The organism is Kitasatospora griseola, from assembly GCF_014648555.1.
In the GTDB taxonomy this organism is placed as follows: Bacteria; Actinomycetota; Actinomycetes; order Streptomycetales; family Streptomycetaceae; genus Kitasatospora; species Kitasatospora griseola.
Genome location: NZ_BMRI01000003.1, coordinates 21432 through 79102, shown reverse-complemented (window position 1 = coordinate 79102; position 57671 = coordinate 21432). Strand labels below are relative to the sequence as shown.

General features: G+C 72.3%; 45 protein-coding genes and 1 riboswitch (1 of these 46 only partly in view). Of the genes, 32 read left to right on the top strand and 13 right to left on the bottom strand.

What is annotated here, in order from left to right; genetic code table 11:
• Positions 1–546: the start of an alpha-1,4-glucan--maltose-1-phosphate maltosyltransferase gene (locus tag IEZ12_RS04520; protein WP_189271113.1), read on the bottom strand. The gene continues 1410 nt to the left of window position 1, outside the view; the window shows 546 of its 1956 coding nt (coding positions 1–546); the start codon lies at positions 544–546; the stop codon falls past the left edge of the window.
• A 947-nt stretch (positions 547–1493) separates the two neighbouring features.
• Here IEZ12_RS04520 and glgP point away from each other — a divergent pair.
• Positions 1494–4169 (top strand): alpha-glucan family phosphorylase, encoded by a 2676-nt coding sequence (gene glgP / locus IEZ12_RS04515; protein ID WP_189270932.1) that lies wholly within the window; start codon positions 1494–1496, stop codon positions 4167–4169.
• A gap of 83 nt (positions 4170–4252) precedes the next feature.
• On the opposite strand, the gene IEZ12_RS04510 is transcribed toward glgP, so the two are convergent.
• The 4 genes from IEZ12_RS04510 to IEZ12_RS04495 all read right to left on the bottom strand — a co-directional run bounded on the left by IEZ12_RS04510 (position 4253) and on the right by IEZ12_RS04495 (position 10703).
• Complete coding sequence (locus IEZ12_RS04510; RefSeq protein WP_189270931.1) at positions 4253–5980, bottom strand: ABC transporter ATP-binding protein; 1728 nt, start codon at positions 5978–5980, stop codon at positions 4253–4255.
• Positions 5977–7695, bottom strand: coding sequence for an ABC transporter transmembrane domain-containing protein (locus IEZ12_RS04505; RefSeq protein WP_189270930.1), 1719 nt, complete (start codon positions 7693–7695; stop codon positions 5977–5979). The genes IEZ12_RS04510 and IEZ12_RS04505 overlap by 4 nt, the downstream gene beginning before the upstream one ends.
• Before the next feature lie 100 nt (positions 7696–7795).
• Positions 7796–9175 carry a hypothetical protein gene (locus IEZ12_RS04500; protein ID WP_189270929.1) on the bottom strand — a complete coding sequence of 460 codons (1380 nt, stop codon included), beginning with the start codon at positions 9173–9175 and terminating at the stop codon, positions 7796–7798.
• A 136-nt stretch (positions 9176–9311) separates the two neighbouring features.
• Positions 9312–10703 carry a hypothetical protein gene (locus IEZ12_RS04495; RefSeq protein WP_189270928.1) on the bottom strand — a complete coding sequence of 464 codons (1392 nt, stop codon included), beginning with the start codon at positions 10701–10703 and terminating at the stop codon, positions 9312–9314.
• Positions 10704–10876: 173 nt separating this feature from the next.
• Between IEZ12_RS04495 and pnuC the strand changes: the two genes are divergently transcribed.
• On the top strand, positions 10877–11452 hold the full coding sequence (gene pnuC, locus IEZ12_RS04490) for a nicotinamide riboside transporter PnuC (protein ID WP_189270927.1): 576 nt from the start codon (positions 10877–10879) through the stop codon (positions 11450–11452).
• Positions 11449–12513: an AAA family ATPase gene (locus IEZ12_RS04485; RefSeq protein WP_189270926.1), complete on the top strand. Its 1065-nt coding sequence runs from the start codon at positions 11449–11451 to the stop codon at positions 12511–12513. The genes pnuC and IEZ12_RS04485 overlap by 4 nt, the downstream gene beginning before the upstream one ends.
• A gap of 75 nt (positions 12514–12588) precedes the next feature.
• On the opposite strand, the gene IEZ12_RS04480 is transcribed toward IEZ12_RS04485, so the two are convergent.
• Positions 12589–14421, bottom strand: coding sequence for an ABC transporter ATP-binding protein (locus IEZ12_RS04480; RefSeq protein ID WP_189270925.1), 1833 nt, complete (start codon positions 14419–14421; stop codon positions 12589–12591).
• Positions 14418–16295 carry an ABC transporter ATP-binding protein gene (locus IEZ12_RS04475; RefSeq protein ID WP_373295431.1) on the bottom strand — a complete coding sequence of 626 codons (1878 nt, stop codon included), beginning with the start codon at positions 16293–16295 and terminating at the stop codon, positions 14418–14420. The genes IEZ12_RS04480 and IEZ12_RS04475 overlap by 4 nt, the downstream gene beginning before the upstream one ends.
• A 318-nt stretch (positions 16296–16613) precedes the next feature.
• On the opposite strand from IEZ12_RS04475, the gene IEZ12_RS04470 reads away from it, so the two are divergent.
• Genes IEZ12_RS04470 through IEZ12_RS04460 form a run of 3 tightly spaced genes read left to right on the top strand, consistent with a single transcriptional unit; the run spans position 16614 to position 20131 of the window.
• Entirely contained in the window at positions 16614–18023 is a 1410-nt protein-coding gene (locus IEZ12_RS04470; RefSeq protein ID WP_189270924.1) for a family 2B encapsulin nanocompartment shell protein, read from the top strand.
• Positions 18024–18050: 27 nt separating this feature from the next.
• On the top strand, positions 18051–19235 hold the full coding sequence (locus tag IEZ12_RS04465) for a family 2 encapsulin nanocompartment cargo protein terpene cyclase (RefSeq protein WP_189270923.1): 1185 nt from the start codon (positions 18051–18053) through the stop codon (positions 19233–19235).
• 35 nt (positions 19236–19270) lie between these two features.
• Entirely contained in the window at positions 19271–20131 is an 861-nt protein-coding gene (locus IEZ12_RS04460) for a geranyl diphosphate 2-C-methyltransferase (RefSeq protein WP_189270922.1), read from the top strand.
• 69 nt (positions 20132–20200) lie between these two features.
• Here IEZ12_RS04460 and glgX read toward each other — a convergent pair whose 3' ends face one another.
• Positions 20201–22399: a glycogen debranching protein GlgX gene (glgX, locus tag IEZ12_RS04455; protein WP_189270921.1), complete on the bottom strand. Its 2199-nt coding sequence runs from the start codon at positions 22397–22399 to the stop codon at positions 20201–20203.
• Positions 22400–22613: 214 nt separating this feature from the next.
• On the opposite strand from glgX, the gene IEZ12_RS04450 reads away from it, so the two are divergent.
• The 4 genes from IEZ12_RS04450 (at position 22614) to IEZ12_RS04435 (ending at position 27237) form a co-directional block, all read left to right on the top strand.
• Positions 22614–23801 (top strand): L,D-transpeptidase, encoded by a 1188-nt coding sequence (locus IEZ12_RS04450; protein ID WP_189270920.1) that lies wholly within the window; start codon positions 22614–22616, stop codon positions 23799–23801.
• A 164-nt stretch (positions 23802–23965) separates the two neighbouring features.
• On the top strand, positions 23966–25219 hold the full coding sequence (locus IEZ12_RS04445; RefSeq protein WP_229847242.1) for a L,D-transpeptidase: 1254 nt from the start codon (positions 23966–23968) through the stop codon (positions 25217–25219).
• Positions 25220–25385: 166 nt separating this feature from the next.
• Positions 25386–26582: a L,D-transpeptidase gene (locus tag IEZ12_RS04440; RefSeq protein ID WP_189270919.1), complete on the top strand. Its 1197-nt coding sequence runs from the start codon at positions 25386–25388 to the stop codon at positions 26580–26582.
• 103 nt (positions 26583–26685) lie between these two features.
• Entirely contained in the window at positions 26686–27237 is a 552-nt protein-coding gene (locus tag IEZ12_RS04435; protein WP_229847241.1) for an ATP-binding protein, read from the top strand.
• Between the two features lie 329 nt (positions 27238–27566).
• Here the strand turns inward: IEZ12_RS04435 and IEZ12_RS04430 are convergent, their stop codons facing one another.
• The 4 genes from IEZ12_RS04430 to gcvT form a co-directional block, all read right to left on the bottom strand.
• Positions 27567–28934, bottom strand: coding sequence for an L-serine ammonia-lyase (locus tag IEZ12_RS04430; RefSeq protein WP_043916095.1), 1368 nt, complete (start codon positions 28932–28934; stop codon positions 27567–27569).
• A gap of 154 nt (positions 28935–29088) precedes the next feature.
• Complete coding sequence (gene glyA / locus IEZ12_RS04425) at positions 29089–30357, bottom strand: serine hydroxymethyltransferase (protein ID WP_043916096.1); 1269 nt, start codon at positions 30355–30357, stop codon at positions 29089–29091.
• A 14-nt stretch (positions 30358–30371) separates the two neighbouring features.
• Entirely contained in the window at positions 30372–30746 is a 375-nt protein-coding gene (gene gcvH / locus IEZ12_RS04420; RefSeq protein ID WP_043916097.1) for a glycine cleavage system protein GcvH, read from the bottom strand.
• A 100-nt stretch (positions 30747–30846) separates the two neighbouring features.
• Entirely contained in the window at positions 30847–31965 is a 1119-nt protein-coding gene (gene gcvT, locus IEZ12_RS04415; RefSeq protein WP_189270918.1) for a glycine cleavage system aminomethyltransferase GcvT, read from the bottom strand.
• A gap of 150 nt (positions 31966–32115) precedes the next feature.
• Positions 32116–32221: riboswitch (glycine riboswitch) on the bottom strand.
• 138 nt (positions 32222–32359) lie between these two features.
• Here gcvT and IEZ12_RS04410 point away from each other — a divergent pair.
• From IEZ12_RS04410 to IEZ12_RS04365, 10 genes are all read left to right on the top strand, one after another.
• Positions 32360–33127 (top strand): enhanced serine sensitivity protein SseB, encoded by a 768-nt coding sequence (locus IEZ12_RS04410; protein ID WP_043916099.1) that lies wholly within the window; start codon positions 32360–32362, stop codon positions 33125–33127.
• A 123-nt stretch (positions 33128–33250) separates the two neighbouring features.
• Positions 33251–34075, top strand: coding sequence for an enhanced serine sensitivity protein SseB C-terminal domain-containing protein (locus tag IEZ12_RS04405; RefSeq protein ID WP_189270917.1), 825 nt, complete (start codon positions 33251–33253; stop codon positions 34073–34075).
• A 548-nt stretch (positions 34076–34623) separates the two neighbouring features.
• The gene (locus IEZ12_RS04400) at positions 34624–35622 is read left to right on the top strand and encodes an ABC transporter permease (protein ID WP_100587944.1); all 999 of its coding nucleotides are present in this window, start codon (positions 34624–34626) and stop codon (positions 35620–35622) included.
• A gap of 28 nt (positions 35623–35650) precedes the next feature.
• Positions 35651–37417 carry an ABC transporter substrate-binding protein gene (locus IEZ12_RS04395; RefSeq protein ID WP_189270916.1) on the top strand — a complete coding sequence of 589 codons (1767 nt, stop codon included), beginning with the start codon at positions 35651–35653 and terminating at the stop codon, positions 37415–37417.
• Between the two features lie 118 nt (positions 37418–37535).
• The gene (locus tag IEZ12_RS04390; protein ID WP_043916102.1) at positions 37536–38534 is read left to right on the top strand and encodes an ABC transporter permease; all 999 of its coding nucleotides are present in this window, start codon (positions 37536–37538) and stop codon (positions 38532–38534) included.
• The gene (locus tag IEZ12_RS04385; protein WP_043916103.1) at positions 38531–39577 is read left to right on the top strand and encodes an ABC transporter ATP-binding protein; all 1047 of its coding nucleotides are present in this window, start codon (positions 38531–38533) and stop codon (positions 39575–39577) included. The genes IEZ12_RS04390 and IEZ12_RS04385 overlap by 4 nt, the downstream gene beginning before the upstream one ends.
• Before the next feature lie 28 nt (positions 39578–39605).
• Positions 39606–40655: an ABC transporter ATP-binding protein gene (locus IEZ12_RS04380; RefSeq protein ID WP_043916104.1), complete on the top strand. Its 1050-nt coding sequence runs from the start codon at positions 39606–39608 to the stop codon at positions 40653–40655.
• A gap of 115 nt (positions 40656–40770) precedes the next feature.
• Complete coding sequence (locus IEZ12_RS04375) at positions 40771–41682, top strand: DUF6891 domain-containing protein (RefSeq protein WP_189270915.1); 912 nt, start codon at positions 40771–40773, stop codon at positions 41680–41682.
• Positions 41683–41805: 123 nt separating this feature from the next.
• Entirely contained in the window at positions 41806–42585 is a 780-nt protein-coding gene (locus tag IEZ12_RS04370) for a hypothetical protein (RefSeq protein WP_100587941.1), read from the top strand.
• 44 nt (positions 42586–42629) lie between these two features.
• Positions 42630–43289, top strand: coding sequence for a trimeric intracellular cation channel family protein (locus IEZ12_RS04365; RefSeq protein ID WP_189270914.1), 660 nt, complete (start codon positions 42630–42632; stop codon positions 43287–43289).
• Here IEZ12_RS04365 and IEZ12_RS04360 read toward each other — a convergent pair.
• Positions 43225–44046, bottom strand: coding sequence for an IclR family transcriptional regulator (locus IEZ12_RS04360; RefSeq protein ID WP_189270913.1), 822 nt, complete (start codon positions 44044–44046; stop codon positions 43225–43227). The genes IEZ12_RS04365 and IEZ12_RS04360 overlap by 65 nt on opposite strands.
• Before the next feature lie 102 nt (positions 44047–44148).
• Here IEZ12_RS04360 and IEZ12_RS04355 point away from each other — a divergent pair, with 102 nt between their 5' ends.
• From IEZ12_RS04355 to gatA, 12 genes are all read left to right on the top strand, one after another.
• Positions 44149–45330 carry a cysteine desulfurase family protein gene (locus IEZ12_RS04355; RefSeq protein ID WP_189270912.1) on the top strand — a complete coding sequence of 394 codons (1182 nt, stop codon included), beginning with the start codon at positions 44149–44151 and terminating at the stop codon, positions 45328–45330.
• A 51-nt stretch (positions 45331–45381) separates the two neighbouring features.
• Positions 45382–45873 carry a MarR family winged helix-turn-helix transcriptional regulator gene (locus IEZ12_RS04350; protein ID WP_189270911.1) on the top strand — a complete coding sequence of 164 codons (492 nt, stop codon included), beginning with the start codon at positions 45382–45384 and terminating at the stop codon, positions 45871–45873.
• Positions 45874–45981: 108 nt separating this feature from the next.
• A complete protein-coding gene (locus IEZ12_RS04345; RefSeq protein WP_189270910.1) occupies positions 45982–47391 on the top strand; it encodes an MFS transporter in 1410 nt (469 codons plus the stop codon).
• 41 nt (positions 47392–47432) lie between these two features.
• Positions 47433–48575 (top strand): tRNA 2-thiouridine(34) synthase MnmA, encoded by a 1143-nt coding sequence (mnmA, locus tag IEZ12_RS04340; protein WP_189270909.1) that lies wholly within the window; start codon positions 47433–47435, stop codon positions 48573–48575.
• A gap of 65 nt (positions 48576–48640) precedes the next feature.
• Positions 48641–49174: an LOG family protein gene (locus IEZ12_RS04335; protein WP_189270908.1), complete on the top strand. Its 534-nt coding sequence runs from the start codon at positions 48641–48643 to the stop codon at positions 49172–49174.
• An 8-nt stretch (positions 49175–49182) separates the two neighbouring features.
• Complete coding sequence (locus IEZ12_RS04330) at positions 49183–49872, top strand: SDR family oxidoreductase (RefSeq protein ID WP_043916113.1); 690 nt, start codon at positions 49183–49185, stop codon at positions 49870–49872.
• A gap of 74 nt (positions 49873–49946) precedes the next feature.
• A complete protein-coding gene (locus IEZ12_RS04325) occupies positions 49947–50759 on the top strand; it encodes an alpha/beta fold hydrolase (protein WP_189270907.1) in 813 nt (270 codons plus the stop codon).
• 96 nt (positions 50760–50855) lie between these two features.
• Positions 50856–51827 (top strand): methionine synthase, encoded by a 972-nt coding sequence (locus tag IEZ12_RS04320; protein ID WP_229847277.1) that lies wholly within the window; start codon positions 50856–50858, stop codon positions 51825–51827.
• Positions 51824–54145 (top strand): NAD-dependent DNA ligase LigA, encoded by a 2322-nt coding sequence (ligA, locus tag IEZ12_RS04315; protein ID WP_229847240.1) that lies wholly within the window; start codon positions 51824–51826, stop codon positions 54143–54145. Before IEZ12_RS04320 ends, ligA begins: the two co-directional genes overlap by 4 nt.
• 295 nt (positions 54146–54440) lie before the next feature.
• The gene (locus IEZ12_RS04310; RefSeq protein WP_308430984.1) at positions 54441–56030 is read left to right on the top strand and encodes a putative bifunctional diguanylate cyclase/phosphodiesterase; all 1590 of its coding nucleotides are present in this window, start codon (positions 54441–54443) and stop codon (positions 56028–56030) included.
• A gap of 198 nt (positions 56031–56228) precedes the next feature.
• Positions 56229–56525 (top strand): Asp-tRNA(Asn)/Glu-tRNA(Gln) amidotransferase subunit GatC, encoded by a 297-nt coding sequence (gene gatC / locus IEZ12_RS04305; protein WP_035866399.1) that lies wholly within the window; start codon positions 56229–56231, stop codon positions 56523–56525.
• Between the two features lie 5 nt (positions 56526–56530).
• Positions 56531–57671 (top strand): Asp-tRNA(Asn)/Glu-tRNA(Gln) amidotransferase subunit GatA (gene gatA / locus IEZ12_RS04300; RefSeq protein ID WP_229847239.1); only part of this gene is annotated, 1141 nt, incomplete at its 3' end.

The following is a 57671-nucleotide window of genomic DNA, read 5'->3' as shown; positions in this document are numbered from 1 at the left end:
GCGGGTCGCCGAGACCAGCTCGCGCAGCGGGAAGCGGTCCAGCAGCGACGTCACCTCCGGCACCAGCGCCGCCGCGTAGCGGCTCAGCGGCGGCAGGCCGGAGTCGCGCAGCGCGTCCACCGCGGCCAGCACCTGGGCCCGGCCCTCCTTCTTCGGCACCCCGGCCGCCGCCCGCTCCAGCAGCAGGGCGCCCTCCTCCAGCACCAGCGCGGTGTCGATCCCGGCCGGCAGCTTCACCGCCGCGTGCCTGCGCCAGGTCGCCACCGGGTCGCCCCACGCCTCCACCAGGTACGACCAGCGGCCCGGCGCGGTCGGCGTCACGTACGCGCCCCAGCGGTCGCTGCCCTCGGACAGCTCGCGCATCGGCGTCCACGGTCCGGAGCGGCCGCGCGGGTCGCGCAGCACCACATTGGCCCCCACCGCGTCGTGGCCCTCGCGGAACACCGTGGCGGAGACCAGGAAGCGTTCGCCCTCCACGGCCTTGGCCGGACGCCGGCCGGCGTCGACGAGCGGGGTCACGTCAAGCACGGGGATGCGGCCGATCACGGTGTCGCTCTCTGTCCTGGTGCGGGTGGGGCGGGTCGGGGATTTGTGCGGGGACGACGTGCCGCCGGTGGCGGGCGCGGCGGTGGCCGAGGGGGCGCCGGAGGGCGGGGCCGCGGCGGACCTGACGGTGGTGGTCCGTTTCGACGCGGCCTTGCGCGGGGTGCTCGCGCGTTTGTCGGCCGGTGCGGCCGCCCGCCTGCGGGCCGCCGCGGTGCGCGGGGCCGGCACCGGGGGCTCCCCGGTCGACGGTCCGTCAGGGGTGTGGTCCGTCGGTACCGTGGACTGGTCCCGCGTGTCGCCGTGCATGCCAAGCTCCTGCCCGAGATCGGCGGCAGCTCTGCCCGGCGGACGACGCCGGGAGAGTACCGGGAGGACTACTGGGTGAGGAAGGACGTGCGGCCCGGGCCGGCCCCGCGCCGACGGACCCGGACACCTCGCCCGCCGACCGCCGGAGCGGGACCCGCCGCGCCGAACGCACGTGTCCCGGCGCGCGTCGCCCGGTGCGCGCCCCCGCGTGACCCAGCCCACCGGAAAACGACCGGTCGGGGAACGAGGACACGCAAAGACACGCCTACTGGGGCCGAATGGGCTAAGGAGTGTGGTGGCACGTCAAAACCGGACCTGCACCGGCCGGAGGCAGCGGTGGGACGACCGTCCGATCGTGCACCAGCGGCACCCACGACCTTGTTGCATCCTCGCACCGCGGGCAAGAGGTACGGCCGGGTAGGCACGCGGTTTCAGCCGGTGTGCAGCGCCGAAACAGGCCCCCGCAACACCTCCGTTCCCAGGAGTTCACACCCGACGGCGCGTGTTTTACCTGCCTGCGCCTGTCGTGCGCCGGGATTTGCCACCACGCGCCCGGAACGATCTCAACGCTGCTCCGAACGGGTGCAGCGACCGCAAGTTGACGCCCCGTCAGGCGCATGGGCGGGGCTACGCTTCAAGCCGTGAAGGCAATCCGCAGGTTCACCGTCCGCACCGTCCTGCCCGAACAACTGCAGCCACTGCACGAGCTCGCGCTGAACCTCCGCTGGTCCTGGCACCCCGAGACCAGAGAGCTGTTCCGCTCCGTCGACCCGGACGTCTGGGCCGCCGCCGGGGAGGATCCGGTCCGACTGCTGGGCGAAGTCCCCGCGGCCCGGCTGGCCGCGCTGGCCGGCGACCGGCGGTTCCTGCGCCGGCTCGGCGACCTCGCCGACGACCTGCGCGACTACCTCACCGGCCCGCGCTGGTACCAGGGCGCCGCCGACCCCGAGAGCGGCCTGCCCGCCGGCATCGCCTACTTCTCGCCCGAGTACGGCATCGCCGCCGCCCTCCCGCAGTACTCCGGCGGCCTCGGCATCCTGGCCGGGGACCACCTCAAGGCCGCCTCCGACCTCGGCGTCCCGATCATCGGCGTCGGACTCTTCTACCGGCACGGCTACTTCCGCCAGTCGCTCAGCCGGGACGGCTGGCAGCAGGAGCGCTACCCCCTGCTCGACCCCGACGCGCTCGCCGTCACCCTGCTCCGCGAGAACGACGGCGCCCCCTGCCGGATCGACCTCGCCCTGCCCGGCGGCCGCACCCTCGCCGCCCAGGTCTGGCGCGCCCAGGTCGGCCGCGTCCCGCTGCTGCTGCTCGACTCCGACATCGAGGCCAACAGCCCCGCCGAGCGCGACGTCACCGACCGCCTCTACGGCGGCGGCAGCGAACACCGGCTGCTGCAGGAAATACTGCTCGGCATCGGCGGCGTCCGCGCCGTCCGCACCTACGCCCGACTCACCGGCCACCCCGAACCCGAGGTGTTCCACACCAACGAGGGCCACGCCGGCTTCCTCGGCCTGGAACGGATCGCCGAACTCACCACCGCCCACCCCGGCCTCGGCTTCGCCGACGCGCTGGAGGCCGTCCGGGCCGGCACCGTGTTCACCACTCACACGCCCGTCCCCGCCGGCATCGACCGCTTCGACCGCGACCTGGTCGCCCGCCACTTCGGCGGCGACGCCGCACTGCCGGGCGTCCCGGTCGACCAGGTGCTCGCGCTCGGCGCCGAGAGCTGGGCCGGCGGCGACCCCAAACTGTTCAACATGGCCGCCATGGGCCTGCGGCTCGCCCAGCGCGCCAACGGCGTCTCCACCCTGCATGGCGCCGTCAGCCGGGAGATGTTCCGCGGCCTGTGGCCCGGCTTCGACGCGCCCGAAGTCCCCATCACGTCGATCACCAACGGCGTGCACGCCCCCACCTGGATCGACCCCGCCGTGGTCCGCCTCGGCGCCACCGAGATCGGCCAGGAACGCGCCGAGGAAGCCATGGCCGTCGGCACCGCCGGCCAGTGGACCGGCCTGGAGCGGATCGGCAACGCCGAAGTCTGGGAACTGCGCCGCACCCTGCGCGCCCAACTCGTCGACGAGGCCCGCCGGCGACTGCGCGCCTCCTGGCAGCAGCGCGGCGCCGGCGCCGCCGAACTCGGCTGGACCGGCGCCGTCCTCGACCCGGACGTCCTCACCATCGGCTTCGCCCGACGCGTCCCGTCCTACAAGCGGCTCACCCTGATGCTCCGCGACCCCGCCCGGCTCCGGGCCCTGCTGCTGCACCCCGAACGGCCCGTGCAGATCGTCGTCGCCGGCAAGGCGCACCCCGCCGACGACGGCGGCAAACGACTCATCCAGCAACTCGTCGCCTTCGCCGACGACCCCGCCGTGCGGCACCGCATCGTCTTCCTGCCCGACTACGACATGGCGATGGCCAAGGCCCTCTACCCCGGCTGCGACGTCTGGCTGAACAACCCGCTCCGCCCCCTGGAGGCCTGCGGCACCTCCGGCATGAAGGCCGCACTGAACGGCTGCCTCAACCTGTCCATCCTCGACGGCTGGTGGGACGAGTGGTACGACGGCCAGAACGGCTGGGCCATTCCCACCGCCGACGGCGGCACCGGCGAGGGCGTCCTCGACCCGGAGAGCAAGGAGGCCGAACGGCGCGACGACATCGAAGCCGCCGCCCTCTACGACCTGATCGAACACCAGGTCGCCGCCCGCTTCTACGACCGCGCCGCGGACGGGCTGCCGCACCGCTGGATCTCGATGGTCCGGCACACCCTGGTCACCCTGGGGCCCAAGGTGCTCGCCGGACGGATGGTCCGCGAGTACGTCGAACGGCTCTACGTCCCCGCCGCGACGGCCCGCCGGCGGCTGACGGGCGGGGCCGGCGACTACGCCGGCGCGAAGGAACTCGCCGCCTGGAAGGCCACCGTCCGCGACGCCTGGCCCTCCGTGCGGGTGGAGCACGTCGAGGCGGACGGCGTCGGCGAGGCCCAGGAACTCGGCGCGACACTCGCCCTCCGGGTCCAGGTCGCCCTCGGACGCCTCGGCCCGGACGACGTCGAAGTACAGGTTGTCGCAGGCCGGGTCGACGAGAGCGACCGCATCTCCGAGGCGACGACCCTGGCGCTGAAGCCCGCCGTCGGCGGCCCCGACCTGGACGGACGCCTCCGCTACGAGGGCCACCTGGAACTGTCCCGGACGGGGCCGTTCGGGTACACGGTGCGCGTGCTTCCCGCCCATCCGCGACTCGCCTCGATCGCGGAACTGGGGCTGTTGGCGGTGCCGGTGGAACTGGGGGGTCTGGAGGCAGGCGTGCTCAGGTAAGGCAGGCGAAGGGGAACAAACCAGGGGCTCGTGGGGGACCTCCCACGAGCCCCTGGATTCGCGCGCTCCAGCGCCTGGACGTTCTAGCCCTGCCAGGAGTGCCAGAGCTTCGCGTACGGGCCGTCCGTGGTGACGAGGGTTTCGTGGGGGCCGAGGTCGGTCAAGTGGCCCTGGGTGAGGACGGCTACGCGGTCGGCGTCGTGGGCGGTGTGGAGGCGGTGGGCGATGGCGATGACGGTGCGACCGGTGAGGGTGGCGGCGAGGGCGCGTTCGGTGTTGCGGGCGGCGGTGGGGTCGAGGAGGGCGGTGGCCTCGTCGAGGATCAGGGTGTGGGGGTCGGCCAGGATGACGCGGGCGAGGGCGATTTGCTGGGCCTGGGCGCCGTTGAGGCGATGGCTGGGGCCGAGGTCGGTGTCGAGGCCGTGGGGCAGGACGTGGTGCCAGCCGACGGCGTCGAGTGCGGCGGTGAGGGCGGGGTCGTCGGCGTCGGGGGCGGCTATCCGCAGGTTGTCGCGGAGGGTGCCGAGGAAGACGTGGTGCTCCTGGGTGACCAGGACGACCTGACGGCGCAGCCGTTCGGGGGAGAGGTCGGCGAGCGGGACGCCGCCGACGGTGACGGCGCCGGTGCGGGGGCGGTCGATGCCGGCCAGCAGGCGGCCCAGGGTGGTCTTGCCGGAGCCGGACGGGCCGACCACGGCGAGGCGTTCGCCGGGGCGCAGGTCGAGGTCGAGGCCGTGCAGCACGTCGGGCCCGTCGGGGTAGGCGTAGCGGACGTCGGTGACCCGGATCCGGTCGTCGGCGGGTTCGCGGTCGGCGGTCGGGGCGGCCGCCGTCGCGGGGGTGGCGGCGAGGCCCTCGACCCGGGCGTACGCGGCGGTGCTGCTCTGGACGGATTCGAGCAGGACGACGATGGTGTCCAGCGGTTCCTCGATGCGCCGCAGGTACAGGACGGCGGCCACGGCCGCGCCGAGGGTGACGGTGTGGTGGGCGACCAGGACGGCGCCGAGCGGGAGGACCAGGACGACGGGCAGGGTGTAGGACAGGTTGATGACGGCGAAGAAGCGCAGCCGCAGGTGCAGGGTGCGCAGCCGGGCGCGGTTGGCGGTGTCGACGGCCCGGTGGCCGGCGTCGAGGCGCTGCTGCCGGAGGCCGAGGGCGTCGATGGTGCGGGCGCCGTTCGCGGTGGCGGAGAGGGTTTCGGCGAGGCCGGCGTTGGCGGCCCGGTCGGCGAGGTAGGCGGGGCGGGCGCGGCGCAGGTACCAGCGGGCGCCGAGGGCGACGCCGACGACCCCGAGCAGGCCGCAACTGCCCAGCAGGGGGCTGACGGTGAGGATCGCGCCGAGGATGAACAGGGACTGGGCGGCGGCCACGAAGAGCTCGGGCGCGGCGTCCCGGAGGGTCTCGCCGACGGCGGTGGCGTCGGTGGTGCCGCGGGAGGTGAGGTCGCCGGTGCCGGTGCGTTCGGCGGTGGCGGCGGGCAGGGCCAGGATCCGGTCGAGGAGTTGTTCGCGGACCCGGGCGGCGGCCCGTTCGCCGAACCGGTGGGCCAGGTAGCGGGCCTGGCGGTTGGTCAGGAGCTGGGCGGCGGCGCAGCCGAGCAGCAGCAGGCCGAGGCGGTCGATGTCGGCGGTGGTGGCGCCGTCGGTGACCCGGTCGATGATCCGGCCGAGCAGCCAGGGCCCGGCCAGGCCGAGCAGGGCGGCGAGGCCGTTGAGGAGGAGGACGGCGGCGAAGGCCCGGCCGTCCTCGCGGACCAGTCGGATCGCGGCCTGCCGGACCTGGCGGGCGGTGGCGATCGGCAGGTTGCTCATTCGGCCACCTCGGAGGGGGAGTCGGGGCCGCGGGTGACCAGGGCCCGGTAGCCGGGCTGGGTGCGGAGCAGCTCCCGGTGGGTGCCGCTGGCGGCGACCTTGCCGTCCACCAGGTAGTGCACCGTGTCGGCCTGGTCGAGCAGCAGGGGGGAGGTGCTGGTGAGGGCGGTGGTGCGTCCGGTGCGGGCGGCGCGCAGTCCGGCGGCCATCGCGGCCTCGGTGTGGGCGTCCACCGCGGAGGTCGGTTCGACGGCCAGCAGGACGTCCGGCTCGGCGGTCAACGCGCGGGCCAGGCGCAGGCGTTGGCGTTGCCCGCCGGACAGGTTGCGGCCGTCGGCGGCGATCGGGGCGTCGAGTCGGCCGCCGAGCGAGCCGAGCACGTCGAGGGCGGCGGCGGCCTCCAGCGCGGCGCGCACGGTGTCGTCGGGGGCGTCGGTGCGGCCGCGGACGGTGTCGCGCAGGGTGCCGGTGAACAGCGTCGCCTCGTTCTCGGCGAGGGTGATCCGGGAGCGGACCTCGGCGAGCGGCAGGTCGGCGAGCGGGGTGTCGCCCCAGTCGGCGGTGGTGGGGGTGAGCCGGGCGAGGCGTTCGGCGACGGCGGCGGTGTCGGCGGGGCGGGCCGCGGCGAGCACCGTCAGCTCGCCGGGGGCGAGTCGGACACCCGACTCGTGGTCGATCAACTCGGCCGAAGTGGAGGGGGATTGGGCGGTTCCCAGGTCCGGGTCGGGGGTCAGGGCGAGGAAGTCGGTGACTCGGCGGGCGCAGACCAGGGCGCGGCCGATGTCCTGGCTGTTCTCGATCAGGAAGTACACCGGGCCGACCAGGACGGCGGCGTAGCCGAACGCCGCCGCCAGCTGGCCGGGCGTCAACTGGCCCTCGGCGGCGAGCCGGGCGCCGAGCCAGGTGACGGCGGCCAGCAGCAGCACCGGCAGGCCGCCGCCGAGTGCCTGGATCCAGCTGACGGCCGCGCCGACCCGGTAGCCCTCGGCGCGCAGCGCCTGGGAGTCGGCCCGGTAGCGGGCCGCGTACACGTCCTTGCCGCCGAGGCCGTTCAGCACCCGGAGCCCGCCCGCGAGGTCCTCGAACCGGGCGGTCAGCCGCCCCTGGTGGTTGCGGAAGCGGCTCTCGGCGGTCTGCTGACGGGCGATCAGGGGGCGGAGGGTCAGGGCGAGGAAGGGCAGTCCGAGCAGGACGGCCAGGGCCAGCAGCGGGGAGAGGGTGAGCAGGATCGCGGCGACCGTCAGGTAGCAGACCACCGCGCCCACGCCGGGGCCGACGAAGGTGAGCGCGATGGCGATCCGGGACACGTCGGAGATGCCGATGGTGACCACCTCGCCGGCCGAGACCTGGCGGGGCAGCGCCGCGCCGAGCCGCACGCTGTGCCGCAGCACCACGCCGATGGTGCGGAAGGACGCGTCGTTGCGGATCAGCGTCATGGTGCGGTGCCGGCACCAGGCCAGCACCAGGTTCAGCAGCCCGAAGCCGAGCATCGCGGCCGACCAGCCGAGGACCGTCCCCAGGCGACCCGGCCGCAGTCCGTCGTCGACGGCGCGGGAGAGCAGGTAGGGCTGGACGGTCAGGCCGAGCATCCAGGCGGTGCCGAAGAAGGTGCCGGCCAGCGAGCGGCGGCGCTGGCTGAGCACCAGCCACCACAGGAAGCGGAGCGGGCTGCGGGCGTCTGGGGGGCCGGCTCGGCCGGCGGTCGGGTCGTCCACGGGCCGAGGCTAGTGGCGGCGGCCGGAGCGGGTCGATCGATTTCGGGCCCGCCCGGGACGGGCCGGGCCCCGGCGTGGTGCGCCGGGGCCCGACGGTGCGTCAGTTGACGCCGAACCAGTAGGAGGTGTCGGCGAGTTGGACGCCGTCCTTGGTGGTGGCGTGCACCTGCAGGTAGTACCAGCCGCTGTGCGGGGGCGTCCAGGCGACGTCGAGTTCGCCCTTCTTGCCGGCGGGGACGGTGACGGGCTGGTCGCTCCAGCTGAAGGAGTACGTGTAGCCGGCGATCTGCGAGGACTCGGTCTTCGGGGCGAAGTGGAAGGTGCCCGGGACCGCGTTGCCGGAGGCGCCGATCGGGTACTGCGCGGAGGTCACCGTGGTGCTGGTGTCCGTGTCGTCGCGCCACCAACCGCGCTGGCTGGTCCAGCCGTTGGCGCTGGTGGAGGCGACCATCAGGGTCTCGCCCGGCTGCAGGGCGAGGGTGGTGGTGGCGACGCCGCTCGGCTCGGCCGGGACGACGGTCGGCTCCGAGCTGCCGAACCGCCAGATGCTGTAGCCGGTCACCGGGCCTGCGGCCTGCACGCCCGGGTCGGGGGTGAACTTGAAGGTGATCGGCTTGCCGACGGGGGCGTGCGACAGTGCGGTGATCTTCGGGGCGTCCGGCTTGACCCGGACTCGGAAGCGGTAGGTCGCCGACGGGTTCAGCGCGCGGTCGACGCTGCGGACGTAGAGCTCCTGGATCCAGCCGATGCTGTCGCTCGGCGGGATCAGGTCGACCGAGGCGCCGCCGCCGAGGCCGCCCGCACGGACCGTCGAGGTGGGGTCGGCGAACGGGTCGTGGTAGACCGGAATGCCGTTCTCGCCGATCTCGGCGCCGTTGACCGAGAAGGTGCCGGTCCAGGAGAACTGGTAGCCGAGGACGTCGGGGACGCCGTTCGCGCCGAAGTCGAAGTGGATCGGTGCGCCGCCCTGACTGGCCTGGTCCTCCGGGTAGTTGGGGGAGACCACGGTCGGCGGTTGGTCCGGGAAGGTGTCGTCGGCGGTGACGTAGCAGGACGCCGTCCAGTCGGAGGCCGCGCCGTTCGTCGCGTCGACGGTGCGGGCCTGCCAGGCGTACGTCAGGCCGTCGGTGAGCTCGGGGAGCCGGCCCTCCTCCTCGCGCCCCTGGTGGGCCCAGGGATGTTCGACGATGCCGACCTGCGACGGGTCGGAGACCGGCCAGTAGCGGAACTGCTCGGTCAGCATGTAGGCCGACGGGTCGGTGTGGTGCACGATGCCCTCGACCGTGACACCGCCGCGGCCGGCCAGCACCAGTGGCGCGTTCGGGTCGGTGGCGCAGGGCTGGTACCCGTTGTACAGGTCGGTCGGCACGGTCGGCGTGCCCGTGGCGGCGCCGGCCGCGCCGGGGACGAGCAGCGCCAGGGTGAGGCCGGCGCCGGTGGCCAGGGCGATGCGGGCGCGGCGTCCCGGTGAAACCTTCATGGTGATCCCCCTCCATCAGGGCCCGCGTGCCGTACCGGCAGGGCGGGCGCGGGGGAATCGTACGGCATGCGATCGATCGCCCCGGAGGGGTTTCCCGCAGTCGGGCCCCGGCAGTGCGCCGGGGCCCGACGGTGCGTCAGCTGACGGTGAAGTCGTAGTAGCCGTCAGTCAGTTGGACGCCGTCCTTGGTGGTGGCCCAGGCGTCGATGTCGTACCAGCCGCTCTCGGTCGGGGTGTAGCTGACGTCGGCCTCGCCGTGCGCGTCGGCCGGGACGGTGACGGTGTGGGCGCCCCAGTCGAACGAGTACGTCCAGCTGGCGATCTCCGAGCCGCTGATCTTCGGGGCCAGGTGGAAGGTGCCGGGCGTGCCGACCGTTCCGGCGCCGTCCGCGGGGAAGTCGGTGGAGGTGATGGTCGGCGTGGTGTCCAGGTAGTGGCCCCACTGGCCGGCCGAGCTGATCCAGCCGTTGGCGCTGGTGGCGGTGACGTCCAGGAGGTCGCCCAGCGGGTGGTTGAGCAGCAGGGTGGTCTCGGCGGTGCTGTCGGCGCCGGCCGGGACGACCGTGGTCTTCCCGGTCCTGGTGTTGGTCACGGTGTAACTGACCGTCGGGCTGATCGCCTGCGTGCCCGGGTTCGGGGTGAACCGGAAGGTGACGGGCTTGCCGAACAGCGGGTTGTGGGACAGCTGGGTGACGGTCGGCGCGGTCGGGCTGACGTAGATCGTGTGACGCACGATCGGCCCCGGGTTCCCGGCCCGGTCCAGGCTGCGCACCGAGAGCGTCACCGGCCCGCTGGACATCCCGGCCGGCGGCAGCAGGTGCACGGTGGCCGGACCGCCGAGGAAGTCGGCGCGGACGCCGAACGGCGGGTCGGCGTCGTACGGGCCGTGCAGGACCGGGATGCCGCGATCGCCGTCGGTCGCGGTGAAGGGCACGGTGAGGTCCCGGAAGCTGTACTGGTACCCGGCGACGTCGGCCACGCCGTTCGGGTCGAGGCGGAACTCGATCGGCGCGCCGCCCGGCGCCCACTGGCCGTCCGGGAAGGCGGGAGTGGTGACGACCGCGGCGGCGGACGGCGCGGAGTCGTCGGTGGCGACGTAGCAGGAGGCCGTCCAGTCGGAGGCCGCGCCGTTCGCCGGGTCGACCGTGCGGACCTGCCAGGCGTAGGTGGCGCCGGCGGCCGGCCCGAGCTTGGCCGACGCCTCCCACCCGGGCCGGGCCCAGGTGTTCTCCACCGTGGTGACCTGCGCGGGGTCGGCGACCGGCCAGTACCGGAACTGCGCGGTCAGGCGGGTGACCGCGGGGTCGGTGGAGCTGGTGATGCCCCTGACCTGGCCGCCCCAGTCGCTGCCGGCGACCAGCGGTGCGCCCGGGTCGGTGGCGCACGGCTGGAAGGCGTTGTACAGGTCGGTCGGGGTGTTCGGCGTGCCGGTGGCGGCCCCGGCGGCGCCGGGGACGAGCAGCGTCAGCGAGAAGGCGGCGGTGGCGGTCAGGGCAGCACGGAGGTGTCTGCCCGGCAGGAGTGTCATGCGAGTTCCCCCTTTGGCGGTGCCCGCGGAGCCGGTCCGGCCGCGGGCGGTGGCAGCGTACGGTGCGCGAACCGTCGGGTGGGCCGTTTTTCCCAAGTCATGGGAAACGCGTTTGTGGGGCAGTGGGGATTCGATTATCGTCACTTCGACGTAAAGGCTGGAGGAGGGCACACATGACGGAGTGGCTGGGGTTCGTCACCGGCGCGATCTGCGTATGGCTGACGGTGCGGACCAACGTGTGGACCTTCCCGGTCGGCATCGCCAACAACGGCTTCTTCCTGGTGGTGTTCGCCACCGCCGGGCTCTACGCGGACGCCGGACTCCAGGTGGTCTTCCTGGCGCTCGCCGCCCACGGCTGGTGGCAGTGGCTGCGCCGCGGCGCCGACGGCGAACGACTGGTGGTGCGACGCGGCGGCCCGGCCGCGATCGGCGTCGCACTCGCCGCCGTGGTGCCCGCCACCGCGCTGCTCACCTGGCTGCTGACGGCCGTTCACGACACCGCGCCGTTCTGGGACGCGCTCACCACCGCGCTCTCGCTCGCCGCGCAGTGGCTGCTGAACACCAAGCGGATCGAGACCTGGTACCTGTGGATCGCCGCCGACCTGATCTACATACCGCTGTACGCCGCGAAGGGGCTGTACCCCACCGCCGCGGTGTATGTCCTCTTCCTCGGCCTGTGCCTCTACGGCCTGCGCACCTGGCAGCGTGAACTCGGCCTCCCCGCCTCGAAGCCAGCGGTGGCCGCATGAGCCTGTTCCGGCACGCCCTGGTGATCGGCAAGTTCTACCCGCCGCACGCCGGCCACCACTTCCTGATCCGCAGCGCGGCCGACGCAGCCGAACACGTCACCGTGGTGGTGATGGCCGCCGACAGCGAGACGATGTCGCTCGACGGCCGGGTCGACTGGATCCGCGAGGTGTGGCAGGCCGAGGCGCACGTCCGGGTGGTCGGCACCGTCGACAACATCCCCGTCGACTACGACGACCCGGAGATCTGGGACGGCCACGTCGCCCTGATGCGAGCGGCACTGCGGCCCGGCGAAAGCGTCGACGCGGTGTTCTCCTCCGAGGACTACGGGCACGAACTCGCCCGCCGCTTCGACGCCGCACCCGTGGTGCTCGACGTCGACCGCGCGACCTTCCCGGTCTCCGGCACCGAGGTCCGCGCCGACCCCGCCGCGCACTGGGCCGACCTCGAACCCGCCGTCCGGGCCGGACTCACCCGCCGGGTGGTCGTCCTCGGCGCCGAATCCACCGGGACCACCACGCTCTCCCGCGACCTCGCCCACGCGATGCGACTGCGCGGCGGCGCGCACGCCCTCACCGGATGGGTGGCCGAGTACGGGCGGGAGCTCACCGCCGCGAAACTCGCTTCCGCCCGGGGCCGGGCGGCGCTGGCCGGGGCGGCTGCGCCCACGGTGGACCAACTCGACTGGGACGAACGGGACTTCGCGCTGGTCCGAAAGCGCCAGGCGGAGGCGGAGGAACGGGCGGCGAGGGCCGGTGGGCCGGTGCTGATCTGCGACACCGACCTGCTGGCGACGGCCGTCTGGGAGGAACGCTACTGCGGGGCCACCGCACCGGAGACCTGGACGGCGGTGGCCGGGCAGGCGGCGCGTGACCTGTACGTCCTCACCTCGCACGAGGGGGTCGCGTTCGAGGACGACGGGCTGCGGGACGGGGAGCACCTGCGGGAGTGGATGACGGGGCGCTTCCGCGAGGTGCTGTCCGCGAGCGGCCAGCGGTGGATCGAGGTCCGGGGCGGACGGGAGGAACGGGTCGCCGCCGTGATGGGGGCACTTCTTCTTTAGAAGGCTGAGGGGTGCGAATTCAGGGGCTCGTGGGGGCACCCCCCGAGCCCCTGAATTCGCACCTCACAGCGCTCCCTACACCAGGCTGTCCTTCCAGGTCTGGTGGAGCGTCGCGAAGCGACCCTCGCCGGCGATGAGGGCGGCCGGGGTGCCGTCCTCGACCACGCGGCCCTGGTCCATGACGAGGACGCGGTCGGCGATCTCGACGGTGGAGAGGCGGTGGGCGATGATCACGGCGGTGCGGCCGGCCAGGACGGTCTGCATGGCGTGCTGGACGGCCTGTTCGCCGGGGACGTCGAGGGAGGAGGTGGCCTCGTCGAGGATCAGGACGGCGGGGTCGGCGAGCAGGGCGCGGGCGAAGGCGACCAGTTGGCGTTGGCCGGCCGAGATGCGCCCGCCGCGCTTGCGGACGTCGGTGTCGTAGCCGTCGGGGAGGGCGGCGATGAACTCGTGCGCGCCGATCGCGCGGGCCGCGGCCTCGATCTCGGAGCGGGTGGCGTCCGGCTTGCCGACGGCGATGTTCTCGGCGACCGTGCCGGAGAACAGGAAGGACTCCTGGGTGACCATGACCACGTCGGCCCGCAGGTCGGCGGTGGTGAGGGCACGGAGGTCGACGCCGTCCAGGGTGACGGTGCCCGCGGTGGGGTCGTAGAAGCGGGCGAGCAGCTTGGCCAGGGTGGACTTGCCCGCGCCGGTCGCGCCGACCACCGCGGTGGTCTGTCCGGCGGGGAGGACGAGGTCGAACTCGGGCAGGATCTCCTTGCCGTTGGCGTACGCGAACCGGGTGCCGCGGAAGGCGACTTCGCGGCCCTTGCCGGTGGCGGCGGGCAGCGGGGTGGGCTCGGCGGGCTCGGGGACGGAGGGTTCGTGGGCCAGCAGGCCGGCCATCTTCTCCAGGGCGGCGGCGGCCGACTGGTAGCTGTTCAGGAACATCGCCAGCTGGTCGATCGGGTCGTAGAGCCGACGCAGGTACAGCACGAAGGCGGTGAGCACGCCGAGTTCGAGGCTGCCGTCGCTGACCAGCAGGGCGCCGAGGACGACCACGCCGGTGATCCAGGTGTTGGCGGTCATCCGGGACAGGAAGACGTACCGGGCCATCTCCAGCAGGCCGTCCGCGGTGGCGGTGGCGGACTGCTGGTTGACGGTGTCGAAGGCCCTGTTGTTGGCGGACTCGCGGCGGAACGCCTGGACCGGGCGGATGCCGTTCATGGTCTCGGTGAAGCGGACGATCAGCGCGGCCACTGCGGTGCGGGAGCGGCGGTAGACCTGCTGGGAGCGGCGCCGGAACGAGCGGATGATCAGGTACATCGGCAGGAAGGAGACCAGGGCGGCGAGGCCCAGGCGCCAGTCCATCAGGCAGAGCACCACCGTGATGTAGCCGACCGACAGGCAGACCATCAGGAGTTCCTGCAGGCCCTCGGCGAGGAGTTCGCGCAGGGTGTCCACGTCGCTGGTGGCGCGGGAGATGATCCGGCCGGAGGTGTAGCGCTCGTGGAAGTCCAGGCTGAGCCGCTGGGCGTGCCGGAAGATCCGGCCGCGCAGGTCCAGCAGGATGTCCTGGTTGATCCGGGCCGCGTACCGGATGAAGGAACGTTGCAGCAGGGTGGCGACGAGTGCGCAGCCCAGGTACGCGGCGGTGACGGCGATCAGCGGGCCGGCGTCGTGGTCGCGCAGTGCGGGGATGCCGCGGTCGATGGCGAGGGCGACCAGCAGCGGTCCGGCCTGCAGGGTGGCCTGCTGGACCAGGACGGTGAGCACGGCGACGGCGATCCGGCGGCGGTGCGGGGCGAGCAGCGAGCCGAGCAGGGCGCGGGGGGCGCCGGGCGGGACGGGGATGTCCTGGTCGTCGGCGGCCGCGGGGAGCAGGTCGTCCTCTTCGAGGGCGGGTTCCGCGACGGCGGTGGTCATCGGGCCAGTGCCCCTTCCAGTTCGGATTCGCCGGACATCAGGGCCCGGTAGGCGGGACAGGACTGCAGGAGCTCCTGGTGGGTGCCGACGGCGGTGATCCGTCCGTCGGCGAGCAGCGCGACCCGGTCGGCCAGCAGCACGGTGGACGGGCGGTGCGCGACGACCAGGGCGGTGGTGTCCGAGAGGACCTGCCGCAGGGCGCGTTCCACCAGTGCTTCGGTGTGCACGTCGAGCGCGGACAGCGGGTCGTCGAGGACCAGGAAGCGCGGCTCGCCGACCACGGCGCGGGCCAGCGCGAGGCGCTGGCGCTGGCCGCCGGACAGGCTCAGGCCCTGCTCGCCGACCTCGGTGTCCAGGCCCTCGGGGAGCCGGTCGACGAAGCCGGCCTGCGCGGTGTCGAGGGCGCGGGCGAGGCGCTGCTCGTCGGCGTTCGGGGCGCCCATCAGGACGTTCTCGCGGACGGTGGCGGAGAACAGGGTGGGTTCCTCGAAGGCGACGGCGACCTCGCGGCGCAGCTCCTCGCGCGACAGGTCGCGGATGTCGGTGCCGTCCAGCGTGATCGAGCCGGCGGTGGGCTCGTACAGGCGGGGGAGCAGCGCGGTGAGGGTGGTCTTGCCGCTGCCGGTGGCGCCGACCAGGGCGAGCGTCTCGCCGGGGCGGATGTGCAGGTCGATACCGGCGAGCAGGTCGGGGGTGCCCGCCGGGGCGTCGGGGTAGCGGAAGCGGACACCGGTGAAGCGGATGCCGCGGTCGTCCGCGGGGGCGTCGCCGGAGTGGGGGTACCTCCCAGCCCCCCTTGGGGCTGGGGGAACGTCGGCGGGCTCCGGCTCGTCCATCACCTCGAAGTAGCGGTTGGCGGCGCTGGCGGCCTCGGCGGCGAAGCCGAGCAGCCAGCCGATCGACTCGACCGGCCAGCGCAGGGCGAGCGCGGTGGAGAGGAAGGCGACCAGGGTGCCGACCGAGAGCTCGTCGTGGGCGACCAGCACGGCGCCGGTGGCGAGGGCGGCGCCGAGGGCGAGTTCGGGCAGGCCGACGATGGCCGCCCAGAGGTTGCCGAGCAGACCGGCCTTGCGCAGTTCGGTGTCGCGCAGGGCGGCGCTGTGCCGGCGGAACTCCTCGGCCATGGTGCGGTGCCGGCCGAAGGCCTTGAGGATGCGGATGCCGAGCACCGACTCCTCGACCACGGTGGCCAGGTCGCCGTTCTGGTCCTGGGCGAGCCGGGAGGCGGCCGAGTACCCGGCCTCGAAGCGCCGGGTGTAGACCATCAGCGGGACCGCCGGGACCAGCGTGATCAGGGCGAGCCGCCAGTCCAGCGTGAACATCAGCACGGTGCCGGTCAGGAAGACGGTGGAGTTGACCACCAGGAAGACCAGCGGGAAGGCGAGGAACAGCCGCATCACGAACAGGTCCGAGGTGGCCCGGGAGAGCAGCTGCCCGGACGGCCAGCGGTCGTGGAAGGAGATCGGCAGCCGCTGGAGCTTGGCGAACAGGTCGCCGCGCAGCCTGGTCTCCACCTTGGCCAGCGGGCGGGCCACGATGATCCGGCGGACGCCGAACAGGCAGGCCTCGGCGAGGCCGAGCACCAGCAGGGCGGCGGCGAGCGGCCACAGCCCGGCCAGGTCGTGATGGGCGATCGGTCCGTCCACGATCCCGCGCAGCACGATCGGGACGGCCAGCACGCTGAGCGAGGCGAGCCCGGCGGCGGCCATCGAGCCGAAGATCCGCCAGCGGGCCTCGCGGGCGTACGGCCACAGGCGCAGCAGGGATCGCACCGGCGATCGGGGTACCGATTCGGGTGAACTTCCGATGTCGCCGGTTGACGGAGTATTCGATTCCGCGGGGGTGGGCGGAGCGGGGTTCTGGTTCTCGGCCATCGCCGTGAGGGTAGGCGCAGGCACTGACATTTCTCATCTGCTTTTTTGCCCCTGTCGGTGAGATCCGGCCAGGCCGGACGGGGCGTCACCCCAGGTGGCGGCGCTCCCGGCTGCGCCGTTCGGGTCGCTCCGGGCGTCGCGCGCGGCGGGCGGGAGCCCCTCGGCACGGGGGCGCACACCGGATGTGGGCCGGCGTGAAGGGCGCACTCTGTCCGAGCGACCTGCTCTGAGCGCCTCCTTGCAGGCCCCCTGCCCCCGCAGTGTCTGATCTGGCCGAAGTGATCGCGGTGGATCACCTGAGCAGCCAGGAGAACCAGCATGTCGGTCGAGACCGAGCCCGTCCCCGAAGCCGAGGCCCCGGCGCAGCAGAGCCTGAGCACCGCGGCGGCGCGCAACCTCGCCACCACGACCAAGTCCAAGCCGCAGATGCAGGAGATCAGCTCGCGCTGGCTGCTGCGCAAGCTGCCCTGGGTCCAGGTCTCGGCCGGCACCTACCGGGTCAACCGGCGGCTCAGCCACGCGGTCGGCCGCGGCCGGGTGTCCTTCGTGCAGACCGGCCGGGAGGTCAAGGTGGCGGGGCCCACCCTGAGCGAAGTCCCGGTGCTGCGCGGCTACCAGGACTTCGCGGTGCTGAACGAGCTCGCCGGGCGCTTCGTCCAGCGCGGCTTCAGCGCGGGCGAGGTGCTGGTCCAGGAGGGCGCCCCGATCAGCGAGGTCTTCCTGATCGCGCACGGCAAGGTCGAACGGATCGGCACCGGCAAGTACGGCGACGACACCGTGCTCGCCGTGCACGCCGACGGCGACCACCTCGGCGACGAGGCGCTCGACGTCGCCGACGGGCGCTGGCCGTACACCGTGAAGGCCGCCACCGCGGGCACCGCGATGTCGCTGCCCTGGTCCGCCTTCCAGGAGGTCGTGGACCGCTCCCCGTCCCTGCAGGCGCAGATCGCCCGGTTCCAGGCCGGGCAGGCCGCCGCGCAGAACCCGCACGGCGAGGCGCGGATCGACATGTCGGCCGGCCACGAGGGCGAGTACGAGCTCCCCACCGCCTTCGTCGACTACGAACTCGGCCCCCGCGAGTACGAGTTGAGCGTCGCCCAGACGGTGCTGCGGGTGCACAGCCGGGTCGCCGACCTCTACAACCAGCCGATGGACCAGACCCAGGAGCAGCTCCAGCTGACCATCGAGGCGCTGCGCGAGCGCCAGGAGCACGAGATCGTCAACAACCCCGAGTTCGGGCTGCTCGCCAACTGCGCCTTCGACCAGCGGATCCAGACCCACGCCGGCGCGCCCACCCCCGACGACCTGGACGAGCTGCTCGCGATGCGCCGCGACACCGACTACCTGTTCGCGCACCCGAAGGCGATCGCCGCGTTCGGCCGGGAGGCCAACCGGCGCGGCGTCTACTTCTCCACCGCCGAGGTGCACGGCCACCGGGTGCCCGCGTGGCGCGGCGTCCCGCTGCTGCCCTGCGGCAAGATCCCGGTCCGCGGCGGCAGCACCTCGATCCTCGCGATGCGCACCGGCGAGCACAACCAGGGCGTGGTCGGCCTCACCCAGGTCGGCATCCCCGACGAGGTCGAGCCCGGCCTGAACGTCCGCTTCATGGGCATCGACGAGAAGGCCGTCGCCAACTACCTGGTCTCCGCGTACTACTCCGCCGCGATCCTGGTCCCCGACGCGCTGGGCGTGCTGGAGAACGTCGAGGTCGACCACCCCCGGTCCTGACCGCCCCCACGCCGAAAGACGACCGACATGCCCTCACTGCTCACCCGGACGCTCGCCCCGCACGGAACCCACGAGCTGGCGGCGCTGATCTCCGCCATCCTCACCCACCCCGAGCGCCCCGCCCCCGGCCGGCTCACCTGGCACGCCCCCGGCCCCACCGGGCTCGGCACCAGCGGCCTGCTGACGCACCGCCCGACCGTCCCGAACCAGGCCACCGACGACATCGTCCGGGACGCCCCCGCCGCCCGGCCGATCACCAACGGCAAGGCCCCCGCGCTGTACTGCCCGCCCGCGATGCGCGACGACCCGGCGCTCGGCGACCTGGTCAACGAGCGGCTGATCGAGTGGGCCGAGCGGATCGGCATCTACCCCGGCCGCACCGACATGCTGCGCAAGGCCAACTTCGGCCGGCTGATGATGCTCGCCCACCCCGAGACCGACGACCCCGACCGGCTGCTCGCCGCCGCCAAGTGCGGCCTGTCCGAGTGGTCGGTGGACGACCACATCGTGGACGCCGAGGTGGAGGAGCCGCACCACGAGGTGATCGGCCGGCGGCTGGCGATCTGCCACTCCGTCATCGACCAGGCCCAGCTGCCGCTGCGCTACGCCCCCCAGCTGGAGGCGCACGTCCAGGGCGACCCGGTCGCCATGGCGCTCCGCTCCGCGCTGGGCGACCTGGCCGCGTACGCCAGCTGGAACCAGGTCCGGCGGCTGCGGCACGAACTGGCGATCATGTTCGTCGCGTACGGCCAGGAGGGCATGTGGCACACCACCGGGCACCGCCCGCCGGTGTGGGAGTACCTGATGCACCGCCACGAGAACTCGTTCATCCCGTGCATGGTGCTGGTCGACGCGATCGCCGGTTACGAGGTCCCGCAGGCCGAGTTCGCCGACCCCGCGGTGCGCCGCACGTTCAACCTGGCCGGCACCGCCACCGTGCTGATGAACGACCTGTACTCGATGGGCAAGGAAGACCCCAGCGACTTCAGCCTGCCGATGCTGATCGCCACCGAGGAGGGCTGCTCGCTGGAGGAGGCCGTCCAGCAGAGCGTGGCCGTCCACGACGAACTGATGCACACCTTCGAGGCCGAGGCCTCCGCCCTCGCCCTGACCGGCTCGCCCGAGCTGCGCCGCTTCCTGGCCGGCACCTGGGCCTGGGTCGGCGGCAACCGCGAGTGGCATGCGGGCAGCGCCCGCTACCAGACCGACTGACCCACGTTCACCGCCAGTTGAGGAGCATTGCGTCCATGACCATCACCGTCCCGAGCGCCACCAACGTGCTGCGGACCGCGTTCCAGAAGTCGGTCGCCAACTACTGGAACCTGGAGAAGGACCCGGTCAACATCAAGCTCGGTGAGGTCGACGGCCTCTACCACCACCACTACGGCCTCGGCCCGGTCGACCCCTTGGTGTTCGAGGGCCCGGACGAGACCCGCGACGAACGCATGATCAAGGAGATGCACCGGCTGGAGACCGCCCAGGCGGACGTGCTGCTCGACCACCTCGGCGACATCGCGCCCACCGACGCGCTGCTGGACGCCGGCTCCGGCCGCGGCGGCACCAGCATCATGGCCAACCACCGGTTCGGCTGCGAGGTCGACGGCGTCTCCATCTCCGAGCAGCAGGTGGCGTTCGCCAACGGGCAGGCGCACGAGCGCGGCATCGCCGACCGGGTCCGCTTCCACTTCCGCAACATGCTGGACACCGGCTTCCGGACCGCCTCCCGCCGGGCGATCTGGACCAACGAGACCACCATGTACGTGGACCTCTTCGAGGCGTTCGGCGAGTTCTCCCGCCTGCTCGCCCCCGGCGGCCGCTACGTCTGCATCACCGGCTGCTCCAACGACGTGATGGGCCTGCGCTCGAAGGCCGTCAGCCGGATCGACGAGCACTACATCTGCAACATCCACCCGCGCAGCCAGTACTTCAAGGCGCTGGCCGCGAACAACCTGGTGCCGATCAGCGTGGTCGACCTGACCGCCGACACCATCCCGTACTGGGAGCTGCGCGCCCAGTCCTCGGTGGCCACCGGCATCGAGGACCCGTTCCTGACGGCGTACAAGGAAGGCAGCTTCCACTACCTGATGATCGTCGCCGACCGGGTCTGACGGCCGGTTCGCAGGGGGGCCCGGGCAGCGCGCCCGGGCCTCCCCGCGTGTCGCCGTCCCGCCACCCCGTCATGCCGTCAGCAGCATCGCCGAGCGGCCGGTCAGCGTCGCCCCGGTGACGGGGGCGGGTTCCGGCGGACCGGCCAGGGCGGTGTCGACCAGCGGGCGGTGCGGGCCGGGCAGGGTGAAGTGCCGCGGTTCGGGGCCGGCGTTCAGCAGCAGCAGGAAGTCGGCGTCGTGCACCGGGCGGCCGTGCTGGTCCCGCTCGGACATGGCGCTGCCGGACAGCCGCAGCGCCAGCGCGCGGGTCGGGGCGAACCAGTCCGCCTCGGTCATCTCCCGCCCGTCCGGGGTGAGCCAGCTCAAGTCCCGCAGGCCGTCCGGCCCGGCGGGGCGGCCGGAGAAGAACGCCCGCTGCCGCAGCACCGGGTGGGCCCGACGCAGGTGGATCAGCCGGGCCGTCAGCTCGGTCAGCGAGCGCCACTGCGGGTCGTCCAGCAGCGACCAGTCCAGCCAGCCGGTCTCGTTGTCCTGGCAGTAGGCGTTGTTGTTGCCGCGCTGGGTGCGGCCCAGTTCGTCGCCCGCCGTCAGCATCGGCACGCCGCTGGACAGCAGCAGCGTGGTCAGCAGGTTGCGCAGCTGGCGCACCCGCAGCTCGCGGATCGCCGGGTCGTCGGTGTCGCCCTCCGCGCCGTGGTTCCAGGACCGGTTGTCGTCGGTGCCGTCCCGGTTGTCCTCGCCGTTGGCCAGGTTGTGCTTGCGGTCGTAGGAGACCAGGTCGCGCAGCGTGAAGCCGTCGTGCGAGGTGACGTAGTTGACGGAGGCGTAGGGGCGCCGGCCGCCGCGCTGGTACAGGTCGGAGGAGCCGGCGACCCGGGTGGCCAGCTCGCGCACGTCCGGCCGGGCGCCGCGCCAGAAGTCGCGCACGGTGTCCCGGTAGCGGTCGTTCCACTCGCCCCACAGCGGCGGGAAGCCGCCGACCTGGTAGCCGCCCGGGCCGACGTCCCACGGCTCGGCGATCAGCTTGACCCGGCTGAGCACCGGGTCCTGCGACACCGCGGCCAGGAACGGGTGCTCCATCTCCACCGCGTCGCTGCCGCGGGCCAGCGCCGCCGCCAGGTCGAAGCGGAAGCCGTCCACGCCCATCTCCGCCACCCAGTAGCGCAGCGAGTCGGTGATCAGCCGGATCACCTGCGGGCGGCGGGTGTCCAGGGTGTTGCCGCAGCCGGTGTAGTCGGCGTAGCCGCGGCGCGAGCGGTCCAGCCGGTAGTAGCCGGCGTTGTCGATGCCGCGGAAGGACAGCGCCGGGCCCATCGCCCCCGCCTCGGCGGTGTGGTTGAAGACCACGTCGAGGATCACCTCGATGCCCGCCGCGTGCAGCGCCCGCACCATCCGCTTGAACTCGCCGACCTGCTGGCCCCGGCTGCCGGAGGACGAGTAGCCGGCGTGCGGGGCGAAGAAGCCCAGCGTGTTGTAGCCCCAGTAGTTGACCAGGCCGCGCTCCTGCAGGTGGTCCTCGCTGACGTGGTGGTGGACCGGCAGCAGCTCCACCGCCGTCACCCCCAGCCCCGTCAGGTGCGCGATCGCCGCCGGGTGCGCCAGGCCCGCGTAGGTGCCGCGCAGCTCCGGCGGGACGTCGGGGTGGCGCATGGTGAAGCCGCGCACGTGCAGCTCGTACAGCACCGTCTCGGCCCACGGCGTCTTCGGGCGCTGGTCGTCGTACCAGTCGTCGGCGTCGTCCACCACCACCGCCCGGGGCACGTACGGCGCCGAGTCCCGGTCGTCCCGGACGGTGTCCGCGACGTCCCGCTCCGGCCAGCCGCGGACCGCCGAGCTCACCGCGTCGTGCGTGGTGCAGCCGCCGTCGACGGCCCGGGCGTACGGATCGAGCAGCAGCTTGGCGGGGTTGTACCGGGCGCCCGTCCACGGGTCCCACCGGCCGTGCACCCGGTAGCCGTAGCGGGCGCCGGGCAGCACGCCCGGCAGGTAGCCGTGCCAGGTCTGGTAGGTCTGCTCGGCCAGCCGGTGCCGGCTCTCCCGGCCGCTCTCGTCGAACAGGCACAGGTCGACGGCCTCCGCACCCGGCGCCCAGAGCGCGAAGTTGGTGCCCCGGCCGCCCTCGCCGTCGGTGCGGAACCGGGCGCCGAGCGGCTGCCAGCTGCCCGGCCAGGGCGGCGCCGGGGCGGGCCGGGGCGCCGAGCCGTTCAGCCGGGCGGCCGCGCGTGCCTCCCGGGGCGTGTCCGTACCCAGCTCCTGCCACGCCGTCATGGCGACCCTCCCAGCCATCCGGGGGCCCGTCCCCGTTCTTCCGGTTGTTCCCTGTGCGACGGCGCGCGTCACCCTCGCCCGGGGTTCGTGACGCACCGTGACCAATCCTGTGCCCCGCGGAGCCGGGCGGGGAAACCATCCGGTCGTGTCCGGGGGGCTCGATCGGTCGTTGAGCCCGGCATCGGGTGGTTTCGCGCGACAGCGGGAGGACGGCATGCACGCCGCGGCACGGCTCTGGGCACGGTGGGCGGCCGCGGCCGGACTGGTCCTGCTGACCGGCTGCTCCGGCCTGTTCACCTCGGCCGACGCCGGCCCGCCGGTCTCCCGCGCCAGGCTCGTGCTCAGCCCCGCCGACGGCGCGCAGGGCGTCCCGGTGGACGGCGCGGTCGCGGTGACGGTCGCCAGGGGCCGCCTGCTGGACGTCCGGCTGACCGACGGCAGGGGCGTCCCGGTGCCCGGTGCCCTCGCCGCCGACGCCACCCGCTGGACGCCCGACGGCCGGCTCGACACCGCCACCGCCTACAGCCTCGACGTGACCGCCGAGGACGCCGACGGCCTGCGCGCCGTCCAGCACTCCGGGTTCGCCACGGTGCCGCCCGAGCACACCTTCGTCGCCTTCTTCACCCCCGAGGACGGCTCCACCGTCGGCGTCGGCATGCCGGTCTCGCTGCGCTTCTCCCGTCCGATCGAGAACCGGGCCGTCGTCGAGCAGGCCGTCTCGGTCACCGCCGACCCGCCGCAGGAGATCGCCGGCCACTGGTTCGGCGACCAGCGCCTCGACTTCCGCCCGGAGGGCTTCTGGCCGCCCGGCACCAAGGTCACGCTGGGGCTGCGGCTCAAGGACGTGGAGGGGGCGCGCGGCTACCTGGGCACCCAGCGCAAGGACGTCCACTTCACCGTCGGCCGGGCGCTGATCGCCGCCGTGGACCTGGACCGGCACCTCATGACGGTCCACCAGGACGGCCACCTGATCCGCACCCTGGAGGTCAGCGGCGGCAGCCCCGAGCACACCACCTACCTGGGCACCATGGTGGTCTCCGAGCGCTTCGAGGTGACCAGGATGAACTCGCAGACCGTCGGCCTCGGCGACGAGTACGACATCCAGGACGTCCCGCACGCGATGCGGCTGACCGCCTCCGGCACCTTCGTGCACGGCAACTACTGGTCCGACCGCGCCGTGTTCGGAGCCGCCAACACCAGCCACGGCTGCATCGGCCTGGCCGACCTCAAGGGCGGCAACGCCAACTCCCCGGCCGGCTGGCTCTGGCGGCACTCCCTGGTCGGGGACGTGGTGCAGGTGCACGGCTCGCACGGCGACCAGGTCTCGCCCGACAACGGCCTGAACGGCTGGAACCTCCCGTGGTCGCAGTGGACGGTGGGGCGGGCCACGGCAGTTCACTGAACCGGCACCCGGCTCCCTCCGAAGATTCACTCAGCTTCGCCGGTTATCCTTGCCCCCGCGCATGCCCGACATGATCGGGAGCGCGGTGAGCGCATCCGACCCGGCGGAACATTCCCGGGCGTCACACGTGTTATCGCTGTGCAGACCTGGAGGGGAGCAGCGCGGTGAAGGCGGATCAGAAGGCCGAGTCCGGAATAGTCGTGGTGGGGAACGGGCGGCGTGCGCGTCGGGCCGCGGCGGCCCTGCTGGTGGGCGGCGTCATGCTGCTCGGGACGGCTTGCAGCAGCAGCGGCGGCAGCGGCGGCGGTTCGACCGACGCCAAGGGCGGCGGCTCCTCGTCCGCCTCGGACGCCGCACCGAAGGTGTCGACCGCTCAGCTGACGGTCACCCCGGCCGACGGCGCCGCCGACGTGGCGCCCAAGGACGGCCTGCAGGTGGCGGTGGCCAGCGGCAAGCTGACCGCGGTCACGGTGACCGACAAGAACGGCAAGGCGGTCGCCGGCGAGATCGCCGCCGACGGCCTGAGCTGGAAGCCCGGCGAGCAGCTGGCGGTCGGCACCACGTACACGGTGAACGCGCAGGCGGTGGACTCGGCCGGCCTGGTGGCCGCCTCCACCACCACCTTCACCACGCTGACGCCGGCCAAGAAGATCGCCACCAACGACAACATCGCCGACAACGGCCAGTACGGCGTCGGCATGATCGTCTCGGTGAACTTCAGCAAGGCCGTCCAGAACAAGGCCGCGGTGCTGGCCGGCATCACGGTCGAGGGCGCGGACGGCACGGTGGCCAAGGGCCACTGGTTCGGCTCCTCCCGGCTGGACTTCCGGCCGGAGAACTACTGGAAGCCGGGCACCAAGGTGACCGTCAAGTACCGGCTGAAGAACGTCGAGGTCTCGCCCGGCGTGTACGGCGACGTCGACAAGGACGAGCCGTTCACCATCGGCCGCTACCAGGTCTCGACGGTCGACGCCGCGAGCCACAAGATGACGGTCTCGCGCGGCGGCAGCGACACCCAGGTGATCCCGATCACCGCGGGCAACGACCAGAACCCGTCCTGGAACGGCACCATGGTCGTCGCCACCAAGGAAAAGATGACCCGGATGAACTCCGCCACGGTGTCCAACATCAAGGGCGACGAGTACGACGTTCCGGACGTGCCGCACGCGATGCGGCTGACCACCTCCGGCACCTACGTGCACGGCAACTACTGGAGCAGCGCGTTCGGTTCCACGAACGCCAGCCACGGCTGCATCGGCGTCTCCGACGCCAAGGGCGGCAGCGACAGCTCGGCGGCCGGCAAGTTCTTCAACTCGTCGATGGTCGGCGACGTGGTCAAGATCGTGAACTCCAAGGGCCAGACGGTCTCCGGGGACAACGGCCTGAGCGGCTGGACCATCCCGTGGAGCAAGTGGTAGCCCGCACGCTCAACCGGCAACGACGGCCCGGCGATTTCGATCGCCGGGCCGTCGGCCGTTCGTGACCGTACCGGGACACATGGCTCGCAACGTTTCCCGCACTCGACCCGTCATATCAACAGAAAGACCTGTCAGCCGACAGGCAGGTGTGTGGGGAGAGCGGAACGTGAAGGCTATACGCGGGGGTTACGCGGTTGTGGGTGCGCTCGCGGGCGCCCTGGTGCTGATGGCCACGGCCGGCTGCAGCACGGACACGGCCAAGGCCGACAGTCCCAAGGCGGCCCCCAGCTCGGCCAAGCCGACGGTGTCGGCCGCGACCATCGCCATCGAGCCCGCCAACGGCACCACCGACGTCAAGCCGTCCGGCGCGGTCAAGGTGTCCGCCGCCAACGGCAAGCTGACCTCGGTCAAGGTCACCGGCCCGGACGGGGTCGAGGTGAAGGGCGCCCTCGCCGCCGACGGCGCCTCGTGGGCGCCGTCCGACAACCTCAAGGTCTCCACCGCGTACACGGTGGACGCCCTCGCCGAGGACTCCCAGGGCGTGGTCGCCAACTCGCGTTCCACCTTCACCACCCTCACCCCGGAGAAGGACGCCGGCGTCAGCGACAACATCGCCGACAACGGCCAGTACGGCGTCGGCATGATCGTCTCGGTCCGGTTCGACCGGGCGGTGAAGAACAAGGACGCGGTGCTGGCCGGCATCGCCTTCGAGGCCGCCGACGGCACCGTGGTCAAGGGCCACTGGTTCAACGACAAGCGGCTGGACTTCCGCCCCGAGAAGTTCTGGAACCCCAACACCAAGGTCACCATCCACTACAAGCTCAAGAACGTGGAGACCGCCCCCGGCGTGTACGGCGGCGTCGACAAGGACGAGCCGTTCACCATCGGCCGCTCGCAGATCTCCACCGCCGACGTGGACACCCACCGGATGGCGGTGGTCCGCGACGGCCAGCAGACCGACTCCATCCCGTTCACCGCGGGCAAGGCCGGCTTCGACACCTGGAACGGCACCATGGTGGTCGAGGGCATGGAGGGCAAGACCCGGATGACCTCCGCCGGCGTCACCAAGTCGGGTTCCGGCGACGAATACGATCTGGTGGTTCCGCACGCCATCCGGTTGACCGACACCGGCACCTACGTGCACGGAAACTACTGGAGCGGCAGCGTGATCGGGCGCTCCAACGGCAGCCACGGCTGCATCGGCCTGACCGACACCGAGGCCGGCAGTTCGAGCAGCCCGGCGGGCAAGTTCTACGACTCCACGCTGGTCGGCGACGTGGTCACGGTCGTCAACTCCAAGGGCCCGGTGGTCGACGCGGTCAACGGACTGGGCGGTTGGAACCTCGGCTGGTCGCAGTGGTAGTCGTAGGGCGCCTGTTCGGTTGCTGACGGCATATGCCAAATGAGCGGTGATCGTTTGCTCATTGTCCGTACGCGGCCGCCCACGTTCCGCAATGATGGGCCCCATGGCGGGATGGGGCGAAGCGGAACGGGCACTTCCATCGGTCGACACCCGCGGTGACGGCTCGTCAGGAGTCGGCGCCGCGGTGGTGCTCGCCGAACTGGAACGGATGACCGCGAACGAGATGGAACGCGCCTTCCTCGGCGTACTCGGCGACCCCGAGGCCGGCGAGGAGGTGCGACTTCCCTCCCGCCCGGAGTCGGCCGGCGTCGCGCGGCGACTGGTGCTCTCGGTCCTGGCGTCCTGGAAGCTCCACCACCTGCTGGAGGTCGGGGAGTTGCTCACCGGCGAACTGGTCGCGAACGCCGTGCGGCACGCCGGCGGGCGCATGATCGGCCTCAAGCTGGTGCGACGCCCCGGCTGGCTGCGGATCGAGGTCCGCGACTCCTCGCGGGCGATGCCCTGCCTGATCCTCGCCCCCGAGATCGGCCGCTACCAGAACGGGCACGGCCTGCGCGTGGTCGACGAGCTCTCCGACCGCTGGGGGGCGGATCTGCTGCCACGCGGCAAGGGCGTCTGGTTCGAGGTGAAGACCCGCGACCGATCAGTCCCCTGAACCCCCTGAACCCTCTGAAGAAACGATGCGGGGCCCCTGTCCGCGGTTGTTCGCGGTCCGGGGCCCCTGCGCGTCATCCGGCAGCCAAGGGGGTGCGTGCCGCCGGATGGAAGTGGCCGGGCGGTACCGCCCGACACCCATAACTATCGCACGTCTCGATGCCAAAAACAAGCCGAAACCAAGGTTTGCATCGCGATTGGCCTTAGGATTCCAGGCGACCTCCGGATCATCTCATAATCCGGACTCTCGCCACCAGCCTCCGAAGGTCCCCGAACCCGGGACCTTCTAGCCATACCCCACCCCCGGCGGAGCCGGGGGTGGGGCAGGTGTCAGCACTCGATGACGTTGACCGCGAGGCCGCCGCGGGAGGTCTCCTTGTACTTGATTTTCATGTCGGCGCCGGTCTCCTTCATGGTCTTGATGGCCTTGTCGAGGGAGACGTGGTGGCGGCCGTCGCCGCGCAGAGCCATCCGGGCGGCGGTGACGGCCTTGACGGAGGCCATGCCGTTGCGTTCGATGCAGGGGATCTGGACCAGGCCGCCGACGGGGTCGCAGGTGAGGCCGAGGTTGTGCTCGATACCGATCTCGGCGGCGTTCTCGACCTGTTCGGGGGTGCCGCCGAGGACCTCGGCGAGGCCGCCGGCGGCCATCGAGCAGGCGGAGCCGACCTCGCCCTGGCAGCCGACCTCGGCGCCGGAGATGGAGGCGTTCTCCTTGAAGAGCATGCCGATCGCGCCGGCGGCGAGCAGGAAGCGGACGATGCCGTCCTCGTCCGCGCCGGGGATGAAGTTCAGGTAGTAGTGCAGGACGGCGGGGATGATGCCGGCCGCGCCGTTGGTGGGGGCGGTGACCACGCGGCGGCCGGAGGCGTTCTCCTCGTTGACGGCCATCGCGTAGAGGGTGACCCACTCCATCGCGTTGCCGGGTCCGATGCCCTCGGCCCGCATCGCGCGGGCGGCGGACGCGGCGCGGCGGCGGACCTTGAGCCCGCCCGGCAGGATGCCCTCGCGGGACATGCCGGCGGCGACGCACTCCTTCATGACGGCCCAGATCTCCAGCAGCCCGGCCCGGATCTCGGCCTCGGTGCGCCAGGCCTTCTCGTTCTCCAGCATCAGGCCGGAGATGGACAGGCCGGTCTCCCGGGTGAGGCGGAGCAGTTCCTCGCCGGTGCGGAAGGGGTGGCGCAGCGCGGTGTCGTCGGGCTTGACGCGGGCCTCGCCGATCGCCGCCTCGTCGACGACGAAGCCGCCGCCGACGGAGTAGTAGGTCTTCTCCAGCACGGTCGAGCCGTCCGCGGCGTACGCCCACAGGGTCATGCCGTTGGCGTGGTAGGGCAGGGCCTTGCGGCGGTGCAGGATCAGCTCGGTGTCGGGGTCGAAGGCGATCTCGTGCCGGCCCAGCAGGTTGATGCGCTTGGCGGCGCGGATCCGTTCGACGTCGAGGTCGGCCTGGTCGACGTCGACGGTGCGGGGGGAGTTGTTCTCCAGGCCGAGCAGGACGGCCTTGGGGGTGCCGTGGCCGTGGCCGGTGGCGCCGAGGGAGCCGTACAGCTCGGCGCGGAGCGAGGCGACCTGGTCGAGGAGTCCTTCGGTGGCGAGCCGGCGGGCGAACATCCGGGCGGCGCGCATCGGGCCGACGGTGTGGGAGGAGGACGGTCCGATGCCGATGGAGAAGAGGTCGAAGACGCTGATGGCCACGGGGTGACGTCCTTGTCTGGTCTCGTGGAGTGGTCCGTCCGGGGTGGGACGGGGGGCTGCGCATGGAACGGGGCACCGCGCGCACGTCTTCCAGTGTGCGCGGTGCCCCGGGGGTTCCGGGCGGCCGCCGGGTGTCGGCGGCCGCTGGGAGGGGTTACAGCTCGGGGTACAGCGGGTGCTTCGCGGCGAGCGCGGTGACCCGGGCCTTGAGCGACTCGGCCTTGGCGGCGTCGAAGCCGGGCTTGAGGGTCTCGGCGATGACGTCGGCGACCTCGCGGAAGTCCTCGGCGTCGAAGCCGCGGGTGGCCAGCGCCGGGGTGCCGATGCGCAGGCCCGAGGTGACCATCGGCGGGCGAGGGTCGTTCGGGACGGCGTTGCGGTTGACGGTGATGCCGACCTCGTGCAGGCGGTCCTCGGCGTCCTGGCCGTTGAGCTCGCTGTTGCGCAGGTCGACCAGCACCAGGTGCACGTCGGTGCCGCCGGACAGGACGGAGACGCCGGAGGCGGTCACGTCGTCCTGGAGCAGACGCTCGGCGAGGAGCTTCGCGCCTTCCAGGGTGCGGCGCTGGCGGTCCTTGAACTCGTCGGAGGCCGCGACCTTGAAGGCCACCGCCTTGCCGGCGATGACGTGCTCCAGCGGGCCGCCCTGCTGGCCGGGGAAGACCGCGGAGTTGATCTTCTTGGCGAACTCGGCCTTGGAGAGGATGACGCCGCCGCGCGGGCCGCCCAGGGTCTTGTGGGTGGTGGTGGTGACCACGTCCGCGTACGGCACCGGGGAGGGGTGCAGTCCGGCGGCGACCAGACCGGCGAAGTGCGCCATGTCGACCATCAGCAGGGCGCCGACCTCGTCCGCGATGCGGCGGAACTCGGCGAAGTCCAGCTGGCGGGGGTAGGCGGACCAGCCGGCGATGATCAGCTTGGGCTGGTGCTCCTTGGCGAGGCGCTCGACCTCGGCCATGTCGACCTGGCCGGTCTTCTCGTCGACGTGGTACGCGGCCACGTTGTAGAGCTTGCCGGAGAAGTTGATCTTCATGCCGTGGGTCAGGTGACCGCCGTGGGCCAGGTTCAGGCCCAGGATGGTGTCGCCCGGCTGGATCAGCGCGAACATCGCCGCGGCGTTCGCCTGCGCGCCGGAGTGCGGCTGCACGTTGGCGTGCTCGGCGCCGAACAGCTCCTTGACCCGGTCGATGGCGATCTGCTCGACCACGTCGACGTGCTCGCAGCCGCCGTAGTAGCGGCGGCCGGGGTAGCCCTCGGCGTACTTGTTGGTGAGCACCGAGCCCTGGGCCTCCATGACCGCCACCGGGGCGAAGTTCTCGGAGGCGATCATTTCCAGGGTGGTCTGCTGGCGGTGCAGCTCGGCGTCGACCGCGGCGGCGATCTCCGGGTCGAGCGCGTGGAGGGACTGGTTGAGAACAGTCATGGGGGGACTCCCGGTCAGGCGCCGATGAGGGCGTTGTAGCCGTCGGCGTCGAGCAGCTCGTCGGTGGCCTCGACCCGGACCTTGAACAGCCAACCGCCCTCGAAGGGCTCCGAGTTGACCAGGGCCGGGTCGTCGATGACCTCCTGGTTGACCTCGGTGACCTCGCCGGTGGCGGGGGAGAAGAGGTCGCTGACCGACTTGGTGGATTCGAGCTCGCCACAGGTCTCACCAGCGGTGACGGTGTCACCCACCGCGGGGAGCTGGACGTAGACGATGTCGCCGAGGGCGTCGGCCGCGTGCGCGGTGATGCCGATCGTCGACACCCCGTCCACGGCGGCGGTCAGCCACTCGTGCTCCTTGGTGTACTGCAGGTGCGTGGGGTTGCTCATGGCGTCATTCTCCAGGATCGCAAGAGGGGAGGGCGCGGCCGTCCGCTGTGCGGACGAACCGGAAAGAGCTGCTCGCGGCAGGTGAAGGGCCGACCTGGGGTCAGCGGGCGCGCTTGTAGAACGGCAGTGCGACGACCTGGACCGGCTCGGCCTTGCCGCGGACGTCCACCGCGACGGTGGCGCCCGGCTCGGCGTGCGCGGCGTCCACGTACGCGATGGCGATCGGCTTGCCCAGGGTCGGGGACGGCGAGCCGGAGGTGATCCGGCCGATCACGGCGCCCTCGGCGTCCACGACGGAGTACTCCGCACGCGGGACGCGGCGGCCCTCGGAGACCAGGCCGACCAGCTTGCGGGGCGGGTTGGCCTCGGCCGCGGCGGCGGCCTCCTCCAGCGCCTTGCGGCCGACGAACTCGCCGCCGTTGGTGGTCTTGTCGAAACGCACCACTCGGCCGAGGCCGGCGTCGAACGGGGTCAGCTCGGTGGACAGCTCGTGCCCGTACAGCGGCATGCCGGCCTCCAGGCGCAGCGTGTCGCGGCAGGACAGGCCGCACGGGACCAGGCCCTCGTCGGTGCCGGCCCCGGTCAGCGACGTCCACAGGTGCTCGGCGTCGGCCGGGGCGCAGAAGATCTCGAAGCCGTCCTCGCCGGTGTAGCCGGTGCGGGCCAGCCAGACCTGACGGTCCGCCACGGTGGCGGGCAGCAGGGCGTAGTACTTGAGGCCGGGCAGGTCGGCGTCGGTGAGCTTGGCCAGGATGCCGCCCGCCTCCGGGCCCTGGACGGCGAGCAGCGCGTAGGCGTCGCGGTCGTCGCGGACGGTGGCGTCGAAGCCGGCCGCGCGCTCGGTCAGGGCGTCCAGCACGACCTGGGCGTTGGAGGCGTTGGCGACCACCAGGTACTCGTCGTCCGCGGTGCGGTAGACGATCAGGTCGTCCAGGATGCCGCCGTCCTCGCGGCAGATCATGGTGTAGCGGGCGCGCAGCACGCCGAGGGCGGAGATGAAGCCGACCAGCGCGTGGTCGAGCAGCTCGCCGGCCTGCGGGCCGGAGACGGTGATCTCGCCCATGTGCGAGAGGTCGAACAGACCGGCCTTGGTGCGGACGGCGAGGTGCTCCTCGCGCTCGCTGCCGTAGCGCAGCGGCATGTCCCAGCCCGCGAAGTCGGTCATGGTGGCGCCGAGCGAGCGGTGCAGCGCGTCGAGCGCGGTCAGGCGGAGGGACACGACAGGACTCCCGGGATCTGGAAACGGGCAGGCTGGGGCGAATCTCCCCGTCTGTCGTCGAACCTGAGAGCTTCACCGCATCCCGGACAGGATGGCGGTTTGCACCGTGGGTGGGCGCACGGCGCGGCCGTGTCCACTTTCCAGATCTGCCTCGCCCGGGCGGTAGGGGGGCCTGAGAGATTCCGGGGAGGACTTGCTCCTTCGGCGCCGGTCGCGACCGTGGTGACGGTCGTTCCGGCTCTCCCGCGCGGGTTCGAGCGGCCGGTATGAAGTTTGGGCGGGCCCATCATGGCATGCCGCGAGCCCCTGGTGGGAGTGGGGTTCGCCGACAGTCGCCGCCGGGCGCCCGCGCACGCCGCTAACCTGATCGCAACCGTGAGTGTGGAGGGGCGAGATGGGGTTCCCGCTGGGTCAGGTTCCGGAAGGCGGGAGCTGGCCGGCCAACGAGCTGGAGCAGGTGCTGATGGCGGCCCTGGGCGATCCGGGCGCGACGCCCCGGGTGATCGAGGTGCTGGCGCGCAGCCAGGTGTGGATCCCGCTGCCGTCCGGCGCCGACCCGCAGTCCGGCGCGCTGGACCTGCCGACCCTGGAACTCGCGGGCGCGCCCTACGTGCCGGTGTACAGCTCGCAGGAGCTGTACCTGCAGCACGCGCCGGGCATCCCGTTCGCGATCGCCCCGATGTGGGAGTTCGCCCGGGGCCTGCCGCTGGGCATCGGCATCGCGGTCAATCCGGAGGCGCCGGTGGGCATCCCGGTGCCGCCGGAGGGCGTCGGGGAGCTGCGGCGCGGCCCGCGCGGCGACCAGTGGGAGGCACAGGGCGTCACCGAGGGGGCCCGGGTGGCGCTCAAGGAGCCCGAGCCGCACCAGGAGCCGTTCGCCTTCCTGGCCGCCGCCACCGGGGAACTCGCCGCCCTGCCGGGCGTGCTGACGGCCCGTCGGGCGCTGGCCCGGGTGGAGGGCGAGTCGACGCTGCTGTACATCGGCGTCCAGCTGGACCCGGTGGACCCCGCCGACCCCGGCGACGTCAACCTGGCGCTCGGCCGGGCGCTCGGAACCGCGGCGCCGAGCTGGGGCGTCCACCTGGTGCTGCTCGACCTGGTCGCCGACCCGGTGGTGGACTGGCTGCTGGGACGGGTACAGCCCTTCTATGTGCGGCCGTGACCCCGGACGTCTTTTCGCGGGCCCGGATCCGGGACGGCGGCATGACGGCTGTCGGGCACGCCCCATAGGGTTGCCCCGGCACACCGCGGCGCGGTGGACGTGGACGAGAAAGAGGGCGGCGACGTGACGGGAGCAACCGGCGACCCGGGCGCGATCGAGCGCGCCCTCGCAGCGGTCGCACCGGAGCGCTGGGAGGCGTACGAGGGGCTGCTGCGCGCCCTCGCGAACGGGCAGGTCTGGATGCTGCTGTGGCACGGCAGCCCGGGCAGCCCGGACGCCCAGTACGGGAACATGGACGTCGGCGGGCACGGCTATGCGCCCTGCGTGACGTCCCCCGGGCAGCTGGCGGCCAGTGGCTGGTCGCGCGGCCACGAGGTGGTGTCCGGGCCGGAGATCGCCGGCTCGCTGTACCGCTCCCGCTGGGGCCTGTGGCTGGACCCGCACCGCCCGGGCGGCGGCGTCGGCGTGCCGTGGGCCGACCTGCGGCGGATCGCCGTCGGCCTGGACCGGCTGCCGGCCGGGCCGCTGCGGATCTCCGAACCGGCCGTGCAGGCACCGCAGTTCTTCGCCGTGCTGGACCAACAGGCCGCCGAGGTGCGCCCGTTGCGCGCGCTGTGGCGGGCCTGGGTGCAACCGGTGCTGGGCGAGCCGTACTTGGCGATCGGGCTGGACCTGTACGACACCTCTCCGCCGGCCGTGGAGGCCGCTCGGGCGCTGGTGCAGCGGGCCGCCGCGCACGCCCCCGAGGGGCCGGCCGTCTCCACCGTGCTGATGGCCGACGGGTTCGACCCGGTGGTGATGTGGCTGCGGGCCAACGCCCGCCCGTTCGTCGACCGGCAGGGCGCGCCGGGGCCCTACCCCACCGGTTTCGGTTACGCAGCGCAACCGCCGGCCGGGCCCGCGCCGGGCTGGCCGCAGCCTCAGTGGCCGGGATATCCGGGGCGCTGAGACCGCCCGGGCAGAACGCAGGAGGACCCCCGTACGAACCTTCTTTTCGAGGTCGGCGGGGGTCTTTTGCTGTGCCGTGATCTACGCGTGCCACCCGACGCGCCACCTGGCGTTTCCTCGCCACTGGCGGGGTGTCGTCAGTGCATGCCTTGACGTGCCCTCGGCACCTGTGTGAAGAGCGATATACCAGCGCAACGAATGTGCATGCCTACAGATCACAGTTAGGCATCCTTCGGGATGAGGGTCTTCCGTCCGGTACTCGCCATGACAGAGAGTGCTGCCCAATGCGGAGCGCGAGACGATCCTCACGAAGGTGAACGTGCCGCCGCCACAGCATGAACCGCACGATGCGCATCTCCGTGCGGCAGCACCATGCGCGCCGGGGCACTCCGCCCGGCGTCGAACGGCACCACCCCGCAACGCCCTGCTTGCCAAACGCACTTCTGCACCGCCGCATCGGCACCCGGCACCACCGCAACCGCTCTGCCTTCCGCACCAAACGCGACTCTGTGGGCCGGCCACCGTCGGCGAGGGGAACGAACTGACTCATGACCACACCCACCGAGACCTCGGGTCCGCCGGCCGGCGCGCAGCCTGACGGCGCGTCAACTGACCTGCCGGCCAAGAAGATCGAGGGTCGCTCCCCGGGCCGCATCGCCTGGGACCGCCTCAAGCGCGACAAGGTCGCGCTGGCCGGCGGTGTCGTGGTGATCCTCCTGGTGCTCGCGGCGATCTTCGCGCCGGTGCTCTCCGCGCTGTTCGGACACCCGCCGAACGAGCCGCACGCCGACCAGATCAACCCCGATCTCGGCCTGCCCAAGGGCGCGTTCGGCGGTATGAGCAGCGAATTCCTGCTCGGCGTCGACCCGGTGTTCGGCCGCGACGTGTTCTCCCGTGTCCTCTACGGCGCGCAGATCTCGATGCTGGTGGCGCTCGGCGCGGCCCTGCTGTCGGTCAGCATCGGCGTGGTCATGGGCGTCACGGCCGGCTACTTCGGCGGCTGGGTGGACGCGTTCATCAGCCGGCTCATGGACATCCTGCTGTCCTTCCCGCAGCTGCTGTTCAGCATCGCGCTGGTGTCGGTGATCCCCAACTCGGTCCTCGGCCTGGGCGACACCACCGTGCGCGTGTGCGTGCTGGTGCTGGTGATCGGCTTCTTCGGCTGGCCCTACATCGGACGCATCGTCAGAGGCCAGGCCATGTCGCTGCGCGAGCGCGAGTTCGTCGACGCCGCCCGCAGCCTGGGCGCCGGCCGCGCCCACATCCTGTTCCGTGAACTGCTGCCCAACCTGGTGGCGCCGATCCTGGTCTACGCGACCCTGATCATCCCCACCAACATCCTGAACGAGGCGGCGCTCAGCTTCCTCGGGGCCGGCGTCCGCCCGCCCAGCGCCTCGTGGGGGCAGATGCTCTCCGACGCGGTCCGGATCTACCAGGCGGATCCCACCTACATGGTGATCCCCGGTCTCGCCATCTTCATCACCGTGCTCGCCTTCAACCTGTTCGGCGACGGCCTGCGCGACGCGCTCGACCCCAAGGGCAACTGAGCCCGCAACTCTGGAGGTTCCCCAACCCATGAAGCGAAACAGGACGCTCGCGGTCGCCGCCCTCGCGGCCACTCTCGCGCTCACCGCCACCGCCTGCGGCGGCAGCAAGGACGAGTCGAGCGACGGCGGCACCAAGGGCACCGCGGCGGGCTTCAACGCGGCCGTCGACAAGGTGGTGAACCCGTCCGACAAGAAGGGCGGCACCCTCAACATGTGGACCACCACCGACGTGGACTCGCTCGACCCCGGTCGCGCGTACTACGCCTCGGTGTGGAACTTCGAGCGCTTCTACACCCGCACCCTGCTGGCCTTCGACGGCAAGCCGGGCAAGGAGGGCCTGAAGCTGGTCCCCGACCTGGCCGCCGCCCAGCCGGAGATCTCCGCGGACGCCAAGACCTACACCTTCAAGCTGAAGCCGGGCCTGAAGTTCGAGGACGGCTCCGTCATCACCTCGAAGGACATCAAGTACGGCGTCGAGCGCATCTTCGCGCAGGACGTCATCTCCGGTGGCCCGACCTACCTGATCAACGAGCTCGACCAGGGCCAGAACTACAAGGGCCCCTACACCGACGCGGACCCGAACAAGCTGGGCCTGAAGTCGGTCACCACCCCGGACGACAACACCATCGTCTTCTCGCTGGCCAAGCCCAACTCGGACTTCCCGTACCTGCTGGCCATGGGCTCCGCCGCCCCGGTCCCGCAGAAGCTGGACACCGGCTCCCAGTACGGCCAGAAGCCGGTCTCCTCCGGCCCGTACAAGTTCAAGTCGGCCGAGCCGGGCAAGGGCTACGAGCTGGTCCGCAACGAGAACTGGGACGCCGCCTCCGACCCGTTCCGCAAGGCGCTGCCGGACGTCGTCAAGCTGACCGTCACCACCAACGCCGACGACATGGACACCCAGCTGCTGGCGAACACCGCCGACCTCGACTGGGCCCAGACCGGCCTGTCGCAGGCCGCGCAGGTCAAGGTGCTGCAGGACCAGGCGCTGAAGGCCAACACGGACGACCCGTACAACGGCTTCATCCGCTACATCACCGCCGTCCCGACGGTCGCCCCGTTCGACAACGAGCACTGCCGCAAGGCCGTCCTGTACGCGGCCGACACCACCGCCCTGCAGACCGCCCGCGGCGGCTCGGTGGCCGGCTCGCTCTACGGCTCGATGCTGCCCCCGAACATCCTCGGCTCGGACGACTACGACCCGTTCAAGCTGGCCCAGGGCAAGCCGAACCTCGACAAGGCCAAGGAAGAGCTGAAGGCCTGCGGCAAGCCCGAGGGCTTCAAGACCAACATCGCGGTGCGTGGCAACAAGCCGAAGGAGGTCAACTCCGCGGTGGCGCTGCAGACCGCCCTCAAGGCCGTCAACATCGACGTCACGGTCCAGCAGTACGACGGCAAGCTGATCGCCTCCGAGATCGGCGCGCCCGACGTGGTCAAGGCCAAGGGCTACGGCCTGATCGTGATGGGCTGGGGCGCCGACTTCCCGACCGGCTCCGGCTACCTGCAGCCGCTGGTCGACGGCCGCTTCATCCCGAGCAACGGCAACAGCAACTACGCCGAGATCAACGACCCGGAGATCAACGGCTGGTTCGACCAGGCCGCGGCGCAGACCGACCCGGCCAAGGCCGCCGAGCTGTACAAGAAGATCAACCACAAGGTCGTCGACGGCGCCTACTACCTGCCGATCGTCGCCGACAAGGCCCTGAACTGGCGCAACCCGCGCCTGACCAACGTCTACATCACCGACGCGTTCGGCGAGGTGGACTTCCAGGCCCTCGGCGTCTCCGACGGCAAGTGACCTGACCTTCTCCCTTAGTTCGCACCGCTAGTCCGAAGGGCAGGTGAAGGCCCTGCCCGGGCCGGCCGGGACACCCCTACCGGGGAACCCCGGCCGGCCCGTGGCAGGGCCGACCGCAGTGCTCGTGTATCTCTTCAGGCGACTGATCAACGTCGTCCTCATGCTGCTGGTGGTCGCTGCGGTGACCTTCGGCATCTTCTTCATGGTGCCCAAGCTCACCGGAACCGACCCCGCACTGCTCTACGTGGGCAAGATCGCGGACAAGGTGGCCGTCGAGGGTATCCGCCACAAGATGGGCCTCGACAAGTCGATCGTCGAACAGTTCTGGCTCTTCCTGAAGGGCATCGTCGTCGGCCGTTCCTACAACGCCGGTACCGACGTCACCCACTGCTACGCCCCCTGCCTGGGTTACTCGTTCAAGACCGAGCGCGAAGTCTGGCCGCTGCTGCTCGACCGGGTCGGCGTGGACTTCTCGCTCGCCATCGGCGCCTCGATCCTGTGGCTGGTGCTCGGCACCGCCACCGGCATCGTCTCCGCGCTGCGCCGCGGCACCGCGCTGGACCGCATCTCGATGTCGGTCGCGCTGGCCGGCGTCTCGCTGCCGATGTACTTCACCGGCCTGGTCTCGCTCGCGATCTTCGTCGGCCAACTCGGCTGGTTCCCACGCAAGTACACCGACTTCACAGCCGATCCGGTGGCCTGGTTCCAGGGACTGGTGCTGCCGTGGGTCACCCTGGCCTTCCTGTTCGCGGCGACCTACGCCCGACTCAGTCGGGCCACCCTGCTGGACGTGCTCGGCGAGGACTACATCCGCACCGCGCGCGCCAAGGGCCTCCGGGAACCGGTGGTCATCGGCAAGCACGCCCTGCGCTCCACGCTGACGCCGATCCTGACCATCTTCGGCATGGACCTCGGCGGCCTGCTGGGTGGCGCGGTGCTCACCGAGAACACCTTCAACCTGCGCGGGCTCGGCTACGAGGCGGTCCAGTCGATCGCCTCCAGCGACCTGCCGGTGATCATGGGTGTGACGCTCTTCGCCGCGTTCTTCATCGTGATCGCCAACCTCCTGGTTGACCTGCTGTACGCCGTCGTCGATCCCCGGGTGAAGCTGGCATGAGCAACACTGACAAGCCTTTCCTCTCCGTCCGCGACCTCAAGGTGCACTTCCCGACCGACGACGGACTGGTCAAGTCCGTCAACGGCCTGAGCTTCGACCTGGAGCGCGGGAAGACCCTGGGCATCGTCGGCGAGTCCGGCTCCGGAAAGTCCGTCACCTCGCTGTCGATCATGGGCCTGCACCGCACCGGCACCAAGCGCGGCGCCCCGCAGATCTCCGGCGAGATCTGGCTGGACGGCCAGGAGCTGGTCTCCGCCGACCCGGACCAGGTGCGCAAGCTCCGGGGCAAGAAGATGGCGATGATCTTCCAGGACCCGCTGACCGCGATGCACCCGTACTACACGGTCGGCGCCCAGATCATCGAGGGCTACCGGGCCCACCACCCGGGCACCTCCAAGAAGGTCGCCCGCACCCGCGCCATCGAGATGCTCGACCGGGTCGGCATCCCGCAGCCCGACAAGCGGGTCGACAACTACCCGCACGAGTTCTCCGGCGGCATGCGCCAGCGCGCCATGATCGCCATGGCGCTGGTCAACGACCCCTCGCTGCTGATCGCCGACGAGCCGACCACTGCCCTGGACGTCACCGTCCAGGCGCAGATCCTCGACCTGATCCGGGACCTGCAGAAGGAGTTCGGCTCCGCCGTCATCATCATCACGCACGACCTGGGCGTGGTCGCCGAGATCGCCGACGACATCCTGGTCATGTACGGCGGCAAGCCCGTCGAGCGCGGCCCCGCCGCGACCATCTTCGAATCCCCCGAGCACCCCTACACCTGGGGCCTGCTCGGCTCGATGCCCCGTCTCGACCGGGAGCTCCAGGACCGGCTGATCCCGGTCAAGGGCACCCCGCCGAGCCTGATCAACGTGCCGTCCGGCTGCGCGTTCCACCCGCGCTGCCCGTACGCCGAGCTCACCGGCGGCCGCTCCACCGGCGAGGTGCCCGTGCTCGCCGAAGCCGTACCCCGGCACTACGCCGCCTGCCACCTGCCGATCGCCGAACGCCACCGGATCTTCACCGAAGAGATCGCGCCCCGGCTGTGAGCACGTACCACCCACTTGGAGACAACCGATGACGGACAGCCAGACGGCGGCCCCGCAGGCCGCGAAGGTGCCCGCCCAGGCACCCGGCCCGGACCGTGAACCCCTGCTGCGGGTCACCGGGCTGACCCGGCACTTCCCGGTCACCAAGGGCCTGCTGAAGCGTCAGGTCGGCGCGGTGCGCGCCGTCGACGGCATCGACTTCGAGGTCATGGCCGGCGAGACGCTCGGCGTGGTCGGCGAGTCCGGCTGCGGCAAGTCCACGATGGGGCGCCTGGTCACCCGGCTCGACGAACCCACCAGCGGGAAGATCGAGTTCGAGGGCGCCGACATCACCCACCTGGGAGTCTCGGCGATGCGGCCGTACCGCCGCGACATCCAGATGATCTTCCAGGACCCGTACTCCTCGCTGAACCCCCGGCACACCATCGGCACCATCGTCGGCGCGCCGTTCCGGCTCCAGAACGTCCAGACCGAGCACGGCGTCAAGAAGGCCGTCCAGGACCTGCTGGAGCTCTGCGGACTCAGCCCGGAGCACTACAACCGCTACCCGCACGAGTTCTCCGGCGGCCAGCGCCAGCGCATCGGCATCGCCCGCGCGCTCGCCCTCCGCCCCAAGATGATCGTCGCGGACGAGCCGGTCTCCGCCCTGGACGTCTCCATCCAGGCCCAGGTGGTCAACCTGCTGGACGACCTCCAGAAGGAGCTCGGCCTGACCTACCTGATCATCGCGCACGACCTCTCGGTGGTCCGGCACGTCTCCGACCGGGTCGCCGTGATGTACCTCGGCAAGGTGGTGGAGATCGCCGACCGCGACTCCCTGTACGCCGAGCCGATGCACCCCTACACCAACGCCCTGATGTCCGCGGTGCCGGTCCCCGACCCGCGACGCAAGGAGCGCCGCGAGCGGATCCTGCTCACCGGTGACGTCCCGTCGCCGCTCAACCCGCCGTCGGGCTGCCGGTTCCGCACCCGCTGCTGGAAGGCGCAGGACATCTGCGCGAGCCAGGAGCCCCCGCTCAGCGCTGCGCGGCCGGGGCACCAGGTGGCGTGCCACTTCCCGGAGAACGCAGGCGAGTAGTCGGACGCCCGAGGTCCGTCCCGGGAGGGGTTCCCTCCCGGGGCGGACCTTCGCCGTTCACGGGCGGTGGCGGGCGCCCGCCGGCCTGACAGTGCCGGGTGGGAAAGTGGCGGACATGCTTCGGATTGCGGTGCGGGACCAGGCGGACGTGGTGCGGGTGCGGTTGTCGGAGGACGAACTCGTCGACACGGTGCGGGACATGGCGTACGCGAGCGGGACGTTCGTGGTGCTGCAGCGGGTGCCGGACCTGCCGGACACGTATGCGCAGGCGTGCCCGGAGAACGGGGCGTGGACGGTGGAGCACCGGGCGGGGAGCCCCGCGCGGCACTACGGGACGCAGGTGCAGGACGTGGAGCAGGTCGCCGCGCTGCTGCTCGGGTGGGCGCGGGAGGACGAGGGCTGGGACGCCGGGGCCGCGTGGGAGCGGATCGACTTCGGGCCGGATCCGGAGCCCGCGCCGCTGGAGCTGTCCGAGCAGGACGAGCGGACCCTGGTCGCCGAGGTGCGGCGGCTGCTGGTGGAGGGCTACACGACCCTCGCGCAGGCGGCCGAGGCCGCGGAGGAGTGCCTGGTCGACAAGGGCGTCCGACCGGTGACGAAGGCCCAGGCGAAGCAGCTGGTCGACCGGATGTGGCTGGAGCGGGTCGCCGAGCAGCGGAGCTGGGTCGGCGAGACCGATCCGGAACGGGTGGCGCGGGCGTTCGCCGCGCTGGAGTCGAGCGGCATCACGGCCCGGGAGAACTTCACCTGCTGCCGCAGTTGCGGCAACGGGGAGATCGGGGCGGAGAACCCGGAGGCGCGCGGCTTCGTGTACTTCCACTCCCAGTGCACCGAGGGCGCGGCGGCCGGCCAGGACCTGTGGCTGCTGTACGGAGGCTTCGACGACTCGGAGGAGACCACGGCGGCCGTCGGCCGGGAGGTCGTGGCGGCGCTGGAGGAGTGCGGCCTGACGGTCCGTTGGGACGGTAGTCCGGACGAGGCGATCCGGGTCACGGGCCTGGACTGGCGGCGCCGGCTGGTCGGCTAGTCCGAGTGCGGCAAGGCCGTCCACCGTCCGGCGCAGCAGGGAGCGCGAGCTGTTGCCCGGGCGGTGCGGGTGCCTTGAGCTGGACCGGAATGTCCCGGCTCCCGCGCGAGGGGTAGGTCCACCATGCTGTCGGCCCGCAGTCTGTTCCAGGAGATCCACGACGACGACCGGGCGTTCCGGCTGTTCTGCTCGATCGCGGCCAAGGGGGAGGACCAGGGCGGCTGGGAGAACGGCCGGATCGCCCGGCTGGTGCCCGATCAGGAGCTGGCGCCGAAGGTGGCCCGGCACGGCGCGGACGAGGACAAGCACGGGCGGATCTTCAAGGCGCTGATGCACAAGCGCGGCCTCGATCCGGCCGAGGTCCCGGACGAGACCGACTACACGATGATCCTGGAGCGGCAGGGCATCGGCCTGGCGCACGCCCGGCTGCGCCGGGACGAGCCGCTGACCGAGCAGGACGTGATCACGTACCTGGCGCACAGCAGGGTGACCGAGCAGCGGGCGTCCGAGCAGATGCTGATGCTGAAGCGGATCTTCGGCGACCACCCGGAGCTGGGCCGGGCGGTGCGGATGATCTCCAACGACGAGGACAACCATCTGGCGTTCTGCCACGAGGAGTTGCTGCGGCTCGCGTACCACGGGCACGGCCGGCTGATCCTGGACACCCTGCAGGAGACCGCCCGGGCGGAGATCCGCACCTACCGGGACGTCAGCCTGGCGGTGATGGCGCACCTGGGGGAGCTGTTGCGCTGGCCGCGGGCGAAGTCGGCGGCGCTGGCGGCGGGCATCCACGCGGTGCACGGGTTCGAGCGGGCCGGCGGGTGGCGGCGGATGACGACGCTGCGGATGCCCGCCAAGCTGAACGCGCTGGGCGGGCCGGCGCCGCACGAGTCGTTCGTCTGACTCCCGGCGATCGGCGCCGGTCGGGCGACGTGGACACTGACCAGGTGACATCCGAGATCTTCCCGCACGACGTCCAGCAGATCCTCGACCTGGTGGGCATTTTCGTCTTCGCGCTGTCCGGCGGCCTGATGGCGGTTCGGAAGAACATGGACATCTTCGGCATCTGCGTGCTGGCCGAGGCCACCGCGCTGGGCGGCGGCGTGCTGCGGGACTTGATGATCGGGGCGCTCCCGGTGGCCGCTTTCACCAACGCCGGTTATTTCGCGACCCCGCTGGTGGCCGGGGTGGTGGTGTTCTTCCTGCACCCGGAGGTGGAGCGGATCACCCGGGCGGTGATGGTGCTGGACGCGGCGGGCCTCGGCCTGTTCGCCGTCACCGGCACCATCAAGGCGCACGACTACGGGCTCGGCGCGGTCGCCTCGGTGGCCTGCGGCATGCTGACTGCGGCGGGCGGCGGCGTGGTCCGTGACGTGCTGGCGATGGAGCCGCCCTCGCTGCTGCGCTGGGACCGGGAGATCTACGCGGTGCCGGCGCTGATCGGCGCGGCGATCACGGCGCTGCTGATCGGCATCGGGCAGCTCACCCCGGTGAGCGCGGCGCTGGCGGCGGTGGCCGCGTTCACGGTGCGGATGCTGGCGCTCAAGTACGGGTGGCGCGCACCGCGTGCTTGGCACCGCAACGGTTCTCGCACCAGCGAGGAGTAGGGGAGCCGCCGTACGCCAGCGAGATCGCCTCGACCGTGCAGAGCAGTTCCGGCAGCAGCTTGGACAGCTCGACGACCGAGGCGACCCGGACCGGGGCGGAGATCGAGCAGGCGGCGATCGCGGTGCCCTCGGTGCCGGCGATCGGGGCGGCGATGCAGTTCACCGACTCGTGGTACTCGGCCTGGTCGGCCGCCCAGCCGAGCCGCTGCACCTCGGCGAGCTGGTCCCGCAGCGCCTGCGGGTCGCGGATGGACTGCGGGGTGCGGGCCGGGAACTCGGCCTCGGCGAGGAAGGCGGCGAGCCGGTCCGCGGGCAGGTCGGCGAGCAGCACCTTGCCGGCGGCGGTGGCCACCGCGGGGGCGCGCCGGCCGATCCGGCTGTCCTCGCCCAGCCAGCCCTGGCCGGTGTCCGGGTAGCGGGCGTCGACCTTGTCCAGGTAGAGCACCTCGTCGCCCTCCAGTACCGACAGGTGGACGGTGTGCCCGTACCGCTCGTTCAGCACCGCCAGGTAGGGGGCGGCGACCTGGCGGATGTCGATGCCCTCCAGCGCCTGGTGGGCGAGGGCGAAGAGTCGGCCGCCGAGCCGGTAGCGGTGGTCGGACTGCCGGGTGACGAAGCCGTGTTCCTGCAGGGTGCGCAGCAGCCGCAGGGCGGTGGACTTGTGCACCCCGATCCGGGACGCGGCCTGTTCCAGCGAGGCCGGGCCCTCACCGAGCGAGGCCAGGATGGTCAGCGCGCGGTCGACCGTCTGGGACATGGCCCTCCCTTCTCACAGCGGCGTGGCCGGAAGGCTAACGGCGCGTTGCAGAGGGTGCAATGGCCAAATCGTGACCCGTGGGCCGCCTACACTGGTCCCGCTATGGCTTACCTCGACCACGCCGCCACCACCCCGATGCTGCCCGAGGCGATCGCCGCGATGACGGCGCAGTTCGGGGTCGTCGGCAACGCCTCCTCGCTGCACACCGCCGGGCGGCGGGCCCGCCGGGTGATCGAGGAGTCCCGGGAGTCGCTGGGCGAGTCGCTGGGCGCGCGGCCCAGCGAGATCGTGTTCACCGCGGGCGGCACCGAGTCCGACAACCTGGCGGTCAAGGGCCTGTTCTGGGCCCGGCGGGCCGCCGACCCGGCCCGCCGCCGGGTGCTGAGCAGCCCGGTCGAGCACCACGCGGTGCTGGACGCGGTGCACTGGCTGGCCGAGCACGAGGGCGCCGAGGTCGAGTACCTGCCGGTGGACGCGGTCGGCCGGGTGCACCCGGAGGCGCTGCGGGAGGCGATCGGGCGGGCGCCGGAGACGGTCGCGCTGGTCACCGTGATGTGGGCCAACAACGAGGTCGGCACCGTCCAGCCGGTCCGCGAACTCGCTGCGGTGGCCGCCGAGTTCGGCATCCCGGTGCATGCGGACGCGGTGCAGGCGCTGGGCCAGGTCCCGGTGTCCTTCGCGGACTCCGGGCTGACCGCGCTCACCGTCACCGGTCACAAGATCGGCGGCCCGTACGGGGTCGGCGCGCTGCTGCTGTCGCGCTCGGCGACGCCCGTTCCGCTGCTGCACGGCGGCGGCCAGGAGCGCGACGTCCGCTCCGGGACGCTGGACGTGCCCGGTGCGGCCGGGTTCGCGGTGGCGGCGGAGCTGGCCGTCGAGCGGCAGCCCGAGTACGCGACGGGCGTCGGCATGCTGCGCGACGACCTGGTCGCGGTGGTCCGGGCGGCCGCGCCCGACGCGCTGCTGAACGGCGACCCGGATCCGGCGGGCCGGCTGCCCGCCAACGCGCACTTCTCCTTCCCCGGCTGCGAGGGCGACGCGCTGCTGATGCTGCTGGACGCGGCGGGGGTGGAGTGCTCCACCGGTTCGGCCTGTTCGGCGGGCGTCCCGCAGCCCAGTCACGTGCTGCTGGCGATGGGCGTGGCCCCCGAACTCGCCCGCGCCTCGCTGCGGTTCTCGCTCGGCCACACCTCCACGCGGGCGGACGTGGAAGCGCTGGCCGCCGCGCTGCCCGGTGCGGTGGAGCGGGCCCGGCGGGCCGGGCTGGTGCGGTCCGTCCGCTGACCCGGTTCGTTCCGCAGCGGAACCGTCTGCTGGCGGACGTATTCTGGGGGGATGAGCGCACCCCTTCCCGAGCGCACCGTCCGTGACCTCACCGGGTTGCTGGTCCAGGCCGCGCACGCCATGAACACCCGTCTGTCGCTGGCCCTGGCCGAGATCGACAGCTCCCCGCGCAAGCACTGCGTGCTGCTGCACGCCATCGAGGCCGAGCGCACCCAGTCGCAGCTGGCGGCGATCGCCGGGCTGGACAAGACCACCATGGTGGTCACCGCCGACGAGCTGGAGCGGGACGGCCTGGCCGAGCGCCACCCGTCTGCGACCGACCGGCGGGTGAAGGTCATCCGGGTCACCCCGGCCGGCGAGGAGCTGGTGCGGCGCGGCGAGGTGATCGTCGACCGGGTGCACGGGGAGGCGCTGGGCGAACTGTCCGCCGGGGAGCGGCAGGTGTTCGTGGACGCGCTGGACCGGCTGCAGAAGGACGTGGAGTTCCCGATGGCGGGGGAGGGCGGCGTGGTGCGGAAGCCGAGGCGGGCCCGGCAGGGGTAGCGGTCCAGTCAATCGGTCCGTTCTGGATCGTCTATTACGAAACCATCTGTTACGGTCTCTCTTGTTGAGGGAGCGCGTGCCCGCGCGCCCCGGGGGAGGGAGACACCCATGTCCGAACACCCGTCACGCGCCCGCTGGTCGGCCCTCGCGGTGGTCTGCGCCGGCATGCTGATGGTGATCCTGGACGGCTCGATCACCACCGTCGCGCTGCCCGCCATCCAGGACGACCTGCACATCGGCCCGGCCGGACTGGCCTGGGTGGTGGACGCCTACGTGATCGCCTTCGGCGGCCTGCTGCTGCTCGCCGGACGGCTCGGCGACCTGCTCGGCCGCCGCCGGATCTACCTGGCCGGCATCGCCGCCTTCACCGTCGCCTCCGTGCTGTGCGGCCTCGCCACCGGCCCCGCGACGCTGATCTCCGCCCGCTTCCTGCAGGGCGTCGGCGGGGCGATGGCCTCCGCCGTCGGCCTCGGCATGGTGGTCGGCCTGTTCCCCGAACCCGCCGACCGGGCCAAGGCGTTCGGCGTCGTCGGCTTCACCGGCTCGGCCGGCGCCTCGCTCGGCCAGGTGCTCGGCGGCGTGCTCACCGAAGGCCTCGGCTGGCACTGGATCTTCTTCATCAACCTGCCGATCGGCGCCGCCGCGCTGCTGGCCGGCCTGCGCCTGCTGCCCCGGGACGCGGGCGGCGGCGCCGGGGGCGGCGTGGACGTCCCCGGCGCGGCGCTGGTCACCGGCGGGCTGATGCTCGGGGTCTACAGCATCGTCGAGGGCGGCCCGCACGGCTGGACGTCCGCCGGCACCCTCGGCCCGGCCGCCGCCGCGCTCGCCCTGCTCGCCGCGTTCGTCCTCCGGCAGGCCCGCGCCGCCGCCCCGCTGCTGCCGCTGCGGGTCCTCGCCCGGCGCACCACCGCGCTCGCCAACCTGGTGCAGATCCTGCTGCTGGGCGCGCTGTTCGGCTTCCAGGTGCTGGTGGCGCTCTACCTGCAGAACGTCCAGCACTACGGCGCGCTCGACACCGGACTGGCCATGCTGCCCGCCGCGCTCGCCATCGGCGCCGTCTCGCTGCTGGTCGCCGCCCGCGCCATCGGCCGGTTCGGCGAGCGCCGCACCCTGCTGCTCGGCCTGGCCCTGCTCACCGTCGGCCTGGCCCTGCTGGTGCGGCTGCCCGCCGGCCGTTTCGACTACGTCGCCGACCTGCTGCCCACCATGCTGCTCGGCGCCGGCTTCGGACTCGCCGCCACCGCGCTCACCGCCCTCGGCATGGCCGACGCCCGGCCCGAGGACGCCGGACTGCTCTCCGGGGTGCTCAACACCACCCAGCAGGTCGGCGCGGCGCTCGGCGTCGCCGTCCTCACCGCGCTGGCCGGCGGCTCCGGGGATGCCGTCGACGGGTTCCACCTGGCCTTCGGCGTGGGCGCGACGCTGCTGCTCGCGGCCTTCCTGCTGGCCACCGCGCTGCCGGCCCGCACCGCCCCGGTCCCGGCCGCCGCCGAGCCGCCCGCCCCGGTGCCGAACTGACCGTCGGGCGAGCGCCCGGCCCCCGTTACGCTGGACTCCTTATGACTGACTTCCCCGGCGCCCCGACCACCCCGTCCACCGGCCGCCTGCGCGTGCTCGCCGCGATGTCCGGCGGCGTCGACTCCGCCGTCGCCGCCGCCCGGGCCGTCGAAGCAGGCCACGAGGTGACCGGCGTCCACCTGGCGCTCGCCAGCAACCCGCAGTCCTTCCGCACCGGCGCGCGCGGCTGCTGCACCCTGGAGGACTCCCGGGACGCCCGCCGCGCCGCCGACGTGATCGGCATCCCGTTCTACGTCTGGGACTTGGCGGAGCGCTTCCGCGAGGACGTGATCGAGGACTTCGTCGCCGAGTACGCCGCCGGACGCACCCCCAACCCGTGCCTGCGCTGCAACGAGAAGATCAAGTTCGCCGCGCTGCTCGACAAGGCGATCGCGCTCGGCTTCGACGCCGTCTGCACCGGCCACTACGCCCGGATCGTCGACCTGCCCGACGGCACCCGCGAACTGCACCGCGCGGTCGACGGCGCCAAGGACCAGTCGTACGTGCTCGGCGTCCTCGACGCCGACCAGCTCGCCCACTCGCTGTTCCCGCTCGGCGACACCACCAAGGACGTCATCCGCGAGGAGGCCGACCGGCGCGGCCTCGCCGTGGCCAAGAAGCCCGACAGCCACGACATCTGCTTCATCACCGACGGTGACACCCAGGGCTTCCTCGCCGAACGCCTCGGCACCGCCACCGGCGACATCCTCGACACCGACGGCACCAAGCTCGGCGAGCACGACGGCGCGTACGGCTTCACCATCGGCCAGCGCAAGGGCCTGCGCCTCGGCCGGCCGGCCGCCGACGGCAAGCCCCGCTACGTCCTCGACATCTCGCCGGTCGACAACACCGTCACCGTCGGCCCCGCCAGCGGCCTCGACGTGCACGCCCTCACCGCCATCCGCCCCCGTTGGTGCGGCACCCCCGCCACCGGCGAAGGCCGTTACACCGCGCAGCTGCGCGCCCACGGCGAAGAGGTCCCCGTGACGGCCGTCCTGACGGACGACCAGCTGCACGTCCGCCTCGACACTCCGGCCCGCGGCATCGCCCCCGGCCAGGCGGTGGTGCTGTACGACGGCACCCGGGTGGTCGGCTCGGCGACGATCGCGAGCACCGAGCGGGCCGTCGAGGCCCAGGGCGTCTAGAGCCTGCCCGGGGGGATTATCGGCTTGACCCGGGCGTGTCGGCCGGTGATAGGACTGGTTGCACTATGAACATCACGGTCTTCTGTTCGGCGAACCTGCTCGATGCCAAGTACACCGCCCCGGCGGCGGAGTTCGCCCGGCTGCTCGGGGCGGCCGGGCACACCCTGGTGTGGGGCGGGTCGCACACCGGGCTGATGGGGCTGCTGGCCGACGAGGTGAAGGAGGCCGGGGGCCGGCTCGTCGGGGTGTCGGTGGAGTTCCTGCGGCACAAGGCGTACGAGGGCGCCGACGAGCTGGTGGTGATGCCCGATCTGCCGACCAGGAAGGCCGAGTTGCTGGCCCGCGGGGACGCGCTGGTGGTGCTGGTCGGCGGAATCGGGACGCTCGACGAGGTCACCGAGGTGCTGGAGCTGAAGAAGCACGGTCAGCACGACAAGCCGATCGTGCTGCTCGACACCGAGGGCTTCTACGACGGGATGCGCACCCAGCTCGAACGGATGGACCGCGACGGGTTCCTGCCGCGTCCGCTCGCCGAGCTGGTGTCCTTCGCGCAGACTCCCGCCGAAGCCCTCGCCCACGCGACCGTCCAGCAGAACTGAGGAATCCCATGGGTGCCCACCTGATCACCGGAGCCGGCTCCGGCATCGGCTCCGCCGTCGCCGACAAGCTCACCGCCCGCGGCGAGGAGGTCTGGCTGCTCGCCCGCGACGCGCGCCGCGCCGCGCAGCTGCGCGAGCGCTACCCCGAGGCGCGGACGCTGGTCGGCGACCTCGACGACCCGGCCAAGCTGTCCTGGGCGTTCGGCCACCAGGCGCTGCCCGTCGAACTCGACTCGCTCCTGCACATCGCCGGCGTGGTCGAACTCGGCACCGTCGGCGAGACCCCCGTGAAGGCGTGGCAGCAGCAGCTGAACGTCAACACCGTCGCCCCCGCCGAGATCACCCGGCTGCTGCTCCCCTCGCTGCGGCTCGCCCGCGGCCACGTGGTCTTCGTCAACTCCGGCGCCGGCCTGCGCGCCGACCCGACCTGGGGCTCGTACGCGGCCAGCAAGTTCGCGGTGCGGGCGCTCGCCGACGCGTTGCGGCAGGAGGAGCACGCCCACGGGGTCCGGGTCACCAGCGTCTACCCCGGGCGCACCGCCACCGCGATGCAGGTGAAGGTGCACCAGCAGGAGGGCAAGGAGTACGACCCGGCGAAGTGGATCGCCCCGGAGTCGGTCGCCACCGCGATCCTCGCCGCGCTCGACCTGCCGCGCGACGCGGAGATCACCGAGATCACCGTCCGCCCCGGCCAGTAGCCGGGGGCCCGCGCCTGCGGTCCACTGGAGGGGCGGGGCCGCGGTCGCGGCTCCACGGCGTGAGGAGTGCGCGCATGCCTCTGGCCCGGGTGAACGGCGTCGGCCTCTACTACGAGCTGGCGGGGGACGGCGACCCGCTGGTGCTGGTCCACGGGTCGTGGAGCGACCACCTCACCTGGGGCTCCGTGGTGCCCGACCTCGCCGAGCGGTACCGCGTCCTGGTCTACGACCGGCGGGGGCACAGCCGGAGCGAACGCCCCGAGGGGCAGGGGGCCAGGACCGAGGACGAGCAGGATCTCGCCGCGCTGATCGAGACGTTCGACCTGGCTCCGGCGCACGTCGCGGGCAACTCCTTCGGGGCCTCGACGGCGCTGGGCCTGGCCGCCCGGCGCCCCGAGCTGTTCCGGAGCCTGGCGGCGCACGAGCCCCCGCTGATGGGGATCGTGGCGGAGGACCCGGACCTCCGGCCGCTGATGCGCACCATGGAGGAGAAGCTGGAGTCCGTCCGCGCACACCTGCGCGCGGGCGAGGACCTCGCGGGCGCCGAGCAGTTCGTCGACGAGGTCGCCCTCGGCCCGGGGAACTGGGAGCAGCTCCCGGACTGGCTCCGGGACGCCCTCGTCACCAACGCCCCCACCTTCCTCGACGAACTGGCCGACCCCGACTGGCTGTTCCTCGACCTTGCCCGGCTGCCCGCCTACACCGGCCCCGCCCTGCTGACCAACGGCACCGAGAGCCCGCCGTGGTTCCCGGCCATCATCTCCAGGCTCGGCGAGGCCCTGCCCCGGGCCGAGGTCCGGGAACTGGCGGGAGCCGGCCACGTCCCGCACGTCTCGCACCCCGAGGACTACGTGCGCAGCCTGACCGGCTTCCTCGACGCCGCCTGAGGCACGAACGACCGGCCGGGGCTGCGTAGGCTCTCTCCCGTGACTGACGTGGACGTTTTCGGAGAGCTGGCCGGGGCCGCGACCGGCGTGGGGTCGATGCCCGGCGGGGATGTGCGGGAGATGGCGCGGGGGGTGACGGCGGAGCTGGAGCAGTTGCCGCACCTGCCGGAACTGCCCGGGCGCGGGCCCGGGGCGGACATGATCGGGCGCGGGGCCGGCCTGCTGACCGAGCTGTTCGTGCAGACCGAGCCGAGCGGGTGGCGGTTCACCGACCACCCCGGGCGGGACACCAAGCGGGCCCGGTCCTGGCTGGGGGAGGACCTGGACGCGCTGGAGGAGTACACACAGGGTTACGAAGGACTGCTGAAGATCCAGGCCGTCGGGCCGTGGACGCTGGCCGGGTCGATCGAGCTGAAGCACGGCGAGAAGGCGCTCAGCGACCCGGGCGCCTGCCGCGACATCGCGGAGTCGCTGACCGAGGGGCTGCGCCGCCACCTGGAGGACGTCCGCCGCCGGGTGCCCGGAGCGACGGTGGTGCTGCAGCTGGACGAGCCGCTGCTGCCCGCCGTGCTGGCCGGATCGGTGAAGACCGCCAGCGGCTTCCAGCGGCTGCGCGCGATCGACCGCCAGCTCGCCGAACAGGCGCTGCGGGACGTGATCCGGGGCGTGAACACGCCGGTGCTGGTGCACAGTTGTGCGCCCGAGGTGCCGATTCCGCTGCTGCGCCGGGCGGGGGTGGCCGGGATCAGCCTGGACTTCGGACTGCTGACGCAGCGTCATGACGACGACCTGGGCGAGGCGATCGAGGGCGGGACGCTGATCCTCGCCGGTGTGGTGCCGTCCACCGACGCCGCTGCGGTTCAATCAGAAGCGGTGTCGGACCCGGCCGGTAGTGTCCACGGTGTCAGGACGTTGTGGCGCAGGCTCGGGCTGGCACCGGAGCTCCTGGGCCGCCGGGTGGTGGTGACGCCGACGTGCGGGCTCGCGGGGGCGTCCCCGGCGTACGCGCGGCGGGCGCTGGCCGCGGCGGTGCGGGCGGCACGGAGCCTGGCGGACAACCCGGAGTGACGAGCGAGGAGGACGGCGCGGTGGCGGCTGTGGAGGGCTGGGAGGAGATCCCGGCGGAGGTGCGGACCCGGCACGCCGAATTGGCGACCGAGATCGAGGAGCACCGGTCCCGGTACTACGAGCTGGACGCGCCGACCGTCAGCGACGCCGAATTCGACCGGCTGATGCGTGAGTTGGAGGCACTGGAGGCCGAGCACCCGGCGCTGGTGACGCCCGACTCGCCGACCCAGAAGGTCGGCGGCGCGCCGACCGTGCTGTTCGCGCCGGTCGAGCACCGCGAGCGGCTGCTCAGCCTGGACAACGCGATGGACGCCGACGAGCTCGCCGCCTGGGCCGAGCGGGTCGCCGGCGAGCTGGCCGGCATCGAGTACCACTACCTGTGCGAACTGAAGGTCGACGGGCTGGCCGTCAACCTGACGTACGAGAACGGGGTGCTGGTGCAGGCCGCGACCCGCGGCGACGGCCGGGTCGGCGAGGACATCACGGCCAACGTCCGCACCATCAAGGAGATCCCGCACCGCCTGCACGGCGACGACGTCCCCGCGCTGGTGGAGATCCGCGGCGAGGTGTACTTCCCCAGCGAGGAGTTCGACGCGCTGAACGCCTCGTTCGCCGAGGAGAACGAGCGCCGCCGGCAGGAGAACGAGGAGCGCGCCAAGGAGGGCAAGCGGCCCCGGGCGATGATCCGGCTGTTCATGAACCCGCGCAACGCCGCCGCCGGTTCGCTCCGCCAGAAGGACCCGCTGATCACCGCCGCCCGCCCGCTGCGGATGGTGGTGCACGGCATCGGCGCCCGGGTCGGCTTCGACATCGACTGCCAGTCGCACGCCTACCAGCTGCTGCACGACTGGGGCCTGCCGACGGCCAAGCACAACAAGGTCGTCGGGACGCTGGACGAAGTGCGGGCGTTCATCAAGCACTTCGGCGAGCAGCGGCACTCCGTCGAGCACGAGATCGACGGCGTGGTGGTCAAGGTCGACGAGATCGCCCTGCAGGGCCGGCTCGGCTCCACCTCCAAGTCGCCGCGCTGGGCGATCGCCTGGAAGTACCCGCCGGAGGAGGTCACCGGCAAGCTCGCCGAGATCAAGATCGGCATCGGCCGCACCGGCCGGGCCACCCCGTACGCGGTGCTGGCCGAGCCGGTGAAGGTGGCCGGCTCGATGGTGCAGTACGCGACGCTGCACAACCAGCAGATCGTCAAGGCCAAGGACGTGCTGCTCGGCGACACCATCGTGCTGCGCAAGGCCGGCGACGTGATCCCGGAGATCCTCGGCCCGGTCTACGACCTGCGCGACGGCGCCGAGCGGGCGTTCGAGATGCCCACCCACTGCCCGGAGTGCGGCAGCGAGCTGCGCCCGATGTCCGAGGGCGACATCGACCTGCGCTGCCCGAACGCCCAGCACTGCCCGGCGCAGATCCGCGAGCGGATCGCGTTCCTCGGCGGCCGCCAGTGCCTGGACGTCGAGGGCCTGGGCTACGTCGCGGCGACCGCGCTCACCCAGCCGCTGGAGCCCGCCGACCCGCCGGTCAAGGACGAGGGCGACATCTTCGGCCTGACCGAGGAGCAGCTGCTGCCGATCAAGGTGCTGGTGCGCGACCCGAAGACCGGCATGCCCAAGCCGGACGACAAGACCGGCAAGGAGAAGCAGGTCTCGTTCTTCGCCACCACCGCCGGCGCCCCGAAGAAGAACACCGGCGTCCTGCTGGACAACCTGGACAAGGCCAAGGACCGCCCGCTGTGGCGCTTCCTGAACGGCCTGTCGATCCGGCACGTCGGCCCGGTGGCGGCCCAGGAGCTGGCCCGCGAGTTCCGCGACCTGGAGCGGATCTTCGACGCCGACGAGACCGAGCTCGCCGCCGTCGAGGGCGTCGGGCCGACCATCGCGCGCTCCATCAAGGAGTGGCACGCCGAGGAGTGGCACCGCGAGATCCTCCGGAAGTGGAAGGACGCCGGGGTGCGGTTCACCGAGGAGGCCGGCGAGGAGCAGGGCGAACGCCCGCTGGAGGGCATGACCGTGGTGGTCACCGGCACCCTCGTCGGGCACACCCGGGACGGCGCGAAGGAGGCGCTGACCTCGCGCGGCGCGAAGGTCACCGGTTCGGTGTCGAAGAAGACGCACTTCGTGGTGGTCGGCGACAACCCCGGCTCCAAGTACGACAAAGCGGTGCAGCTCGGCGTTCCGGTGCTGGACGACGCGGGCTTCGAGGTGCTGCTCGGCCAGGGCGCGGACGCGGCCCGTCGGCACCTCGGGCTGGACGTCGACGAGGAGGCCGGTGGGGAAAATGCCGGAGAAGTACCGCAGGAGCAGGTTTCCTGACGGGTCGTTACCGTCCTGATGCCGCGTCAGTCGGGTGTTCGAGAGCGAAATCGGGCATTGTGTCATCGAGCAGCGCGCGGATATGACGTCGCGCTCGGAGGTGACCGGAAAGTGCGCCCGTGCGGCGGACCCCGGCTTACCCTGGGCGCTACGAACTGTCAGCAGGAGTGTGTGGCACCGGTTCTGCCGGAGCCCCGGGGACACGCCCTCGTCTGACGTCCACCGGCATCCCGAGGAGGGGGTGCCTCACCGTGAGGCGGCCCAGCGGGGGCGGGCCCGACGGAGGACTGGGCTTATGGATCGTACGACCGGTGGCGCGCCCACGCGCCCGCCGCAGGGGATGGCGGGGGCGGTGCTGCTGTTCGGCGTCCTGCTGGCCGGCGCCGCGCCGCTGATCCCGTTGGCCGTCCTGGTGTACCGCTACGAACCCGAACTGCTCCCGCTGTTCGCGGTTCCGCTGGCGGTGCTGGTCGCCGCCTGGCGGATCGCCCGCGATCGGGCCAGGGACCAGCTCACCGACCCGCTGACCGACCTGCCCAACCGGCAGGCCCTGCTGATCGCCACCCAGGAGGCGCTGGCCGCGCACGAGGGCGAACCCGGCTACAGCGTCGGGCTGATCCTGCTCGACCTGGACCGCTTCCGGTCGCTGAACGACGCACTCGGGCACACCGCCGGCGACCGCCTGCTGGTGCACATCGCCCGCCGACTGCACCGGGCGCTGCGGGCCGGCACCAGCTTCGCGCAGAACCCGGAGGCCGCCGTGCTGCCCCCGCAGGTGCGCCGCCGCAGCGAGCGCCCGGTGGTGGCCCGGATGGGCGGCGACGAGTTCGCGGTGCTGCTCCCCGGCGTCGGCAGCCCCGAGCTGCTGGAGCGGATGGCGAAGGGGCTGATCGCCGAACTCGCCGCACCGATCCGGCTGGACGGGCTGCTGCTGGTGCTGGAGGCCAGCGCCGGGGTCTGTGTGCACCCGACGCACGCCCAGGACGCAGAATCGCTTCTGCGCCGGGCCGACGTGGCGATGGGCCACGCCCAGCACAGCCGCAGCGGCGTCGAACTGTACGACGAGGCCCGGGACTTGGACACCCCGTACCGGATCGGCCTGCTCGGCGACCTGCGCCGGGCGCTGGAGATGAACGAGGTCGCGCTGCACTACCAGCCGAAGGTCGCCTTCGACGGCCGGGTGGTCGGCCTGGAGGCGCTGGTGCGCTGGGAGCGGCCCGGGCAGGGCCGGGTGCCCCCTGACGAGTTCATCAGCCTCGCCGAGTCCTCCGGGCTGATGCCCCGGCTCACCGACTACGTCCTGGAGAGCGCCGTCGGGCAGATCGCCCGCTGGCGCCACCAGGGCCTGATGGTGCCGGTCGCCGTCAACGTCTCGCCGCGCGACGTCCTCAATCCGGGGTTCGCCGCCCGGGTCGCCGGCCACCTGACCCGGCACCAGGTCCCGGCCGAGGCGCTCCAGCTGGAGATCACCGAACGGCTGCTGCTGGACGACAGCCGGCGGGCCGCCGACACGCTGGCCGAACTGCGCCGCTACGGCGTCCGGATGTCGCTGGACGACTTCGGCACCGGGCACTCCTCGCTGGTGCGGCTGCGCAGCCTCCCGGTCGGCGAGCTGAAGATCGACCGCTCGTTCGTCTCCCGGATGGTCGCCGACGACCACGACGCGGCGGTGGTCCGCTGCTCCGTCGAACTCGCCCACTCGCTGGGCCTGACGGTGGTCGCCGAGGGCGTCGAGGACGACGAGACCTGGGAGCGGCTGCACGACCTCGGGGTGGACGCCGTCCAGGGGTGGCTGGTCTCCGCCGCGCTGCCCGCCGACCAGGCGACGGCGTGGCTGCAGGTGCGGCGGACGGGGGCGGCGCCGGTCTCGTCGCTTCCGCGGTAGTTCTTCGCCGGCGAGGTCCGTCCGAGGAGGGCAGTTCCGTCCTCGGGCGGACCTTTCCACGTCTGCCGGCTTGCCCGCGCGGTTCCCCGCGCCCCTGTCGGGGCGCCCGGTGGCCATAGGATGGGCCCTCAAGACCAAAAAGGACGGGTGTGCCCAGGGCCGCCCGCTCCACCGGAACTCACCCTTGAGGATCGCTGCATGCCTGGCATCACGCGCGAGGAGGTCGCCCACCTCGCCCGGCTGTCGCGTCTGGAGTTGCAGGCGGAGGAGTTGGACCACTTCGCCGAGCAGCTCGACGTGATCATCGGCGCGGTCGCCCGCGTTTCCGAGGTCGCGGGGCAGGACGTCCCGCCGACCTCCCACCCGCTCCCGCTGAGCAACGTCATGCGGGCGGACGAGGTGCGACAGTCGCTGACCCCGGAGCAGGCGCTTTCCGGCGCCCCGGCGAGTGAGGACCAGCGTTTCCGAGTGCCGCAGATCCTCGGGGAGGACTGACCCAGATGACCGACCTGATCAAGTACACGGCGGCCGAGACGGCCTCCGCGATCGCCAAGGGCGAGGTCTCGGCCGTCGAGGTCGCCCAGGCCCACCTGGACCGCATCAACGCCGTCGACAAGAAGGTCAACGCCTTCCTGCACGTCGACAGCGAGGGCGCGCTGGCCGCCGCCCGCAAGGTCGACGACAAGCGGGCCAAGGGCGAGCAGCTCAGCCCGCTGGCCGGTGTGCCGCTGGCGCTGAAGGACGTCTTCACCACCAAGGGCATCCCGACCACCTGCGGCTCGAAGATGCTGGAGGGCTGGATCCCGCCCTACGACGCCACGCTGACGCGGCGTCTGAAGGACGCGGACGTCGTCATCCTCGGCAAGACCAACATGGACGAGTTCGCGATGGGCTCCTCCACCGAGAACTCGGCGTACGGCCCGACCGGCAACCCGTGGGACCTGACCCGGATCCCCGGCGGCTCCGGCGGCGGCTCCGCGGCGGCGCTCGCCGCGTTCGAGGCGCCGCTGGCGATCGGCACCGACACCGGCGGCTCGATCCGCCAGCCCGGCGCCGTCACCGGCACCGTCGGCGTCAAGCCGACCTACGGCTCGGTGTCCCGCTACGGCCTGGTCGCCTTCTCGTCCTCGCTCGACCAGGGCGGCCCGTGCGCCCGCACCGTGCTGGACGCGGCGCTGCTGCACGAGGCGATCGCCGGCCACGACCCGCTGGACTCCACCTCGATCGACGCGCCGGTGCCGGCCGTCGTCGAGGCCGCGAAGATGCGCGACATCCGCGGCATGCGGATCGGCATCGTCAAGGAGTTCGCGGGCGAGGGCTACCAGCCCGGCGTCATGCAGCGCTTCAACGAGTCGGTGGAGCTGCTGCGCGAGCTGGGCGCCGAGGTCGTCGAGGTGTCCTGCCCGTCGTTCACGCTGGCGCTGCCCGCGTACTACCTGATCGCCCCGTCCGAGTGCTCCTCGAACCTGGCCCGGTTCGACGCGATGCGCTACGGCCTGCGGGTCGGCGACGACGGCACCCGCTCCGCCGAGCAGGTCACCGCGCTGACCCGGGAGGCCGGCTTCGGCGACGAGGTCAAGCGCCGCATCATCCTCGGCACCTACGCGCTGTCCTCGGGCTACTACGACGCCTACTACGGCT

Coding starts and splice junctions, on each gene's coding strand:
- IEZ12_RS04385 (WP_043916103.1), top strand. CDS start 38,531: ATGAGCAACACTGACAAGCCTTTCCTCTCCGTCCGCGACCTCAAGGTG.
- IEZ12_RS04470 (WP_189270924.1), top strand. CDS start 16,614: ATGTCGGTCGAGACCGAGCCCGTCCCCGAAGCCGAGGCCCCGGCGCAG.
- gatC (WP_035866399.1), top strand. CDS start 56,229: ATGCCTGGCATCACGCGCGAGGAGGTCGCCCACCTCGCCCGGCTGTCG.
- IEZ12_RS04480 (WP_189270925.1), bottom strand. CDS start 14,421: ATGACCACCGCCGTCGCGGAACCCGCCCTCGAAGAGGACGACCTGCTC.
- IEZ12_RS04360 (WP_189270913.1), bottom strand. CDS start 44,046: ATGTCCCAGACGGTCGACCGCGCGCTGACCATCCTGGCCTCGCTCGGT.
- IEZ12_RS04335 (WP_189270908.1), top strand. CDS start 48,641: ATGAACATCACGGTCTTCTGTTCGGCGAACCTGCTCGATGCCAAGTAC.
- IEZ12_RS04380 (WP_043916104.1), top strand. CDS start 39,606: ATGACGGACAGCCAGACGGCGGCCCCGCAGGCCGCGAAGGTGCCCGCC.
- IEZ12_RS04450 (WP_189270920.1), top strand. CDS start 22,614: ATGCACGCCGCGGCACGGCTCTGGGCACGGTGGGCGGCCGCGGCCGGA.
- IEZ12_RS04495 (WP_189270928.1), bottom strand. CDS start 10,703: ATGACACTCCTGCCGGGCAGACACCTCCGTGCTGCCCTGACCGCCACC.
- IEZ12_RS04500 (WP_189270929.1), bottom strand. CDS start 9,175: ATGAAGGTTTCACCGGGACGCCGCGCCCGCATCGCCCTGGCCACCGGC.
- IEZ12_RS04400 (WP_100587944.1), top strand. CDS start 34,624: ATGACCACACCCACCGAGACCTCGGGTCCGCCGGCCGGCGCGCAGCCT.
- IEZ12_RS04435 (WP_229847241.1), top strand. CDS start 26,686: ATGGCGGGATGGGGCGAAGCGGAACGGGCACTTCCATCGGTCGACACC.
- IEZ12_RS04310 (WP_308430984.1), top strand. CDS start 54,441: ATGGATCGTACGACCGGTGGCGCGCCCACGCGCCCGCCGCAGGGGATG.
- IEZ12_RS04345 (WP_189270910.1), top strand. CDS start 45,982: ATGTCCGAACACCCGTCACGCGCCCGCTGGTCGGCCCTCGCGGTGGTC.
- IEZ12_RS04410 (WP_043916099.1), top strand. CDS start 32,360: ATGGGGTTCCCGCTGGGTCAGGTTCCGGAAGGCGGGAGCTGGCCGGCC.
- IEZ12_RS04395 (WP_189270916.1), top strand. CDS start 35,651: ATGAAGCGAAACAGGACGCTCGCGGTCGCCGCCCTCGCGGCCACTCTC.
- pnuC (WP_189270927.1), top strand. CDS start 10,877: ATGACGGAGTGGCTGGGGTTCGTCACCGGCGCGATCTGCGTATGGCTG.
- IEZ12_RS04320 (WP_229847277.1), top strand. CDS start 50,856: ATGCCCGGCGGGGATGTGCGGGAGATGGCGCGGGGGGTGACGGCGGAG.
- gcvH (WP_043916097.1), bottom strand. CDS start 30,746: ATGAGCAACCCCACGCACCTGCAGTACACCAAGGAGCACGAGTGGCTG.
- IEZ12_RS04465 (WP_189270923.1), top strand. CDS start 18,051: ATGCCCTCACTGCTCACCCGGACGCTCGCCCCGCACGGAACCCACGAG.
- IEZ12_RS04460 (WP_189270922.1), top strand. CDS start 19,271: ATGACCATCACCGTCCCGAGCGCCACCAACGTGCTGCGGACCGCGTTC.
- mnmA (WP_189270909.1), top strand. CDS start 47,433: ATGACTGACTTCCCCGGCGCCCCGACCACCCCGTCCACCGGCCGCCTG.
- IEZ12_RS04330 (WP_043916113.1), top strand. CDS start 49,183: ATGGGTGCCCACCTGATCACCGGAGCCGGCTCCGGCATCGGCTCCGCC.
- IEZ12_RS04375 (WP_189270915.1), top strand. CDS start 40,771: ATGCTTCGGATTGCGGTGCGGGACCAGGCGGACGTGGTGCGGGTGCGG.
- IEZ12_RS04355 (WP_189270912.1), top strand. CDS start 44,149: ATGGCTTACCTCGACCACGCCGCCACCACCCCGATGCTGCCCGAGGCG.
- glgX (WP_189270921.1), bottom strand. CDS start 22,399: ATGACGGCGTGGCAGGAGCTGGGTACGGACACGCCCCGGGAGGCACGC.
- IEZ12_RS04350 (WP_189270911.1), top strand. CDS start 45,382: ATGAGCGCACCCCTTCCCGAGCGCACCGTCCGTGACCTCACCGGGTTG.
- IEZ12_RS04485 (WP_189270926.1), top strand. CDS start 11,449: ATGAGCCTGTTCCGGCACGCCCTGGTGATCGGCAAGTTCTACCCGCCG.
- IEZ12_RS04475 (WP_373295431.1), bottom strand. CDS start 16,295: ATGGCCGAGAACCAGAACCCCGCTCCGCCCACCCCCGCGGAATCGAAT.
- IEZ12_RS04370 (WP_100587941.1), top strand. CDS start 41,806: ATGCTGTCGGCCCGCAGTCTGTTCCAGGAGATCCACGACGACGACCGG.
- IEZ12_RS04510 (WP_189270931.1), bottom strand. CDS start 5,980: ATGAGCAACCTGCCGATCGCCACCGCCCGCCAGGTCCGGCAGGCCGCG.
- IEZ12_RS04325 (WP_189270907.1), top strand. CDS start 49,947: ATGCCTCTGGCCCGGGTGAACGGCGTCGGCCTCTACTACGAGCTGGCG.
- glyA (WP_043916096.1), bottom strand. CDS start 30,357: ATGACTGTTCTCAACCAGTCCCTCCACGCGCTCGACCCGGAGATCGCC.